This is a genomic window from Bacillus sp. F2HM (genome assembly GCF_019266135.1).
Taxonomy (GTDB): domain Bacteria; phylum Bacillota; class Bacilli; order Bacillales; family Bacillaceae; genus Bacillus; species Bacillus safensis.
Genome location: NZ_LRMO01000015.1, coordinates 1 through 57,671, shown reverse-complemented (window position 1 = coordinate 57,671; position 57,671 = coordinate 1). Strand labels below are relative to the sequence as shown.

General features: G+C 41.4%; 54 protein-coding genes, 17 tRNA genes and 1 rRNA gene (1 of these 72 running past the window's edge). 12 read left to right on the top strand and 60 right to left on the bottom strand.

The window, feature by feature from the left end; genetic code table 11:
* The 11 genes from glpD to AWT60_RS10260 form a co-directional block, all read right to left on the bottom strand.
* Positions 1 to 1,349: the 5' portion of a glycerol-3-phosphate dehydrogenase gene (glpD, locus tag AWT60_RS10310; protein WP_218677209.1), read on the bottom strand. 313 nt of this gene lie to the left of the window's left edge; 1,349 of the gene's 1,662 nt are visible here — the first part of the coding sequence; its start codon is at positions 1,347 to 1,349; its stop codon lies off the left edge, out of view.
* 139 nt (positions 1,350 to 1,488) lie between these two features.
* Positions 1,489 to 2,985, bottom strand: coding sequence for a glycerol kinase GlpK (glpK, locus tag AWT60_RS10305; protein ID WP_041109894.1), 1,497 nt, complete (start codon positions 2,983 to 2,985; stop codon positions 1,489 to 1,491).
* Between the two features lie 15 nt (positions 2,986 to 3,000).
* Positions 3,001 to 3,816 carry an MIP/aquaporin family protein gene (locus AWT60_RS10300; protein WP_024425303.1) on the bottom strand — a complete coding sequence of 272 codons (816 nt, stop codon included), beginning with the start codon at positions 3,814 to 3,816 and terminating at the stop codon, positions 3,001 to 3,003.
* Between the two features lie 214 nt (positions 3,817 to 4,030).
* Entirely contained in the window at positions 4,031 to 4,588 is a 558-nt protein-coding gene (locus AWT60_RS10295; protein ID WP_024425304.1) for a glycerol-3-phosphate responsive antiterminator, read from the bottom strand.
* Positions 4,589 to 4,747: 159 nt separating this feature from the next.
* Positions 4,748 to 6,088 (bottom strand): aspartate aminotransferase family protein, encoded by a 1,341-nt coding sequence (locus AWT60_RS10290; protein ID WP_041109892.1) that lies wholly within the window; start codon positions 6,086 to 6,088, stop codon positions 4,748 to 4,750.
* 255 nt (positions 6,089 to 6,343) lie between these two features.
* Complete coding sequence (locus tag AWT60_RS10285; RefSeq protein ID WP_218677208.1) at positions 6,344 to 7,936, bottom strand: PucR family transcriptional regulator; 1,593 nt, start codon at positions 7,934 to 7,936, stop codon at positions 6,344 to 6,346.
* Positions 7,937 to 7,968: 32 nt separating this feature from the next.
* Positions 7,969 to 8,886, bottom strand: coding sequence for an AEC family transporter (locus AWT60_RS10280; RefSeq protein WP_041089574.1), 918 nt, complete (start codon positions 8,884 to 8,886; stop codon positions 7,969 to 7,971).
* Between the two features lie 85 nt (positions 8,887 to 8,971).
* The gene (locus AWT60_RS10275) at positions 8,972 to 9,388 is read right to left on the bottom strand and encodes a VOC family protein (protein ID WP_041109886.1); all 417 of its coding nucleotides are present in this window, start codon (positions 9,386 to 9,388) and stop codon (positions 8,972 to 8,974) included.
* Positions 9,389 to 9,744: 356 nt separating this feature from the next.
* Positions 9,745 to 11,283, bottom strand: a complete 1,539-nt coding sequence (locus AWT60_RS10270) for a bifunctional GNAT family N-acetyltransferase/carbon-nitrogen hydrolase family protein (RefSeq protein ID WP_012009394.1) — start codon at positions 11,281 to 11,283, stop codon at positions 9,745 to 9,747.
* A 15-nt stretch (positions 11,284 to 11,298) separates the two neighbouring features.
* The gene (locus tag AWT60_RS10265; RefSeq protein ID WP_034282284.1) at positions 11,299 to 11,964 is read right to left on the bottom strand and encodes an HAD family hydrolase; all 666 of its coding nucleotides are present in this window, start codon (positions 11,962 to 11,964) and stop codon (positions 11,299 to 11,301) included.
* Between the two features lie 309 nt (positions 11,965 to 12,273).
* Positions 12,274 to 12,621, bottom strand: coding sequence for a DUF5365 family protein (locus AWT60_RS10260; protein ID WP_041109882.1), 348 nt, complete (start codon positions 12,619 to 12,621; stop codon positions 12,274 to 12,276).
* A gap of 109 nt (positions 12,622 to 12,730) precedes the next feature.
* Here AWT60_RS10260 and AWT60_RS10255 point away from each other — a divergent pair, with 109 nt between their 5' ends.
* Positions 12,731 to 13,639: an RluA family pseudouridine synthase gene (locus AWT60_RS10255; protein ID WP_041109880.1), complete on the top strand. Its 909-nt coding sequence runs from the start codon at positions 12,731 to 12,733 to the stop codon at positions 13,637 to 13,639.
* A gap of 37 nt (positions 13,640 to 13,676) precedes the next feature.
* Here AWT60_RS10255 and AWT60_RS10250 read toward each other — a convergent pair whose 3' ends face one another.
* The 3 genes from AWT60_RS10250 to AWT60_RS10240 form a co-directional block, all read right to left on the bottom strand.
* Entirely contained in the window at positions 13,677 to 14,243 is a 567-nt protein-coding gene (locus AWT60_RS10250) for a class D sortase (RefSeq protein WP_041109878.1), read from the bottom strand.
* Between the two features lie 46 nt (positions 14,244 to 14,289).
* Positions 14,290 to 17,193 (bottom strand): 5'-nucleotidase C-terminal domain-containing protein, encoded by a 2,904-nt coding sequence (locus AWT60_RS10245; RefSeq protein ID WP_218677207.1) that lies wholly within the window; start codon positions 17,191 to 17,193, stop codon positions 14,290 to 14,292.
* An 86-nt stretch (positions 17,194 to 17,279) separates the two neighbouring features.
* The gene (locus AWT60_RS10240) at positions 17,280 to 20,660 is read right to left on the bottom strand and encodes a CheR family methyltransferase (RefSeq protein WP_218677206.1); all 3,381 of its coding nucleotides are present in this window, start codon (positions 20,658 to 20,660) and stop codon (positions 17,280 to 17,282) included.
* Between the two features lie 144 nt (positions 20,661 to 20,804).
* On the opposite strand from AWT60_RS10240, the gene AWT60_RS10235 reads away from it, so the two are divergent.
* Positions 20,805 to 21,449 carry a spore coat protein gene (locus tag AWT60_RS10235; protein WP_041089559.1) on the top strand — a complete coding sequence of 215 codons (645 nt, stop codon included), beginning with the start codon at positions 20,805 to 20,807 and terminating at the stop codon, positions 21,447 to 21,449.
* Between the two features lie 25 nt (positions 21,450 to 21,474).
* Here AWT60_RS10235 and AWT60_RS10230 read toward each other — a convergent pair whose 3' ends face one another.
* Positions 21,475 to 22,350 carry a hypothetical protein gene (locus tag AWT60_RS10230; protein ID WP_041089919.1) on the bottom strand — a complete coding sequence of 292 codons (876 nt, stop codon included), beginning with the start codon at positions 22,348 to 22,350 and terminating at the stop codon, positions 21,475 to 21,477.
* A 156-nt stretch (positions 22,351 to 22,506) separates the two neighbouring features.
* Positions 22,507 to 23,013, bottom strand: a complete 507-nt coding sequence (locus AWT60_RS10225; RefSeq protein WP_218677205.1) for a YhcN/YlaJ family sporulation lipoprotein — start codon at positions 23,011 to 23,013, stop codon at positions 22,507 to 22,509.
* Positions 23,014 to 23,164: 151 nt separating this feature from the next.
* Between AWT60_RS10225 and AWT60_RS10220 the strand changes: the two genes are divergently transcribed.
* On the top strand, positions 23,165 to 23,563 hold the full coding sequence (locus AWT60_RS10220; protein ID WP_218677204.1) for a spore coat protein: 399 nt from the start codon (positions 23,165 to 23,167) through the stop codon (positions 23,561 to 23,563).
* 33 nt (positions 23,564 to 23,596) lie between these two features.
* On the opposite strand, the gene AWT60_RS10215 is transcribed toward AWT60_RS10220, so the two are convergent.
* A complete protein-coding gene (locus AWT60_RS10215) occupies positions 23,597 to 23,977 on the bottom strand; it encodes a hypothetical protein (RefSeq protein WP_163115697.1) in 381 nt (126 codons plus the stop codon).
* A gap of 97 nt (positions 23,978 to 24,074) precedes the next feature.
* Between AWT60_RS10215 and AWT60_RS10210 the strand changes: the two genes are divergently transcribed.
* Positions 24,075 to 25,166, top strand: coding sequence for a GGDEF domain-containing protein (locus tag AWT60_RS10210; protein ID WP_202739242.1), 1,092 nt, complete (start codon positions 24,075 to 24,077; stop codon positions 25,164 to 25,166).
* Between the two features lie 211 nt (positions 25,167 to 25,377).
* Positions 25,378 to 25,578, top strand: coding sequence for a cold shock-like protein CspB (gene cspB / locus AWT60_RS10205; RefSeq protein WP_008349061.1), 201 nt, complete (start codon positions 25,378 to 25,380; stop codon positions 25,576 to 25,578).
* Positions 25,579 to 25,690: 112 nt separating this feature from the next.
* On the opposite strand, the gene AWT60_RS10200 is transcribed toward cspB, so the two are convergent.
* The 9 genes from AWT60_RS10200 to queG form a co-directional block, all read right to left on the bottom strand.
* On the bottom strand, positions 25,691 to 26,050 hold the full coding sequence (locus tag AWT60_RS10200) for a hypothetical protein (RefSeq protein WP_024425321.1): 360 nt from the start codon (positions 26,048 to 26,050) through the stop codon (positions 25,691 to 25,693).
* Between the two features lie 13 nt (positions 26,051 to 26,063).
* Positions 26,064 to 26,588, bottom strand: a complete 525-nt coding sequence (locus AWT60_RS10195; RefSeq protein ID WP_024425322.1) for an NAD(P)H-dependent oxidoreductase — start codon at positions 26,586 to 26,588, stop codon at positions 26,064 to 26,066.
* Positions 26,589 to 26,605: 17 nt separating this feature from the next.
* Positions 26,606 to 28,225 (bottom strand): DHA2 family efflux MFS transporter permease subunit, encoded by a 1,620-nt coding sequence (locus AWT60_RS10190; protein WP_041109865.1) that lies wholly within the window; start codon positions 28,223 to 28,225, stop codon positions 26,606 to 26,608.
* A gap of 39 nt (positions 28,226 to 28,264) precedes the next feature.
* Positions 28,265 to 28,897, bottom strand: a complete 633-nt coding sequence (locus AWT60_RS10185) for a biotin/lipoyl-containing protein (protein WP_024425324.1) — start codon at positions 28,895 to 28,897, stop codon at positions 28,265 to 28,267.
* A 364-nt stretch (positions 28,898 to 29,261) separates the two neighbouring features.
* On the bottom strand, positions 29,262 to 30,425 hold the full coding sequence (gene yhbH, locus AWT60_RS10180) for a sporulation protein YhbH (RefSeq protein WP_076839162.1): 1,164 nt from the start codon (positions 30,423 to 30,425) through the stop codon (positions 29,262 to 29,264).
* A gap of 139 nt (positions 30,426 to 30,564) precedes the next feature.
* Positions 30,565 to 32,460, bottom strand: a complete 1,896-nt coding sequence (locus AWT60_RS10175; protein ID WP_024425326.1) for a PrkA family serine protein kinase — start codon at positions 32,458 to 32,460, stop codon at positions 30,565 to 30,567.
* A gap of 445 nt (positions 32,461 to 32,905) precedes the next feature.
* Positions 32,906 to 33,379 carry a tRNA (uridine(34)/cytosine(34)/5-carboxymethylaminomethyluridine(34)-2'-O)-methyltransferase TrmL gene (gene trmL, locus AWT60_RS10170; protein WP_034282301.1) on the bottom strand — a complete coding sequence of 158 codons (474 nt, stop codon included), beginning with the start codon at positions 33,377 to 33,379 and terminating at the stop codon, positions 32,906 to 32,908.
* A gap of 43 nt (positions 33,380 to 33,422) precedes the next feature.
* Entirely contained in the window at positions 33,423 to 34,325 is a 903-nt protein-coding gene (locus AWT60_RS10165) for an amidase domain-containing protein (protein WP_076839163.1), read from the bottom strand.
* 61 nt (positions 34,326 to 34,386) lie between these two features.
* The gene (queG, locus tag AWT60_RS10160) at positions 34,387 to 35,535 is read right to left on the bottom strand and encodes a tRNA epoxyqueuosine(34) reductase QueG (protein ID WP_024427417.1); all 1,149 of its coding nucleotides are present in this window, start codon (positions 35,533 to 35,535) and stop codon (positions 34,387 to 34,389) included.
* A gap of 83 nt (positions 35,536 to 35,618) precedes the next feature.
* Here queG and AWT60_RS10155 point away from each other — a divergent pair, with 83 nt between their 5' ends.
* Complete coding sequence (locus AWT60_RS10155) at positions 35,619 to 36,215, top strand: hypothetical protein (RefSeq protein WP_249895831.1); 597 nt, start codon at positions 35,619 to 35,621, stop codon at positions 36,213 to 36,215.
* Between the two features lie 98 nt (positions 36,216 to 36,313).
* Here the strand turns inward: AWT60_RS10155 and AWT60_RS10150 are convergent.
* The 12 genes from AWT60_RS10150 to AWT60_RS10095 all read right to left on the bottom strand — a co-directional run bounded on the left by AWT60_RS10150 (position 36,314) and on the right by AWT60_RS10095 (position 45,583).
* A tRNA-Gly gene (locus tag AWT60_RS10150) sits at positions 36,314 to 36,387 on the bottom strand.
* A 127-nt stretch (positions 36,388 to 36,514) separates the two neighbouring features.
* The gene (locus tag AWT60_RS10145) at positions 36,515 to 37,198 is read right to left on the bottom strand and encodes a hypothetical protein (RefSeq protein ID WP_076839165.1); all 684 of its coding nucleotides are present in this window, start codon (positions 37,196 to 37,198) and stop codon (positions 36,515 to 36,517) included.
* A gap of 79 nt (positions 37,199 to 37,277) precedes the next feature.
* Positions 37,278 to 37,559, bottom strand: coding sequence for a hypothetical protein (locus AWT60_RS10140; protein ID WP_076839166.1), 282 nt, complete (start codon positions 37,557 to 37,559; stop codon positions 37,278 to 37,280).
* Entirely contained in the window at positions 37,556 to 38,461 is a 906-nt protein-coding gene (locus AWT60_RS10135) for a PqqD family protein (RefSeq protein WP_044333672.1), read from the bottom strand. Before AWT60_RS10135 ends, AWT60_RS10140 begins: the two co-directional genes overlap by 4 nt.
* The gene (locus AWT60_RS10130) at positions 38,445 to 39,911 is read right to left on the bottom strand and encodes a hypothetical protein (RefSeq protein WP_218677203.1); all 1,467 of its coding nucleotides are present in this window, start codon (positions 39,909 to 39,911) and stop codon (positions 38,445 to 38,447) included. Before AWT60_RS10130 ends, AWT60_RS10135 begins: the two co-directional genes overlap by 17 nt.
* Positions 39,889 to 40,635 carry an ABC transporter ATP-binding protein gene (locus AWT60_RS10125; RefSeq protein WP_076839170.1) on the bottom strand — a complete coding sequence of 249 codons (747 nt, stop codon included), beginning with the start codon at positions 40,633 to 40,635 and terminating at the stop codon, positions 39,889 to 39,891. The genes AWT60_RS10130 and AWT60_RS10125 overlap by 23 nt, the downstream gene beginning before the upstream one ends.
* Before the next feature lie 115 nt (positions 40,636 to 40,750).
* Entirely contained in the window at positions 40,751 to 40,963 is a 213-nt protein-coding gene (locus tag AWT60_RS10120) for a hypothetical protein (protein ID WP_024425336.1), read from the bottom strand.
* A gap of 539 nt (positions 40,964 to 41,502) precedes the next feature.
* Positions 41,503 to 42,645 carry an FMNH2-dependent alkanesulfonate monooxygenase gene (gene ssuD / locus AWT60_RS10115; RefSeq protein WP_218677202.1) on the bottom strand — a complete coding sequence of 381 codons (1,143 nt, stop codon included), beginning with the start codon at positions 42,643 to 42,645 and terminating at the stop codon, positions 41,503 to 41,505.
* 17 nt (positions 42,646 to 42,662) lie between these two features.
* Positions 42,663 to 43,493 carry an ABC transporter permease gene (locus AWT60_RS10110; protein ID WP_076839173.1) on the bottom strand — a complete coding sequence of 277 codons (831 nt, stop codon included), beginning with the start codon at positions 43,491 to 43,493 and terminating at the stop codon, positions 42,663 to 42,665.
* A complete protein-coding gene (locus AWT60_RS10105) occupies positions 43,490 to 44,467 on the bottom strand; it encodes an aliphatic sulfonate ABC transporter substrate-binding protein (RefSeq protein ID WP_373272907.1) in 978 nt (325 codons plus the stop codon). The genes AWT60_RS10110 and AWT60_RS10105 overlap by 4 nt, the downstream gene beginning before the upstream one ends.
* 29 nt (positions 44,468 to 44,496) lie before the next feature.
* Positions 44,497 to 45,264, bottom strand: a complete 768-nt coding sequence (locus tag AWT60_RS10100; protein ID WP_076839177.1) for an ABC transporter ATP-binding protein — start codon at positions 45,262 to 45,264, stop codon at positions 44,497 to 44,499.
* A gap of 163 nt (positions 45,265 to 45,427) precedes the next feature.
* Complete coding sequence (locus tag AWT60_RS10095; protein ID WP_041109840.1) at positions 45,428 to 45,583, bottom strand: FbpB family small basic protein; 156 nt, start codon at positions 45,581 to 45,583, stop codon at positions 45,428 to 45,430.
* A gap of 265 nt (positions 45,584 to 45,848) precedes the next feature.
* Here AWT60_RS10095 and AWT60_RS10090 point away from each other — a divergent pair, with 265 nt between their 5' ends.
* Positions 45,849 to 47,144: a homocysteine synthase gene (locus AWT60_RS10090; RefSeq protein WP_034624044.1), complete on the top strand. Its 1,296-nt coding sequence runs from the start codon at positions 45,849 to 45,851 to the stop codon at positions 47,142 to 47,144.
* A gap of 41 nt (positions 47,145 to 47,185) precedes the next feature.
* Here AWT60_RS10090 and lepB read toward each other — a convergent pair whose 3' ends face one another.
* Together lepB and ltaS are read right to left on the bottom strand one after the other, a co-directional pair.
* Positions 47,186 to 47,752, bottom strand: a complete 567-nt coding sequence (gene lepB / locus AWT60_RS10085; RefSeq protein ID WP_024425343.1) for a signal peptidase I — start codon at positions 47,750 to 47,752, stop codon at positions 47,186 to 47,188.
* A gap of 155 nt (positions 47,753 to 47,907) precedes the next feature.
* Positions 47,908 to 49,851, bottom strand: coding sequence for a lipoteichoic acid synthase (gene ltaS / locus AWT60_RS10080; RefSeq protein WP_024427404.1), 1,944 nt, complete (start codon positions 49,849 to 49,851; stop codon positions 47,908 to 47,910).
* 541 nt (positions 49,852 to 50,392) lie between these two features.
* Here ltaS and AWT60_RS10075 point away from each other — a divergent pair.
* From AWT60_RS10075 to AWT60_RS10055, 5 genes are all read left to right on the top strand, one after another.
* Complete coding sequence (locus tag AWT60_RS10075) at positions 50,393 to 51,196, top strand: DUF2262 domain-containing protein (RefSeq protein ID WP_076839178.1); 804 nt, start codon at positions 50,393 to 50,395, stop codon at positions 51,194 to 51,196.
* A gap of 18 nt (positions 51,197 to 51,214) precedes the next feature.
* Entirely contained in the window at positions 51,215 to 51,904 is a 690-nt protein-coding gene (locus AWT60_RS10070) for a DUF1963 domain-containing protein (RefSeq protein WP_076839180.1), read from the top strand.
* 64 nt (positions 51,905 to 51,968) lie between these two features.
* Complete coding sequence (locus AWT60_RS10065) at positions 51,969 to 52,238, top strand: hypothetical protein (RefSeq protein WP_076839181.1); 270 nt, start codon at positions 51,969 to 51,971, stop codon at positions 52,236 to 52,238.
* A 141-nt stretch (positions 52,239 to 52,379) separates the two neighbouring features.
* Complete coding sequence (locus AWT60_RS10060; RefSeq protein ID WP_041109825.1) at positions 52,380 to 52,577, top strand: hypothetical protein; 198 nt, start codon at positions 52,380 to 52,382, stop codon at positions 52,575 to 52,577.
* A gap of 62 nt (positions 52,578 to 52,639) precedes the next feature.
* The gene (locus tag AWT60_RS10055; protein ID WP_076839183.1) at positions 52,640 to 53,182 is read left to right on the top strand and encodes a histidine phosphatase family protein; all 543 of its coding nucleotides are present in this window, start codon (positions 52,640 to 52,642) and stop codon (positions 53,180 to 53,182) included.
* 34 nt (positions 53,183 to 53,216) lie between these two features.
* Here AWT60_RS10055 and AWT60_RS10050 read toward each other — a convergent pair whose 3' ends face one another.
* The 20 genes from AWT60_RS10050 to rrf form a co-directional block, all read right to left on the bottom strand.
* Entirely contained in the window at positions 53,217 to 53,921 is a 705-nt protein-coding gene (locus AWT60_RS10050) for a hypothetical protein (protein ID WP_076839186.1), read from the bottom strand.
* 18 nt (positions 53,922 to 53,939) lie between these two features.
* The gene (locus tag AWT60_RS10045) at positions 53,940 to 54,734 is read right to left on the bottom strand and encodes a phosphotransferase (RefSeq protein ID WP_041109821.1); all 795 of its coding nucleotides are present in this window, start codon (positions 54,732 to 54,734) and stop codon (positions 53,940 to 53,942) included.
* Between the two features lie 421 nt (positions 54,735 to 55,155).
* A complete protein-coding gene (locus tag AWT60_RS10040) occupies positions 55,156 to 55,581 on the bottom strand; it encodes a hypothetical protein (RefSeq protein WP_218677200.1) in 426 nt (141 codons plus the stop codon).
* 410 nt (positions 55,582 to 55,991) lie between these two features.
* Positions 55,992 to 56,073 (bottom strand) — tRNA-Leu (locus AWT60_RS10035).
* A 37-nt stretch (positions 56,074 to 56,110) separates the two neighbouring features.
* A tRNA-Leu gene (locus tag AWT60_RS10030) sits at positions 56,111 to 56,199 on the bottom strand.
* Positions 56,200 to 56,213: 14 nt separating this feature from the next.
* Positions 56,214 to 56,284, bottom strand: a tRNA-Cys gene (locus AWT60_RS10025).
* Between the two features lie 5 nt (positions 56,285 to 56,289).
* Positions 56,290 to 56,364, bottom strand: a tRNA-Gly gene (locus AWT60_RS10020).
* Between the two features lie 7 nt (positions 56,365 to 56,371).
* Positions 56,372 to 56,443, bottom strand: a tRNA-Gln gene (locus AWT60_RS10015).
* A 9-nt stretch (positions 56,444 to 56,452) separates the two neighbouring features.
* Positions 56,453 to 56,528, bottom strand: a tRNA-His gene (locus AWT60_RS10010).
* Between the two features lie 29 nt (positions 56,529 to 56,557).
* Positions 56,558 to 56,631, bottom strand: a tRNA-Trp gene (locus tag AWT60_RS10005).
* A gap of 14 nt (positions 56,632 to 56,645) precedes the next feature.
* A tRNA-Tyr gene (locus tag AWT60_RS10000) sits at positions 56,646 to 56,730 on the bottom strand.
* A gap of 15 nt (positions 56,731 to 56,745) precedes the next feature.
* Positions 56,746 to 56,818, bottom strand: a tRNA-Thr gene (locus AWT60_RS09995).
* Between the two features lie 6 nt (positions 56,819 to 56,824).
* Positions 56,825 to 56,900: transfer RNA gene (locus AWT60_RS09990), tRNA-Phe, on the bottom strand.
* An 18-nt stretch (positions 56,901 to 56,918) separates the two neighbouring features.
* Positions 56,919 to 56,995, bottom strand: a tRNA-Asp gene (locus AWT60_RS09985).
* Between the two features lie 4 nt (positions 56,996 to 56,999).
* Positions 57,000 to 57,076, bottom strand: a tRNA-Met gene (locus AWT60_RS09980).
* A gap of 15 nt (positions 57,077 to 57,091) precedes the next feature.
* A tRNA-Val gene (locus tag AWT60_RS09975) sits at positions 57,092 to 57,167 on the bottom strand.
* 33 nt (positions 57,168 to 57,200) lie between these two features.
* Positions 57,201 to 57,275: transfer RNA gene (locus AWT60_RS09970), tRNA-Glu, on the bottom strand.
* 17 nt (positions 57,276 to 57,292) lie between these two features.
* Positions 57,293 to 57,383 (bottom strand) — tRNA-Ser (locus AWT60_RS09965).
* 4 nt (positions 57,384 to 57,387) lie between these two features.
* A tRNA-Asn gene (locus tag AWT60_RS09960) sits at positions 57,388 to 57,462 on the bottom strand.
* A gap of 9 nt (positions 57,463 to 57,471) precedes the next feature.
* Positions 57,472 to 57,587: ribosomal RNA gene (gene rrf / locus AWT60_RS09955) — 5S ribosomal RNA — on the bottom strand.
* Positions 57,588 to 57,671 lie beyond the last annotated feature (84 nt).

Below are 57,671 nucleotides of genomic sequence, written 5' to 3'. Positions count from 1 at the left end.
CCATATTTTTCAGCTAGTTTTTGTGCAATCGGTTCTGTTAAACCAACAGATGCTCCTTCTGCTGTTTTCGCTTGAACAAAGGCTGCCATGTTTTTAGATCCGCCTACATGGCCGCCTGAGATTGGCATATGCTTTGTTTTACATGGTCCGTAATCTTTGCCCGTTTCCTGTTTCAGTCCATCACGTACTAGATCGACAATATGCTCAGCCATTTTACGGTAGCCTGTTAATTTACCGCCAGCAATGGTGATTAAGCCTGAAGATGATGTCCACACTTCATCCTTACGAGAAATTTCTGAAGGATCTTTGCCCTCTTCATGAATGAGCGGACGAAGACCGGCCCAGTTGGATTCTACATCTTTTTCTGTAATATTGAGATCAGGGAACATGTACTGAATCGCTTGGATGACATAGTCACGATCGGCCTTTGTCATACGCGGGTGCTCCAGCTGTTTTTTGTACACTGTATCTGTTGTTCCAACGTACGTTTTGCCTTCTCTTGGAATGGCAAAGACCATACGTTTATCAGGTGTATCAAAGTAAATCGCTTGTTTTAATGGGAAGACCGATTGGTCAAATACTAAGTGAATTCCTTTTGTATGCTGTAAGTGTTTTCCTTCTTTTGAGTGGTCCTTTTCTCTCAGCTGATCTACCCATGGACCTGTCGCATTGACGATCTTCTTCGCATACACATCGTATGTTTTCTGCGTCATGACATCTTCAATGACAACACCAACCACTTTGCCTTTATCATAAATAAATTCTTTTACTTTCGCATAGTTGACCGCTTCCGCTCCGAATTTCACAGCCTCTTTCATGACTTCGATTGTGAGGCGTGCATCATCTGTACGGTATTCAACATAGTAGCCGCCGCCTTTTAAGCCGTCCTTTTTGACAAGCGGTTCTTTTTCAAGTGTTTCTTTTGCACTTAGCATGCTTCTGCGTTCGCTATGCTTTACGCCAGCTAAAAAGTCATACACTCTAAGTCCAATAGAGGTTGAAAACTTACCAAATGTCCCGCCTTTATGCATCGGAAGAAGCATCCATTCTGGCGTTGTCACATGAGGACCATTTTCGTATACAATGGCACGCTCTTTACCGACCTCTGCGACCATTTTCACTTCAAATTGTTTTAAATAACGAAGTCCGCCGTGCACTAGTTTCGTTGAGCGGCTAGACGTACCTGCTGCGAAATCCTGCATTTCTGCAAGACCGACACGCATTCCGCGTGAAGCCGCGTCAAGTGCTGTACCAGCGCCTGTTATACCCCCACCAATGATAAACACATCATATGGTTTTTTTGTCATTTCCTGCAGCATTTGTTCTCTTTCTAAGCTAGAAAAAGTCATCTCTTGTTCCTCCCATGTTGTACGGTAAAGAAAAAGAGACCGCAAACACCCAAAGCGTATTTCTACACTTCGGTGCCTGCGGTCTCTCCAGTTCTCCAACCGTTCTATTAACTTACTTGAAGTATACCATACTTTTGGTTTATTTGAAAGCTTGAGCTGCTTTTACAGCCTTTTTCCACCCGCTGTATAACGAGTCGCGGCTGTCCTCTTCCATTTTAGGGTCAAAGCGCTTGTCAAGGTTCCATTGTTTTGCAATGTCTGAACGGTCGTTCCAGAAGCCAACTGCTATTCCCGCAAGATAGGCCGCACCGAGTGCCGTCGTTTCATTAATTTCTGGACGCTCTACTGGTACATCCAGCAAATCACTTTGGAAGCCCATTAAGAAATCATTCTTTACAGCTCCGCCATCCACACGCAACGTTTTTAATGAGATGTTTGAATCCTTTTCCATCGCATCTAAAACATCCTTCGTTTGATAAGCAAGTGATTCTAACGTTGCACGGACAAAGTGCTCTTTAGAAGTACCGCGTGTTAATCCGAATACAGCGCCTCTGACATCACTGTCCCAGTATGGTGTGCCTAGACCAACGAATGCTGGAACGACATATACGCCATCTGTTGACTCAACGCGCTTTGCATAGGCTTCGCTGTCTTTTGAGTCTTTAAACATTCTCAGTCCATCGCGCAGCCACTGAATCGCTGAACCAGCTACGAAAATACTTCCCTCTAAAGCATATTCAACTTTACCGTCAATGCCCCATGCAATTGTCGTTAATAAACCATGATCCGACTTAATTGCTTTTTCCCCTGTATTCATCAACATGAAACATCCTGTGCCATACGTGTTCTTCGCCATTCCTTCTTCAAAGCAAGCCTGACCGAATAGTGCAGACTGCTGGTCTCCCGCCGCCCCTGCAATCGGGATATTTCTGCCGAAGAAGTGATAGTCTGTTGTTTCACCATAGATATGTGAAGATGGTTTCACCTCAGGAAGCATAGAAGCAGGTACGCCAAGGATCTCAAGTAATTCTTCATCCCATTTCAGATCGTAAATGTTGAACATTAACGTTCTTGACGCGTTGGAGTAATCTGTGACGTGTGATTGACCGCCTGTCATCTTCCAAATGAGCCATGTATCAATTGTGCCAAACAGCAAGTCGCCATTTTCTGCTTTCTCACGAGCACCTTCTACATTGTCTAAAATCCATTTTACTTTTGTCCCTGAGAAATAAGCATCAATGAGAAGACCTGTTTTATTTCTAAACGTTTCATTGTGTCCTTGCGCTTTTAACTCTTCACAAATGCCAGACGTTTGTCTAGACTGCCAAACAATTGCATTATAAACGGGTGCGCCTGTATGTTTATCCCAAACAACAGCTGTCTCACGCTGGTTCGTAATTCCGATACCGGCGATTTGATCTGCTTCAATGCCTGATTCAATTAAAGCAGTTGAAATGACGGATAGAACAGAGCTCCAAATTTCATTTGCATTATGTTCTACCCAGCCTGGGTTCGGAAAATATTGATTAAATTCCTTCTGAGCTGTATGTGCAATTTTGCCTTCTTGATCAAATAAGATCGCTCTTGAGCTTGTTGTCCCTTGATCTAAAGCGAGAATATATTTTTCTTTTGCCATGGTGTTTTCCTCCCCTTACATACTTTCATTTACAGCATTTGTTTGATTTTTCGTAGAGACATAGAGTCCTAACAATACCACAACTAAAATAACGCTTACAATCCAAAAGGCTGGAGTGATGTTCGCTTTAAAGGCTGCATTGTAGAAAACACCGCCAAATGCGCCGCCTAAAATTGGACCAACGACTGGCACCCAAGCATACTTCCAATTCGATGGACCTTTACCTGGAATCGGCAGAATCGCATGTGCAATTCTCGGACCTAAATCACGTGCAGGATTGATTGCATAACCAGTTGTTCCGCCTAAAGAAAGACCAATTGCGACAATTAAGAATCCAACAATCAGCGGATTGATTCCGTCTGCGAATTTATTTGCACCAATCGCTAAGATTCCTAGAACCAATACAAATGTACCGATGACTTCACTAAGTACGTTTGCAAAAGTATGCGGAATCGCAGGACCAGTTGAGAATACACCCAGCTTTGCACCTGGATCGTCTGTTGCTTTCCAGTGCGGTAAGTAATGTAAAAAGACAATAATAGCTCCTATTAATGCGCCAAGCATTTGACCGGCAATATACATTGGTACATCAGCCCAAGGAAAACTTCCTTCAAGCGCAAGCCCAATTGTTAGTGCTGGATTCAAATGTGCTCCGCTGATTCCACCTGTTGCATAAGCTGCTATGGCTACTGCAAATCCCCATCCGAAAGCGATTACAATCCAGCCGGACTGATATGCGAGCGATTTCTTTAAATTGACTGCCGCACATACACCGCCTCCAAAAATAATGAGAAGCATTGTACCTACGACTTCACCCCAAAATGGTGTCATGAAAATTCCTCCTCTGGTTCAGTTGCCATCCCTATGAATGTGTAAAAAAAGATAAAGAAAAAAGATCCACAACAAACATACTTTACATCAGGGTCATTTGTCACCTAGTAAAGCGCTGTTGTGGATCTCCGTTTCTCCATCACATGATATTAACTTAGTGCTATAGTATCAGAGGATGAAAACGTTGTCAATCAATTTTCACATTTTATCTTTTTCACTTTTGAAACGCTTTCCAAAGGGCTGTATTCGATGTTGTCACAGCTGTAGCTCCCGCTTCAAGCGCTCTTTCCACATCTTCTTTTGTACGGATAAATCCGCCTGCAAATATTGGAATCCCAGCTCGCTCGCGCACTTCAGTAATTAAATCCGGCACAACCCCAGGCAATACTTCAATAAAATCTGGACGATGTTTTCCTACGAACTCCATGCTTTTTTCCATCGCACTTGTATCAAGTAAAAACATTCGCTGAATGGCATATACCTTCTTTTGCTTGGCTTTCACTATGACAGAAGACCTAGTAGAAATAATTCCTGCCGGCTTCATTTCCTGACAAATAAATTCCGTTCCATACTCATCATGTTTGATCCCATGAATGAGATCGACATGGACAAACATTTTTTTATGATGGGCATTCGCCTCATTCATGATGCCCTTTAGCCGGCCTAAATGCACATCAAGTAAGACCCCATATGTAAATGGACTTTTTAAAAATTCCTCAAATTGCTTCATATTGCGAACAGCAGGTAGAATGGGTTGATCATGAAAACTCATATGCCGTCTCCTTCTAAAGTGTATTGGTTCAGTCTTCTCCTAACAGTAATAGAATCTCTTCTATTTTTCAATACACCTAATGTATCCAATGCCGATTTTACCTAACAGCATCTTAATGTATGTGCTCTTCCCATAGAAAAAAGCAGAGAAATCTCTCTGCTATAACTGCGCCATACTTTCTTTTAGCGTGTTGATAATAAATGAGGCGTCTTCGTTTGTTATATTTAGCGGCGGTGCAAGCTGGGCAACGTTATTATAGCCGGCAACCGTATCACCATTTTTCCCAATGATCAGTCCGCGTTTTTTACATTCTGCAATCAATTGACCGACAACCTGTGGATCAGCCGGTTTTTTAGACTGTTGATCCTGAACAAGTTCAATACCAAACAGCAGGCCTTTCCCTCTGACATCACCGACAAATGGATGCTCTTTTAACTCTTGCAAACGTTCAAGCATGTCTTGCCCCAGCGTGTCAGACCGTTCTACTAATTTCTCGGTTTCCATGATCTCTAGGTTGGCAAGGGCAACCGCACAAGAAGCAGGGTGACCGCCAAATGTATTTACATGGCGCAGCCTGTCATACGTATCTTCCCCTGCGTAGGCTTCATAGATTTCTCGTTTCACGCACGTTGCAGAAAGAGGTAAATAGCCGCTTGTGATCCCTTTTGCCATTGTAATGATGTCCGGCTTTACATCTTCATGCATAAAACCAAACCGCTTCCCTGTCCGGCCAAAGCCGCAGATGACTTCATCCACAATGAGAAGCGCTCCATGAGCCTCACAGATGTCTTTGACCTTCTTCAAATACCCTTTTGGCGGCATTAAGATACCGCCGCCTGTAATAATCGGTTCCATAATGACCCCAGCAATGGTCTCACTTAGTTCCCACGTCATGGCTTGATCGATTGCCGCTGCACTTGCCAAAGTCTCTTGATCCTCAGGATGACGATACATATCAGGCGGTGCGACATGGATAAAGCCTTGACCTAATGGTTCATATTTATATTTACGCTGCGCCTGCCCCGTTGCAGCAAGAGCTGCTGCGGTATTACCGTGATACGACCGATACCTGGAGATGAACTTTGTTCTTGTGCTCTCTCCTTTTTGCGCATGATATTGTTTGGCGATCTTAAATGCGGCTTCATTGGCTTCAGAACCGCTGTTAGAAAAGAAGATGACATAGTCCCCGCCAAGCCATTCATTTAGCTTTTCAGCCAGCTGAATCGCTGGCACATGGCTTTGCGTCAGCGGATAGTAAGGCATTGTATTGAGCTGCTTATATGCCGCTTCTGCAAGCTCTTTTCTGCCATAACCGGCATTTACACACCAAAGACCTGACATCCCGTCTAAATAGCGATTCCCATGAATATCAGTCACCCATGCGCCTTCTGCCTTGTGAATGACCATGCTTTCATTTTCCTTGTTTGTCCCTTTCATATGATGCCAGATCAACTGATCATCTTTCGTCTGAAGATTTTGAGCCTGCTCATGTATTTTCATCTTCCCGACCCCCATGTATCCGTTTTCATCATTAAAGAAGCTTAAACCGGTTCAGCAGCACATTGCCCCTCTATTCATTATATGGCTGAAAAGGGAGGCATATGAAACTGAAACTAGGCCGCCCGTAAGAGAGAACCAACCATTACTTTCATTATAAAAAAGGGGCCGGGCCCATTACATTAGACAGATCGTCAACTGATTGAAAAGAACCGTAAGACACTCCACTCGGATGCTTAGCAAATCTAACATACCTCGTTAACGGTCATTTCCTTGCAGGAATTCATATGCAAGAATCGCAAATTCAAGCGCCTGTCGTTTCGGCGCCTGCATCATATCCTCGCCAAGCAATGCATGCAGTTTATCTAGTCTATGATAAAGGGTCTGCCTGACAATAAAGAGCTGGCTTGCAGTTTCCTTTTTAGAACCGTTTGTCTGTAAAAAGATATTCAGCGTTTGATAGAGTCTTCCGCTATTTTGCTTATCATATAAAAGCACAGGCTCCAAATACTCTTTCACCATACATTCAAGCAGTCCGCTTTCCTGCATGACAGGCATGAGACGGAGCATATGCAAATCTTGATAAAATGGGCTTTCCACCCGCTGGGGCATCACTTTCTTTAAATGCAGCATCTCTTTGGCTGCTTGAAAGCTTTTTCTCATATGCTGAAATTGCTCACAATATGGACCGATGCCAAAATTGATCACGGTTCCGCGTGGCTGCTCCCGATCATACAATTGTTTAATGTCGCTTGCAGCCTTCTCTGCACGCTCTTTCCAGTCCTCCTTTTTTCTCGTGTTCAATAAAATAAACAAGGTTTGTCCTTGATGCTCATATGGAATCAAGTGGAAACCCGCACGCTGAAAGATGGAGCGGCACGATACGAGAAAATAAAGATTTCCTGCGATTTCTTCGATTTGATGATGCTTTTGAAAGAGCATCACGACACAGCCGGTTGGCTTTTTCAATCCTTCTGTTTCTTCAAGATGCTCTAATATATCTCTTTCTGTATGCTCTTCTTGGAACCATTTTTGCAGCCATTCGTTCTCTTTTGTCTTCTTCAATTCTTCTGTATAAAGTTCTCTTAGCGTTTGCTGGGCAAGAGCATTTGCCCCTTTATCCATTACGAGCAGTTCGAATTCTGAGAGCGCGTTCGTTTGATGAATGAGCACAAGGTCTGCAAATGTCTGCTTGAGTGCAAGCACTTGTTTTTGGGTCACTTCGTATCCTTTTGGCAAGGAAGCAAACTGTAAATAATTCATGACCAGCTCTTCGGTTTGTTTGGAGGAATCACATAAAATAATTGGCTCCCCCTGAACAGGAATGAGTAAAAGAATGCCCCTTACGTGCTGATACACTTGATCCAAAATATCCATCTGCGGATGGGGAGTCAGTAAAAGCTCATTCAGCTTTGATGATAGTGCTTCTAGATCAGCCATCATTTGATACTGGCGTTCAATCATCATCGTATGGAGATGCTGTGTGATGTTGACGAATTTCACTTCTTTTGTAAACAAAATCAGCGGAAAATCTCTTTCTTCTGCATACACAATCAGTTCTTCCGGCACATCGAATCTGAGCGGAACAAATTCAATACACAAGCCTGCCGCACCAGAATCGATCAGCTGTTTTAAAAATGCTTGAAACACATCCAATTGATCATGGAAGCCTGCGGCTGTTGTTAGTATGAGCTCTCCCCCATTTAACAAATCTTCTACAGCAGGCACTTCTAACACATGAACCCATCTGACCTGCCGAAACAATCCCTTTTCTCCTGCTAACACTTTCGCATGGGCAAAATACTTTGTTTTCAACACATCACTCACTTGAAAATGAACATCTACATTCATTGATATGTCCCCCTTTATTTGCCGCCCATCCCCTATCCCAGAGGGTGCATAGATAAAATCCATAATAAAACAGGTAAAGTCACGATACTTAAAACGGTACTGAGAAATGTCGCGCTTGAGACAAACTCAGGCTTCGTTCGAAATTGTACTGCCATCAGCGTAGTATTTGCTGCTGTCGGCATAGCTGCAACTAAGATCATAATTTGTTTCACTAGATCATCTACCGGTAAAATGAGTGTAAAGCCAAATGCGATGAGTGGTGAGATAAACAGCTTCAGCAATACAGCATAAGATATATTGCGATAATCCACCTGCTTAAAAGAAATGACAGCAAGCTGCATACCTAAAATAAGCATAATCGTCGGTATGGCGGCATCTCCCACAAGCTGGACACCCGTCATCACCTCTTTAGGTAATGAAAGATCAATCAGCTGAAATAATAGACCGAGGAGTGCCCCATATGCAACCGGCATACGCAGCACTTTTTTCAGCACGACCTTTCCGTCCCCTGCATCCTCTCCGCCCTTTGCTGCATAATACATACCGATCGTACTCATGACAAGCTGCTGCAGCACCATTAAAACGATGGCAATATCTAAACCAGCTGCTCCGAAGACAAGCAGGACAACAGGCGTGCCGTAATTCCCATTGTTCATAAATGCTGACGACAGTATCATGGCACAATACATTTCCTTCGAATAACCATAGATACGAGATAAAATAAAGACACATAAAACAAGTGAAAGACAAAGTCCGACGACAAAAATAGATAGGTACACATAGTCCATCGACACTTTGTTTTGATAGAAGGTTTCAAACGCAAGAAATGGTGACATTAAATATAAAGACATTGATGAGAGTGTATGTATGTCAAAACCAATGGCCTTCTGCCCAATATACCCGATAAGAAAGATACCGAACACTGGCAGTAAGACAAGTAAAAACTCCATGCTGCACCTACTTTTCTCTAGAAGAATTTCTATTTTTTGCTTTCTCATTATCATACCACTGTTAAACAATAAAAAAGAAGCACCCTTATGAAAGGCCGCTTCTCTCCTCATCCAAATAGAACACTTCCCACAAATGACCATCAAGATCCTGAAAGCTCCAGCCATACATGAACCCATGATCCTGCTTTTCCTTAAACGGTGAGCCGCCTGCTGCCATCGCCTGCTCCACCAGCTCATCAACCTCTTTTCGTGAATCAACTCGCATAGAGACAATGACCTCTGATCCCTGCCTTGCATCCACCAATTGCTTCTCTGAAATGGTTTGAAAATGCTTATGGGTTAACAGCATGACCGTGATGGTGTCACCAATGACCAAACAAGCTGCCTGATCATTCGTCAGCTGCTCTTGAAACTCAAAACCCAGCTGCTCAAAAAAAGCCTTTGATTCCTTGACATGCTTTACCGGCAAATTGATATATAAATGTTTAGCTTGTCGTCCCATGTTCCTCTCCTTTTTGAACACATGATCTCCTTTCAGTATATTCAGATTTTGCTCCGGCATCCCTTTATCACATAAAAAAATAAGCTCTCCATCTTATGTAGGCAAAAAATGATGATGAATCTTGAACAGGTAGCAGCGCTCGTGCCTCTACTATGTCTCTTAAAAAATGTCAACAAAAAGAAGCGCCTTGTGACAGGCGCTTCTTTTCAGCGTGATAGAAAACCTTTGCAGTCTAGGAAGATCGAGCACCGGAGCGGAGCGAATGAAACATTCATGAGCACTGGAGCGCAGACCTGACACCGAATGCGAGGGTTTGTCTGCGCGCTGAAGCGCCTTGTGACAGGCGCTTCCTTTCATTATTTCTTATATTCAATATGGTACACGTCTCTTCTTCGGTCCTTGAGCTGACGTACCGTTCCATCTTGCCGCTGTCTTCTTAAAATTTCTAAATCGACATCGCCAACGACAACCATTTCTATATTCGGATTACACTCACCTACAATCCCATCTCTTGCAAATTCAAAGTCTGATGGGGCAAAGATCGCTGATTGTGCATATTGGACATCCATATTTTCGGTTTGCGGAAGGTTTCCGACTGTTCCTGAGATAACGGTATAAATCTGATTTTCAACCGCTCTAGCCTGTGCACAGTAACGCACTCTTAAATAGCCTTGGCGGTCTTCTGTACAAAACGGAGTAAAAATAATTTTCGCTCCTTTATCAGCTGCAATCCGAGCAAGCTCAGGAAATTCAATATCGTAGCAAATTTGGATCGCAATTTTACCGCAGTCTGTATCAAATACCCGAACTTGATCACCTGCTGAAATCCCCCACCATTTTCTTTCATTCGGTGTGATATGGAGCTTATATTGCTTTTCAATTGTTCCATCACGTCTAAATAAATAAGCGATATTGTAGATTTTCCCTTCCTCTTCAACGAAATGGGATCCGCCGATGATGTTAATGTTGTACTTCACAGAAAGGTCTGTGAACAAATTAATGTAATCCTCGGTATATTCTGTGATCCTTTGTACTGCAAGACTTGGGGAGCGCTCCTCTAAGTAAGACATGAGCTGCGTTGTAAAAATTTCTGGGAATACGGCAAAGTCAGCTGACGCATCTGATGCGACATCAACATAATACTCCACCTGATTCATGAATTCCTCGAAGGAATGAATTTGTTTCATCGCATATTGAATGACGCAAATACGAACTGGGAATGCCGATTTATAATATCTCTTCGATTGCGGACGATAATCGACGTTGTTCCATTCCATTAACGTCGCATATGTGCTCGATGCCTTATCATCCGGCAAGTAATTCGGATTGATCCGCATGAGGCTAAACTCATTTAACAGCTGAAAAGATAAAACAGGATCATAAATTTGGTGAAGCATGACCTGCTCCACATATTGACGAGGCGTCATTTCCTCTTGGTATTTATGATAATTCGGGATGCGTCCGCCAATGATGATGCTTTTTAAATTTAATCTTCTCGCTAAGTCTTTTCTTGCTTCATATAAACGATGGCCAATTTTCATGCGGCGGTACTCAGGACTAACCATCACTTCAATTCCGTACATATTCATCCCATCTGGATTATGGTTTGTGATGTACCCATCATCTGTGATGTCCTGCCAAGTATGACGGTCATCGTATTCATCAAAGTTAATTAATAAACTTGAACAAGAGCCAATGATTTCTCCCTCAAATTCAGCACAAAACTGACCTTCTGGGAAATGCTCAAGATGGCTTTCAAGGTGCTCTCGTTTCCAAGGGTCCATGCCCGGAAAGCATACCTCCTGCAAGGCGATGATTCGGTCAATATCTTCTTCTCGGATATTACGGATCACCATTCTTTTTTCAAACCGCGTTAAATCGAGTTTTTCTGCCATGATGTTTTTGCCCCCTTACTGATCCTCTTTTTCAAGCTGATGGAATAGCTGGAGCAATTCGATTTCAGCCATGGATTCTAATCTGACATCATATTCTTCAAACTGCAGCGTGCTCGTCACTTTGTTTGGGACGATGACGCATTTCATGCCTGCGCGTTTGGCAGCAATTGATCCATTCACTGAATCCTCAAATGCCACACAATCCTTTGGCTCTACACCTAAGCAGCTTGCGGTTTGCAAATAAAGCTCTGGATGAGGTTTGACTTCTTCCACATCATCTGACGTGCGGATACATTCAAAATAATCGAAAAGACCAATTTGCTTCAGGTGATCAGACACCCATTTATAGTCTGAGCTGGAAGCAAGTCCAATCTTGATCCCAAGCTCCTTCGCTGCCTGTAAATAAGCTTCTACGCCAGGTCGTGCTGATTCATCCTTCATTCTCTTTTGAAAACGAGAACGCCGGTCCGCTGTGAGTGCCTCATGATCGAGCGTCTTTCCTAGCTGCTTTTCTAAGTATTCAAAAGGCTTAAAGCCTGCCTGCGTCCCAATGACGTTGCCCCATACAGAAAGAGGCAGCTCCGACTCATGCTCTGCAAACATTTCTTGTAAAACTTCATATTCATGTGTTTCTGTATCTAAAATTAATCCGTCAAAATCAAATATAATCGCCTTTACCAACGAGGCCACTCCTTTTTTTACGAAAGTCTTTAATATGATACTCAATGCTATCATATCGTGAATAAAATTGACTTTCAAAGATGAATGTCTGCTAAAATCATTATGTATAAAAGGAGCCTGTACCATTTTGTCAGGCTCCTACCCGTGTTCGGTTTATTCTGCAAGAGGTCCAAGCGCTCCGATTCGTGGAGAAATAGGCAATGTTGAAAAAGAGCGGGTTTGGTATTACAGATCTTAAGGTTTCTCCGTTCCCTTAAAAATAGTATGTGCGGCAGCCTTGTAAGTTAACAAGGAAGTTCACACCAACTTTTACGCATTTTGAAGACGGCGGCTGGCAAAATCGTCTAAATCAAACGGAAAAGAAAAGCCGCATGCATTGACCTGATCACGATTTCGCTCGAATAGCTCACGATCACGCTTTGTAATATGGCGTTTAGGTTTTACAATAATGGTATGTAATAGCTGAAGTCCCGATAAAATACGAAAAGCATCGTCCATCGTTCCGTTATAAACCCCTTCAACAAAGGTCAGCGGGCGTTCTTGTTGACGCGCAGCTGGGTTTTCACCGACAGCATGGGATAGAAGATCTTCAACATCCTTTGATATTTCTTCAATTGCCTGCTCTTGCATGTCTGTCGCAGCTTTCATTATTCTCACGTGGCATCTACCTCTCTGTCGTTATTTCTCCATTCAGAATAGCACAGAAAAAAAGGCGTTCGCCAAGGTAAGTGTTTCCTATATATACCCAAAGAAAGGAACGGATATCATGAACATTAACGGACACACGCTCTCGCTAAAAGCAGGTGAGCACGATCATGACACTTCACTGAGTCAGTTTTTAAAAACAGCCGTGTCGGCCTCAAAACCGATTATCCATTTTTGGATGGAGCATCAAAAAATACGTTTAAATCAAAAGCCTGCCCATCACGCGGCAAAAGTCAGTACAGGCGATCACATCCTGATCGATTTATTTGAAACGGAAGAAAGTGATGTGACGCCAGAATATGGTGAATTAGAGGTGCTCTTTGAGGACGAGCACTTATTGATTGTACAAAAGCCCGCTGGACGACCAACGCATCCGAATGAAAAGGGACAAACAGGCACACTAGCAAACCTTGTGGCCTTTCATTTTCAAGCAAATGGCGAGGAAAAGCGAGTGAGACATATTCACAGACTCGATCAAGACACAAGCGGCACGGTCATTTTTGCCAAACACAGATTAGCTCATGCTGTGCTTGATCAAATGCTTTCTAAAAAAACGATCAGCCGAACCTACATCGCTATCGCAGAAGGACTTTTCAAGAAAAAGAAAGGAACTATCGAGGCAGCGATCGGCCGTGACAAGCATCATGCCGTCAGACGCAGAATCTCTCCTACTGGTCAAAGTGCTGTCACTCACTTTCAGGTTATGGACATCAATAAACGCCTGCAAATGACAGCTGTTAAGCTGCAACTTGAGACGGGAAGAACACATCAAATTCGTGTCCATCTTAGCAGTCTCGGGCATCCTTTAGCCGGGGATTCACTTTATGGCGGCGCTCGCGCTTATATCAACAGATGCGCTCTTCACGCCAAACAAGTAGACATGACACATCCTTTTACAGGTGAGCAACTGAGCATAGAAGCACCGCTTCCACTAGATATGGCTCAGCTCATGGACGAGATCATTCATTAAAAAAGAGCCTGCTTTTGATAAGCAGGCTCTTTCTTCATTAGCCAGATGCTCTTTTGGCATAAATAATGTACCGCTCTGGTGCATTGCCGACGAAATGAAATGGATAGCATGTCGTTAACAACAGCTCTTCCTTTTTATTCTGCAAAGTAATAATGGATGTATCATGCTGATCCACGATTTTCGTATGTGTGATTTTATAAACAAACTCACCATACGGCACAGTGATTTTCAGCTGATCGCCAATATTCAATTCACCTGTTCGACGAAATACCGTGTCACGATGGCCAGATAGGACGATTTGTCCCTTTTGATCAGGGTAATAACTGCCTTTGTAATGCCCGACTCCTTTGGCAAGATCATCCGCATCTGTCCCTTCGACAATGGGAAGGTCTGCTTTTAATTTCGGAATCGTCAGAATGCCAGAGGCTTTCCCCACTTCAGGAGAAAACTGCTTCTTTGATATCCTTTGATCGTCCGCTACCGCTTTCTTCGCGTCTTCTAATGATTGTGCTGTTTGAAGGTGCGTAGAGGCGATTTGCCAAATTCCCCAGCCTAGCAAGACAATTCCTGCTGTCATCACAGTAAGTGCAAGCCACTTTTTCATGCTTAAACTCCTTTACCTGTTACATTCCTCTTAGATGATACGCTCTTTAGCTTGCTGCTTTTTCTTCTTGTTTTGCTTTTTGAATGCGTCCCTCTTTTTGATACACAATGGAAGCTCCTTCAAAGCTCTTCACAAAAGCGACAGTGGCTTCTAAATCCTCTGGACCTGTTTCAGGATTTTTCCCCAGCCTTCCTATCGGTGCATACTTACTGCCAGTTGCAGTTGCCATAAAGTTATTCACCGTGAGTGTATATGTTTGATCGAGCGCAACGTCTGATCCATCTGGCAGCTTTAAGTCGACTACTTTATATGTTACCGGATCATAGGAATATGAAAAGCCCGAAATGCTATAATCTGGTCCAAATTGAGGAGAAATTTGCGCTTCAATGATCTCAGCCAAGTCTTTCCCTTTAATCTCAAGTTTAACTAAGACGTTGCCAAAAGGCTGAATATTAAACAGATCTCCCCACGTAATCGGCCCTTTTTCAAGGTTTTGCCTGATGCCGCCGCCATTCATCATGGCAAAATCACTTTTCATAGAATACCTCATACCATCAGCAATCAAATTACCGAGCGGCGTGTCTCCATCATTTGAATAGCCGCCTTCCATTTTGACACCAGCTTCTCCAACTACCTCACTAATAATCGGCTCAACTTCTTTCCCGTAATGAGCCAAGATGCCGGCTGCTTCCTTGTCCTTTTCAATACCAGACTGGTCTACATACTGGATAGTTGCACTCTTTTTGACAATATCCTTCGTTTTGCGGTCAAGTGTTGCATTGACCTCGCCAATGGCCTTCCCATATTCAAAGGCTTGAACAATTAATTTCCCATTGACCTCTCCGTTTACCACTTCGTGATTATGCCCCGCAAAGATGACATCAATTTCATCATCGCCTTCTTTGGCCAGCTTCGCACTTTCTCCAGTGATGGTATCTCCATTTTGAGAGGCCGTCATATGAGCTAAGATCGCAATGGCTTTGATCCCTTTTTGTTTTAATTCCTTCGCGGCTTCATTTACGGCTTTGACTTCATCTGTAAACTGAATGTCTTTAATCCCTTCTGGCATCACCATTCCTGCGGCTGACTTTGTCACAACACCGATAAATGCTACAGGAATTCCCTCGACATCCATGATTTCATAAGCAGGTAAAAGGGGTTTACCTGTATCCTTGTATTCACAGTTTGCACAAACAAGCGGAAAATTCTGTCCGTCATATCCCTTTGTGCCTTTAGGATGATCTCCGCCATTTATGATACGTAATAGCTCGTCCACCCCTTCATCAAATTCATGGTTGCCGACCGTGCCAACATCAAAGCCTATGTTCTCCATGAGTTCAACCGTTGGTTCATCCTGCAGAAGCGACGATATTGGAGAGCTGCCGCCAATCATATCTCCGGCGTGGACTGTGATCGTATTTTTGTGGGCTGCTTGTTTTTGTTTCATATAAGCCGCCACATAATCCATCCGTCCATACGTTCCTTTGTTGCCATCACCTTTTAGATCCAGCTCGTATTGTTGATCAATTTTTCCGTGTAAATCATTCATGCTTAAAATGGTTAATGGGACTTCCCCAGCTTTCTCTGCCGGCTGATAGCCAGCCCGTTCTGCTTCTTCTTTTGAAGCAAAAAAGATGCGTTTATCTACAGCGATTTCTTTCCAGCTGCCAGGCGATACGTACGTTTTCGCTGATGAATCACCAACGTAGCGTGTCAGTCCTTTTTTCTGTTCACGTGCCCTAAATTCAAACGGCTGTTCCAGCAGCGGGTCCGCTTCGTTCCATATGCCCAGCCCTTTTTGTTTTGCCTCTTTGACAGCTTTTTGGAACATCTGATAGTCCTTTTCATCTCCAACCGGCCAGATGAAATACGTAGGGGCATATCCTTTTTTCACAAGCTCTAAATTCGTATTGACCCCTTTTTTGGTTTTCACTTGAGCTAAAAGACGTCCATAGCCGTCCTTCGCTTCAGGACCAATCTTTAATGTGACTTTATCTCCGCTTGAAAGAAGCGTATTTAAATAGTCGGCCGCCTTCTGTCCAAAACGCAGCTGGTTTTGATCTAATTCATTTTTTGGCTTATGGTACGTTTCCGGCGTGTCCATATTCACAAAACGCACCTTTGTTGTACCAAGCACAGGCTTCTTTAAATGAATCGTATCTCCATCTACCACCCGGTCAACCGTTGCCTCGTATTCTTTCTTCATTTTTGGCGGCTTTGGCTGGCGTTTCAGCAGACTGACATCACCCTTGTGTCTTGGAAGCACCTGCAGCGTATCATATCTGCTTAACACTCCTGTAAACTCATACCATTTCCCTGTCTTTACTTCATCAATGGCACTTGTATCCACCATCACTCTAAGGATGGTGCTGTGATATTTTTTATCAATGATCACGACATTGTATCCTCCGCCAGCCGGCTGCTCTGGTTTTGATTCAACATAGCCTTTGACCTTCACAAGTTTTCCTTCATGTTTACGTGCCTGATCCGTTTCTAGTTGTTTCACGGAGACTCGCTTCGGCTTTGGCAAAGTTTGATTCACACCATCGATCTTCAGACGGTCTCGATCCGGCACAATTTCAATCAGTCCTTTATAAGACGTGATCTTCCCCGTTACTGTCACCTTCATGCCTGCTTTTAGTTCTGGGAAATTGTTGGGCTGTGCTGAATACATATTGATTCCAGCTGATTTGTCTTGAATGTACGTTGATAGTTTCCCATTGCCTATAGCCGATTGGTCTGCTGTCACAATTCCACTCACCGTCACCGTCTCTCCGATCAGCTGGCGGGCTTTCTTGATTTTCATTGACTTCTTTTGGTTCCAAACCGTTTCCTTCTTTTCAGACGCAATGGCTTGTTCTGCTGTGATCATGCCAGGCAGTAAGGATTGCAGACTAAAGATCACTAAAACCAGACAACAGATCATTCGAATGGATCGAACACGTTTCATTAGACCCTCCCCTTCCGAGCTTTATCTCTCATAGTGTACTAAGTAAATATTGATGGTAGATGGATTTCTTGTAAATCTTATGTCTGTCAGCTCATTGGAAACGTAATAATCACTCGTGTCCCCTCAAAGCTTTTGCTTTCAAAACGAATGCTGCCGCCATGGCTTTCAATGATTTTAATCGTCATCATTAAACCAAGGCCAGTCCCTTTTTCTTTCGTTGTATAAAAAGGTTCACCCAGTTTCCCTATTTCGTCTTCTGGTATGCCCTTTCCTTGGTCTTCAAAGATTAGCATCATCTGATTATGTTCCAATACGGATGTGACTTGAATAACACCTGTCACACCATCCATCGCTTCAATACCGTTTTTAAGAATGTTTAAGAAAACTTGTTTCAGCTCATTCGGTATACCTTGAATGTTTGGCAGCGACGGAGACAAATTCTTCTGAATAGACACGCCTTTTAAAACCGCCTGTGATTCAACGACCATGATCACTTCTTCGAGCAGAAGATTGACATGTACCGGCTCAAATTTCACCGATTTGCTTCTAGAGAGCACAAGGAATTCATTAATAATCGCTTCAAGCCGATTAAATTCAGACATCATCACATCTGCATAATCCTTCTGATATTTCTTACTTTGAATCATCAGCTGTAAAAATCCCTTTAACGACGTCAGCGGGTTCCGTATCTCATGGGCGATGCCGGCTGCAAGCTGACCAACTGCGGACAGCATCTCTGACTTCATCAGCATCTTCTCTGACTGCTTTTGATTGGTAATGTCCTCTGAAATCCGCATCACGGTTGACTGCATTTTGTCAGGATCATCAATTCGGTGTAAAGAGACCCTCTCCCATCGTTCACGTCCTGATAAATCCTGAAAGTACAGCTCACCAGTCCAGCTGCCTTCTTTTAAACAAACGTCCCATTGCTTTTCTAAATCATCACATTGACACAGCGAATGATAGACAGAAAAAATATCTTTGCCGATCAGGTCATATTCATGCTGCTGTACAAACTGGCAAAAACGCTGATTCACGCATTGGATGACCCCTTCCTCAGTTGCAACAACAATATGGATATGGCTATTATCCAGGGCTGTTATCGCTAGATGGAGTGACTGTTTGATTTTTGTCATTTCCGTCATTTTAATCCACGTCATCACCGCTCCCTCATGATCTTGGTCAAAGATAGGTGTGATGTGAACAGTGAATTGTTCTCCTTCATTCGTTTCAATTTCTCGTTCGATGACGCGCCTGTCCGAGATAACCGATTGTATGTCATGATAGAGCGTTTCCTGCGTAAGCTTCTTAGCCATCGCCTGAAAGGATTGCTGTTGCCTTATTTGAGCTGAAGTAAATAAAGAGGCGGCTGTAGGAGTGTAATAGCGAATATTCATGTCCCGGTCCACAAACAACGTCGCAAGCTGAGGCTTAACAGAAGGTCTATACAGTTCTTCCCTTGTTACCCTTAAGTTGTTTATGATATTAATAAAATGTTCATGTTTTTTCTCAAGCTCCGCTATTTGCGTGTTTTTCACTTTTAATTGAGCCCTTGCCTCCTGCTCCTTTTGTTTAATTTCATTGAGTTCATTTTCTAAATCGACAATACGCTGCTGATAAACTGAATTCTGATCTGGCATCCCTTTTTCCCTGCTGTTCTTTTGAATTTTCCCTCTCTCATTCATTCGAATGAGAATGACATATACCCCTTTAAAACGGTGATCAAAACTCTTTACAATAAAATCCGCATACTGCTTTTTTCCTTTTTCCGAAATGAGGACATGCTGAAACACCAGCTCTGTCTCGTCTGTCCACACCTTTTGAAAGGTTTGACTCAACATCTCTTTCAAATAATCAGGTGTGACATATTCACATGATTGATCTGACACCTCTGCATGGTCTAAGAAGGAATAGGCCCCATTTGACATCGCCAGAATTTTGTCACAATCATTGATCACCATGCATGCGTCATATTCTTCGCTCACTTCTTCCATATATTGTGCAGCTCGCTTTTTTAACTCGGCATCACGAGCGTCATATACCCAAGGGACACTAGATGCAGAAACATTTGAATAGGTGTAAATGTTCCACTTCTCATTGAACAATTGAAACAATCGAGGAATATTGGGAACAGTTTCATTTGGCCCTAAGATTAACACCCCTTGATCTTTTAAAGCATATTGGAATCGGGATAATACTCGTTTTTGTACTTCTGGCTCAAAGTACATCAGAACATTTCGGCAACTGATAAAATCGAGGTGGATAAAAGGTGAATCAATCAATAAATTGTGAGGAGCAAAAACAATATGTTTTCTAAGCGACTGCTTCACAATAAAAGCGTCACCTTTTTTTTCGAAATATCGCGCCCGCCATTTTTCCGGTATGCTTGCCATAGACTCTATCGAGTAAAGACCTTTACTAGCTATTTGAATGGCTTTTCGGTTGATATCTGTCGCAAAGACTTGAAGTTCAATGGACACATCTCTTCGCTTCATTTCTTCTAAAAATAAAATCGTAAAAGAATAAGCTTCTTCCCCTGTCGAACATCCCGCAATCCAAATTCGGCATCGAGATTTCCCGTTGTTCATCGAATGGTCAATGATTGACGGGATCACCTTCTGTTCACATACTCGAAAAGCCTCCATATCTCTAAAGAAAGCAGTCGTGCCGCTTAGGAGTTGGGCATGCAGGCGATCAAGCTCATCTGGTTCTCTTTCTAATAAACGATCGTACTCTGTTAATAATGACATCGGTTCGTTTGCAGTGCGCATGCGTTTTTGAATAACAGAAAGCAGCCTTTTCTTTTCATAGGTTGAAAAGGCAATCCCTTTATACATTTCGAGACGTTCAATGATTCTTAGTAAAGCTGGATCCGTCTCATCCACATACGGGACATTGATGATATTGGCCATATAAGCTGCAAGGGTGGATGGGTTTTTAAATGTGTGATGATACATGCTGTCAAAACCACTCTCTACCTCACTGCACGATAAGGCTGTGCCGCCTTGCTCAACCAACTGAAGCAATCCACTCCCTACACAATGACCTTTTTGAAAAAAGATCGCAAACGCCTCTTCCTTTTGAACTCTGGCTAGTGACTTAAAAAGCGAGTCGACAGAGCATGCCTTGTTTGTTGGCAGCTGCTCAGATACATGAAGCCGATGATCTTCTGTTAACGTCACAGCTGCATGCTGCGGACAAAAATAGATGGTCTTCTTCGTGACTTTCTCACCATGTTTAATCGTTTTTGCCCGGTAGCCAATCGGTAAAACAAGTGCTTCCAAATCTGTTATACAATCGCCTGTCACATGATTTTGCACAACAATAAAAGAGGCATTTAATTCATGTGGTAACGATTGAAAAAAAGCCTCAAGATGATGCTGTTCATACGGCGAAACACCGATGCCGATCACTGGTGCCTGCACATGTTCGTCTTCTATCAAACGATTAATGATTTTGTCCTGCATCTGGTACCCCCATGTTCATTCGTCTGATACTTTTTTTCGACAAAAAGAAAGAAAACCCTCTAATTGTAAATAATGTTTTTTGCATGAAAACATGAAAACATCCTCACATTAAAACAGATTGTATAAACAGAAGGAGGAATCTCAATGCAAAACGATCAGCAGCCAATGTTTCAAGGAAGTGCTCAGCAGCCTGAGCTCAACCACGGCGGGCATGAGTTATTCGATTTACATGAAATTTTAGCCGGCACAATTAATATTTTGGATCAATATATGATCCTGCGGCAGTTTATTCAAGATCCTGCATTATCCGACATCCTGGATCGACAATATCAATTCGTTTTATCCCAGTACAATGTCACTGTAGATTGTTTTTCTACCGGACAAAAGCCTAGTGAAGAAACCGCTACTTATATGATGAAAGAACACACACAAGTGACATACGGAATCAAGCCTTCTCAGCCTAAGAAGCCGAACCAGTCATTACAGGATGTAAAAGACTTAGGCATCACAGGACATATGCTCAGCCTAGTCAAATCACACGCTGGGTTACTTTCGATGTCAGCATTAGAAGTAACAAACCCTGTTGTCCGACGTGTGCTTGCTGCGCAAATTCCGAACTTTATCGAAATGGCCTATGAAATTTTCTTGTATCAAAACAAGCATGGCTACTATCAAGTTCCTCAGCTTTCCAAACAAGACATGACAGCCATGACTTCAGCTTTTGCACCGCTTCAGGGCCAAGTTCAAATGCCTCCTAGCAAGGCCGATCAACAAAAGCCTCTGCATTAAAAAAACGGCTGACCCCCTTTGCTGGTCAGCCGTTTTTTCTTTGATACATCACTTTAAACTGTTCTTCAAAATCTGTGAGCCTCTCCCCCGTCGCCTGTTCAAAGCCGGTAGCAAATTGGCCCGTTTTCGCAGTTTCCTCCATGATCTCATGTATGACATCTCGTCCGTAAAGCTGCACCAGCTCATAGATCATATAATAGCTTTGTAAATAGACATCAGTCTCATACGTCACCCGGGAGTCCTGCCAGTCTTGATCAGAATGAAGAGATTGAAAAGGAATCACGTCGAACCTTTCAGAAGTAGCATTTAACACGTCATAGGCCGTCCATTCTGCTGTTCCTTCGTGGAACCAAAGCGGAAAAATGCCTGGAGACACTTCATATGAATGGACCTTTTCATAGAAAACAAAATGAGCATACTCATGAATAAACAACGTATTGAAAAAGTATAAAGGCAGTGTCTCTTTCTTCAATAATGCTTCCCGCTTATCTGGATATAACCCAATCATTTGATCATGATCAGAGTAAAATCCCGTAATATGCTTGATTCCAGCCATTTGTTCGATCGTCTCTTTATCATCAAAATAGATAACGTCTAAAGGTCTGTCAGCTTCAAACTGAAACACTGACGCTGTCCTCTTCTCTGCCTGTTTCATGGCCTCTATTGTCAGATCAACAAAAGCGTCCTCTTCCTCTGCATAGTAGATTCGAATATGTTCATAGACTTGCTTATTGAGTCCCTCCGTTATAATCGTTTTAGGAGAAGACTGCTGCTCTAAATATTGTCCTGTCAGCTGAAACGCAACATAAATCAAGTACGCGGAGAAAGCATAAAAAATCAGACCTGCTGCAATCATTCCACCTACAAGTTTTTTATGAATCAATGACGGCTTGGCTTTCATTTGCTCCCCACCTGAATTCATCCTGCACCCTCTTTCTCTTTCTATGAAGAAACAAAGATCAACAAGAGGTGATATATTTTTTACTTTATGCAGTCAGGTGCGCGAGGTGCGATTTCAAACAAAAAAGCCGCATATGACATACGGCTTTTGTCGTAGCTATTTTGATTCAGGGAAGACACGTCTAATCGTTTCAGTAAATTCATCGAAAAATCCTGAAATTGGCTCTCCGCTTCTAATACGTTTTCCGTACCCTTGCATACGATCAACAAAGTCTGGATTAGCAGATACATACACGTTGTCAATTTGTTGATCAGTTGATTTGACTTTGTCTGAAATTTTCTTTTTCAGATCGTCCGTCACATCGCCACTTTTATTGCCTTCAAGCACAACAGCAACAAATGCATTTTTTCCTGTGACAAGCACGTTCGCTGTTTTCACTTCAGACATATTGGCTACAAGCTCTGACGCCTTATCTGCCACTTTGACCTTCTGAGGTGTTTGAACATCTTGCTGATCCTGTCTCATGTTGTCATTCTTATATGTGACATTTTCATACTGCCTTTTCATTGTTCCTCTACGCTCATCGCCTTGGTTGTTCATTCCACACCCAGCCGTGATTAAAGTTGGCACGAGCAGTAAAGATAGCATCCATTTCTTATTCATCAATTATTCCCTCCTTTTGCTCATAGGTTTTTCATCCAGCCGGCTTTTTATGCACATATCCTCTCTTTCCGCAAAATGAATTCATAATTCAGCTGTGATTGGTCATCCTAAACTTGATGAAAGATCATCACGATCAAATGGAGGGATTCGTTTGTTTAAAAAAAGAAAAGGTATGAGCACTGGCGCAATGATCGCAGTATCAACAGCAATCATTGCATTATTCTCCCCGGTTTTACGAAGAAGACTGAAAAGCATGACACAAATGAATATGTCTTCAATGATGAAAGACGCAAACCATCAGCACCAAAAATCATCTCGCCATGAGTCCCACTCACATAAGGAATCAAAAGGAACAGGTGAAGTTGGCCAAATGATCAAGCAGGCATTCACAGCTGTCCAGCCAAATCAAACGAACCAGCACCAATCACCATCAAAAACTCATCAGCCAAGAGAGTCTTATGCGCAATCTCTTCACATTGATGAAAGTGTGATGAATGTGATGGATGATGAATCGATCCAGCAAGTCATCAATGACATCGAGCACAAATAATAAAACAGGAGCCTTCATAAAAGAGGCTCCTGTTTATTCTCCTGAAAAATGTTCTTTGACCATAAGACAAAAGGAAGGTAGAAATGTGATTTCGATTGTTGTGATGAAGTCGTCATGATGCTCTAATATCAGTAAAAGCTCCTTTTCTTCCTTTCGATCTTTTTTTATTTCTGCATGCTGCACTGTTTTAAAATCGTATATTCCTAAAACGGATTCGGTCCTTTTTCGAACAACCTTTAAGGTAAACTCCTGCATAGCAAGCGACATGTTCACAATAAATCGCTCCTCCTGATTCTCGAACCGAAACGTCAAATCTTGATATTCAACCGGCATTTCTTTTTCAAATCCGGCATCTGGCATTTTTTCAAAAAAAGAAAGCCAGTCCGTTTGATCTGGAAAGCGTTTTCCTCGCATTTTCTTCAATTCCTCATCATTAAAATTTTTATTAATTATCCTTTTTCCCCTTTTCTTTTGCAACAAATTTTAGTAATTTTAAAAAGGTGATTCTATTTTGCTAAGAGACCTCTTTATTAATTTAACAATTCTTGTCACTTTCCATTATTTATTTATGCTTGTGTTTAAAGAGAATTTTCTGAAGAAAGAAGATACCTTGCTCAGACAAATATGCAAAGGCATGCTTTCTGGGTTACTCGGTGTCCTTTTAATGTTCTTCTCTATTAAAACAGGACCAGCGATCATCGATTTAAGACATATTCCCCTTATTTTAACGGCCTTTTATGGAGGCATCGCCCAAACAATGATTGCAGCTTTTGTTGTGATCATTGGCCGATTATTAATTGATGCCAATATCGCTTCTTCCATCAATATTTTTTCCATGATGTTTATCGCAGCCGCTTCTTTTTTGATTGCAGAGCGTCATATGAATCATGTTGTGAAAATGCTGTTATCCATTACGATTGGTAATGTGGTTGCCACAAGCCTGTTCATCTTGATCGTGCATGAGACATCATTTCAGCTGCATTCTACTTATTGGATTTTCTCATATATTGCTGGATTGTTTAACTTTTATGTCATTGAACATCAAACAAAAGCATATCAGCTGTTAAATTTGTATAAATTCCAGGCTCATTATGACTTTTTAACAGGTGTTTTAAATAAACGGAAGTTCGATGAGGTATTAAGTGATGCTTTTACTAAGAAGTTGAAGCAGCCTATCCATCAAATGTCCCTTATTTACCTAGACATCGATTACTTCAAAACCATCAATGATCAATATGGGCATCATGAGGGAGATATTGTTTTAAAAGAAATCGGTACAAGGCTGATTAAAAACACAAGAAGCTCTGATTATATTGGTCGGATTGGCGGTGAAGAATTCGCTGTCCTTCTACCAAATTGTACAATTGAAAAAACATGGCAGATTGCAGAACGCTTACGAAAAAAAATAGCCGATCAGCCGATTTATTTAAAAAACGGTCTGTCCATTCACACTACGGTATCAATTGGATGTGCTTATTCTCAAGGAATTGGTGCAGACATCAAGCAATTACCGATTATAGCTGACCAGGAGCTCTATAAAGCGAAGGAATCTGGCCGAAATCAAGTGAGCTTTTCAGAGAGAAAAAAAGACCATTTGACATAGGCATTTTCCTCAATTTGTTAGCGCTAATTATTTTTAAAAAAGTTTTCGTATAACAGTTGTTTTTTCCCGCAAACACTGGTAAAGTAAAGGTAATTATTTTTGTTCGTATCATCTTTAAGAAGAAAGTTTTGAAAGAGTTTTCGTCTTTGAAGTTTGTGTAAGAGCAAGAATAGTGAATTTAAGCGTTAAGATCGCTTTAGGAGGAAATTTCATGTTAGAAGGTAAAGTAAAATGGTTCAACTCTGAAAAAGGTTTCGGATTCATCGAAGTAGAAGGTCAAGACGATGTATTCGTTCACTTCTCTGCTATCCAAGGCGAAGGCTTCAAAACTTTAGAAGAAGGTCAATCAGTTTCTTTCGAAATCGTTGAAGGTAACCGTGGACCACAAGCTGCTAACGTTAACAAAGCGTAATTTAAGAGCATCTGCTCTTTTAGCACTTTATAGAGTGAAGGAAAACCGCCCGGTTTCTGCCGGCGGTTTTTTTGTGCCATAAAAAAGAGAACCTGATGAGAGGTTCTCTTTTTTATTTGTCCTTCTGCTTTAGCTTCTGCAAAGCAGAACGATACATATCATCATTCATTTTTGTCTCTGGTTCTTCTTCTTTGACAGGTGGTTCTGGCTGCTTAAACTTTTGAAGCGCCTGTCTATAGAAATCGTCGCCAGACGCAGCATCATCCGTTTGAGAAGGCTCTGACGCTTTTTTTTCAACTTCAGGCTCTACATGTCTCGCCACAGCTTCTGGCTCGCTATGCGGCACGTCAGGCTGATTGGAGACATCTTCTTTGATCTCTTCCTTATCGGCTGATGCGTGTCTGACATTGAACGCTACTAATCCAATAATGACTAGAACAGCAGCTACTAACGCTACAATAATCGTCGCCAAAAGAACCCTCTCCTTATCGCTTAAATGATGCAGTGACTGATGCTACACGTCTTCCTAGTGCTTTTCCAAGTTCAATGCCTTCAGTCGAAATCAATTCATCTGAATCGATCGGACATGTCACACCAGCTCCATAGTAAGAGCCGTATAAAGCATTCTCTGGAACATTTCCAGGAAGGCCGACAACAAGCATTCCTTGGTGGAACATTGGTGTGATCAAATTATGCATTGTCATTTCTAAACCGCCGTGTGTTGTAGCAGTTGTACAGAAAACAGCACCGACTTTATCGATTAGTTTTCCTTCTGCCCATAAGTAGCCGAGACGGTCAATCCATGTCTTTAACCCAGAACTAATGGTACCAAAGTGACCAGGGCAGCCCCAAATGATCGCATCCATTTGATCGAGCTTGCGAATATCCGCATCTTTCACGTGATCAATGAATACTTCAGCCTGCTCTGTTTCACCCGCGCCTGCTGCAATCGCTTCTGCAAGTGCTTTTGTATGGTCACCTTCACTATCGTATACAACATAAATTTTCATGTACGGTCCCTCCACACTTATCTTGCATCTTGGTTAGCTTCCTTAGGTGCTGGAAGCAGTGATATTTCTTGTTTCTTATGCTGCTGTTCTTTTCGCTTTTTATCCTTACGAACATCTCGCAGGAACAAGCTGAGAATAACACCAGCCGCACAGAATAATGTCACCCACATGTAAGCATCATTGATGCCCATCACGTTTGAATCAACCTGTGCTTTTGTAAAGAGCTGGGTGGATACATATTTTTGTGCAGCTTCTGCTGTCATGCCCATATGATGCATCACATTCGATACAGCCGCCTGGAATGAATTCATAAAGAACGGGTCCGCTGTATTTGTTTGATCCGCCATATTGGAATAATGGAATGTCGTCCGATTCGTATAAATCGTTGTGATCAAACTCGTACCGATGGAACCGCTAATTTGTCTTAATGTATTAGACATCGCTGTACCATGGCTGTTTAAGTGCTGCGGTAATTGGTTCATCCCTGCTGTCATAACCGGCATCATCAAGAGTGACATACCAAATGCACGTACTGCATACATGAGCACAATGTGACTATAGGAAGTATCAATGGTCAGCCTTGTAAACTCATATGTCGTGACAACGGTAATGAGCATCCCCACAATGGCAAGCGGACGAGGTCCAAATTTATCAAATAAGATTCCTGAAATCGGGGACATAATGAGCATCGCAAGTGCCCCTGGAAGCATTAATAGCCCAGATTGCAATGCCGTAAACCCAACGAGGTTTTGCAGATAAATCGGAAGTAAGAACATCCCCGTATATAAGGCAACTGTAATAATGATGTTAATGACACTTGATAATGAGAAAATGCTGTATTTAAATACACGGAAATCAAGCATTGGATTATCAGCTTTCAGCTGTTGGAAAATAAAGAGAATGATCGCAATCGCACCAATAATAATCGTAGATAAGACGATCGGATCTGTCCAACCATCACTTCCTGCTTCACTCACTCCGTATAGAAGGGAAGCAAAACCGACGATTGAAAGAATCGCACCAAGACTGTCCAGCTTGATTTTTTTAGGCTCTACAATATTTTTAAACATAAAGAAAGCCGCGATAATGACAATCGCACCGATTGGCACAAGTCCATAAAACATAATACGCCAAGAATAATGTTCAATAATGTAACCAGATAATGTTGGTCCTACTGCAGGAGCAAACATCATCGCAAGACCAAAAATCCCCATTCCTTTCCCTCTGTTTTCCGGAGGGAAAATAAAAAGGATTGTTGTCATGACGAGCGGCTGTAAGATACCGCCGCCGACAGCCTGAATCAAACGGCCGATAAGCATCGTTGAAAAGTTTGGCGCAATACCGCAAATAAATGTACCTAGTGTAAAAGAGATCATAGCCACTAGGAATAAGCTGCGCTGTCCAAAACGTGTGATTAAAAACGCAGACAACGGAATCAGCACACCGTTGACAAGCATGTAGCCTGTTGTCAGCCACTGAATCGTCGTTGCACTCACATTAAATTCTGTCATTAAATGGGGCATGGCTACGTTCAAAAGCGTTTGGTTTAAAATCGCTACGAACAAACCGGCCATTAAAATGATCAGTAAAGACAAGGAGCCTGTTCCCTGTTTTGTCGCTGCAGGTTGATTTGCCATCTCAGACAACCTCCTTTCATATTTTGATATCAATCATCATTAAGATGAAATTTTGACAGAAGCATTCATACCTGGAAGCACTTTGTCTGATGGATTTTTAATTGAAATTTTCACTGCTACTTTTTGCGTTACTTTTGTATAGTTACCACTTGAATTCGTTGCTGGCAGCATATTGAATGTTGAGTTTGTCGCATAACCAATTTGTTCAACAGTTCCTTCAAATGTTGTATCAGGATCTCCATCTACAACGATGTCGACTTTGTCGCCTTTTTCAATGTTTTTAATATCTGTTTCTTTAATATTTGCTGTGATGTAAAGCTTGCTTAAATCAATTGTTTCACCAAGAACTGTACCAGGCTGCACTTGTTGATTGTTTTGTACTTCTTTTTTGACTAATGTGCCATCAGCCACTGCTTTAATGTTTGTTTTTGTTTGTCCTTCAACTTTTGCAACTGTGCTGTCTTTTTCAACTTCGTCACCTTCGTTGATATCCCAGCCTTTGATTTGTCCAGCTGCTGGTGCTGTAATTTGATACATGTCACCTGTCACTTTTGCCTCATCTGTTTTGACAAAGTTTGTGCTTTCGTAGTAGTAATAAGCACCTCCGGCAATAATGGCAAGAATCACAATAAGGCCAATAATGTTCGTTAGCAATAAACGCCCTCTGTTCATGTTTTGTTTCTCCTTTCATGTATAAAAATATAGTGTCATCTGCTTTAGCAAACTTAGAATGCCCATCATCTGACAGAATATGAAACAAGCTCAACAATCTGTCCTTTTCCCTTCATCTACTCCCGCCCCTATCATGGTGTGCAGCCCATTTATACTTATTGTTCACTTATGAGCAAAGAGCAGAAAAAGAAGAAAAGACGATCGGCATCTTTTTTGAAAAACTTATATTTAACAAGATTAAATATTAATAAATGAAAATTGAAATGTCAAAGAGAAAGTTTTACTTTTTTTTTGGCGATCCTTTCCTTCTCCACACAAAAAACCTTTCAGCCCTTATGCTGAAAGGTTTTTTCAAATGTGCTCGTTATGAATGAACTTCTTCCTGCTGAAAAAATTTTTTTAGTGCGAGAAAAACGTCTGATTTTTGCTTCAAAATATAATGCTTAAATTTCTCATCCTGAATGTGCTTATATGCTGACATTAACGTAGAATGCCGGTTGTATTGATTGACCTCACCGTAACAGAATAAATTGGCTTTTTTCATGATTTCAGAAACAAGTTTCACACACCGGGCGTTGTCTGAGGTCAAATTGTCACCATCAGAAAAGTGAAAAGGATAAATATTATATCTCGACGGCGGGTATCGTTCATCTATGAGCTCTAGTGCCTTTCGATAGACAGACGAGCAAATGGTCCCCCCGCTCTCACCCCGTGAGAAGAAATGTTCTTCGTCTACCACCTTCGCCTCTGTATGGTGGGCAATAAATTCAATATCGACCGTCTCATACTTTGTCCGTAAGAAACGTGTCATCCAAAAGAAAAAACTTCTCGCCATATATTTTTCCCAAAGCCCCATACTTCCGCTCGTATCCATCATCGCCAAAACGACGGCTTTCGACTCTGGTTTGGTCACTTCATTCCACGTTTTATACTTGATATCCTCTGGGTAGATTGGATAAAAGGAAGGACTGCCTGTCATCGCATTTCGTTTAAATGCCGACAGCATCGTTCGTTTTTTGTGGATATTTCCTGTTAACCCGGTTTTGCGAATATCGTTAAACTCAATTTGTTCAACAATGATGTCGTCAAGCTCCTTTTGCTTGAGGTTTGGCAGCTCTAGTTCACGAAACAGTGCTTTCTCGAGATCCATTAATGAGACTTCTGCTTCGTAATAATCCTCACCAGCTTGATCTCCAGCACCCTGCCCCTTTCCTTGACCCTGCTTGCTGTCTGAGCCGTCACGCGCAACAACATCGCCAACCTCGCTGTCTCCATCGCCTTGACCCACATGTTTATTTTTGTCGTAGTTATACCGAATTTTATATTCATCTAATGAACGGATCGGAATTTTCACAACATCTTTTCCATTCGACATGATGATGCTTTCTTCTGTGACAAGATCCGGCAAATTGTTTTTAATCGCCTCTTTGACTTTTTTCTGATGACGCTGCTGGTCGTCATAGCCTTTTCGATGGAGGGACCAGTCTTCCTGAGACACAATAAACTGACTTTTTTCTTGCCGGGACATCCATCCCCCTCCTCACCTATTTGCACAATTCTTCTAACCATCGATTCCTTTATCCTATGCTGCTCGTCATCCAAGTTGACGATCATTTCTAAAAAAGACATTACCGGTGCTGATGCGCCAATAATGCCTCCTTCATATATTAACGATTCAGAAGACTGCCTACATATTTTAAAAGTTCATTTGCACTTGTTGAATTATAGCCATGCTCATCAATTAATCTAGCCACTACTTCATTGACCTTCTTCAGCTGCTGTTCATCCGGTGTCTTCGTCGATGTCGTGATTTTCACCACATCTTTTAGATCAGCAAACAGCTTCTTCTGAATGGCCTCCCGCAATCTCTCATGCGAATTATAATCAAAGCGTTTTCCCTTTCTCGCATAAGCCGAAATACGAATTAGAATTTCTTCTCTAAATGCCTTTTTGGCGTTTTCAGAAATACCGATCTGCTCTTCAATTGAACGCATGAGCTTTTCATCAGGATTCATTTCTTCACCCGTTAACGGATCACGCAGCTTGTTTTTATTGCAGTATGCCTCGACATTATCTAAGTAATTATCCATCAGCGTTTTCGCAGACTCCTCATAGGAATACACAAATGCCTTTTGCACTTCCTTCTTCGCAATATCATCATACTCTTTTCGCGCGACTGAAATGAAATTCAAATAACGCTCCCGGTCCTCGCTGGAGATAGACGGATGCTGATCGAGCCCTTCTTTTAAGGAGCGAAGGACATCCAGTGCATTGATCGATTCCATATTCTTTCGAATGATGGTAGATGAAATTCGGTTAATCACATACCGCGGATCAATTCCGCTCATCCCTTCGTCATGAAATTCCTTTTTCATCTCATCAATGTCGACTGATTGGAAGCCTTCGACACTTTCTCCGTCATACAAACGCATTTTTTTCACCAAATCAATATCAGAACGCTTCGGCTCTTTCAATCTCGTCAAAATGGAGAACATTGCTGCTACCTTCAGCGTATGCGGGGCAATATGCACATCTGAGACATCACTCTCTGAAATCATTTTATGATAAATGCGTTCTTCTTCTGTGACCTTTAAGTTATAAGGAATTGGCATCACAATAATTCTTGAATGGAGCGCCTCGTTCTTTTTATTTGAAATAAACGACCGGTACTCGGTTTCATTCGTATGGGCGACGATCAATTCATCTGCACTAATTAAGGCGAATCTTCCTGCCTTAAAATTTCCTTCCTGCGTTAATGACAGGAGGTGCCAGAGAAATTTCTCATCACACTTTAACATCTCCTGAAACTCCATCATCCCTCGGTTTGCTTTATTGAGTTCTCCATCAAAGCGGTAGGCGCGGGGATCTGACTCTGATCCAAATTCAGCAATGGTTGAAAAATCGATGCTTCCTGTTAAATCGGCAATGTCCTGAGATTTCGGATCAGACGGACTAAAAGTACCAATACCGGTCCGTTTATCTTCAGAGAAAAAGATCCGCTCGACCCTTACATCTTCAATTCTGCCGCCATATTCCTCTTCCAGTCTCATCATGTTCAGAGGCGACAAATTCCCCTGCACACGAATCCCATATTCTCTATAGAAATCCTCCCGCAGATTTTGCGGAATGAGATGAAGCGGATCTTCATGCATAGGGCAGCCTTTGATCGCATAAACTGCGCCATGATCTGTCAGTGAATATTCTTCAAGTCCTCTTTTCAATCTAGTGACAAGCGTCGATTTCCCCCCGCTTACTGGTCCCATCAGTAATAAAATACGCTTCCTGACATCTAGCCGCTTGGCAGCAGGGTGAAAATATTCCTCCACTAATCTTTCGAGTGATTCCTCTAACCCAAACAGCTCCTGATCAAAAAATTTGTAGGTTCTGACCCCATTCTCCTCTTCAATCCCGCTGTCTTTAATCATATGATAAACGCGAGAATGAGCAGATTGAGCGACAAGTGGATTTTCCTTAATAATGTCTAAATAATCGCTGAATGTGCCTTCCCATTTGAGACGCTGCTCTTCTTCTCTGTGCTGTTCGATTTTCTTTAAAATATCCATATGAACCTCCTCTTTCAAGATTGAAGCTAGAAATCAGATACTGTTTTACAATCTATGCGGAGGCGTCCTATTACATGCTTTTGTTCTTCAAAATGACGAATTGGCAAACTGAATTGACAACCATCCGCAAGACCCTTCATAATAAAGGAAAAATAGGAGAAAAATGATTTTCTTCTCCTGCTTTTCAAGGTGAACTTCACATCATATGAAACAGGCAGCGAACGGAACAAAGGGATAAGGGGGAGCTTATATGAGAACGGTCATTATGATGGGCGTCATCATTACGTTTTTAGTATCCATTTTCACTGCTGGCTACGAAGGCAAGCCTGGTAAATGAAAAAAAAGGATGTTCCATTTGCGGAACATCCTTTTCATTTTCAACATGTCAAAAAAAGTGATTTCACATAAAAAAGCCGAGTTCAGTATCTCGGCTTTTATCATGATCTTATATGAGATCGCGATATTGCTGCTGGCGAAGTGCCTCATATACAAGAATGGCTGCCGTATTCGACAGATTCAGAGAACGAACATGCTCTGTCATCGGTAATCGAAGACAACGGTCCATATTTTGTTCAATCAAATCTTTTGGCAATCCACTTGTCTCTCTTCCAAACACAAAGAAATAGTCTTCATCCAGCTGAGAGTAATCAAATGTTGTATGCGGCTTTTGGCCAAATTTAGTGATATAGAAAAATTGCCCCTTCGGATGTGCCTCAAACAATTCATCAAGTGAATCATGATAGACCACATTGGCATATTTCCAATAATCGAGTCCTGCACGCTTCAGCATTTTGTCATCTGTCGAAAAACCAAGCGGACGAATCAGATGAAGGGTTGTATTTGTTGCTGCACATGTACGCGCAATATTTCCAGTATTAGCTGGAATCTCTGGTTGATATAAAACGACATGAAGTCCCAAAAAAGTTCACCTCTAATTTTCTTTTCCGCTCAACATTATACCACTAACTATCCTTCGCGGCATCGTCCAGAATGTGAAAAAACATATATCGAATAGAAGGTGTATAGGCAGTCGAATCCTCGTATGACCAATAACGCATGCGGGAGTCATACGTCTGTGCATTCACAAGAGGCATTCCTCCTTTGTCATGATCAACGACAATGGTTGTATGATTATACCTTCCATCACCTTCAAAATCGTAGCAAATGACATCACCAATTTGAAGCTCGTGCGCTTCTTTGAGTTTCTTTGCTCTCAAACCCGCTTTTGAATTCGCTAAATAATTTTTCATCGAATGAGCCACCGTCCAGCTATAGCTCCACGTATGCGGACGCACCCACCAGCCAGACCCGCGGTTCGGATACCCTCTCGTTGGCGCATTCCCTGCTTTCAAACATTGTGAAATAAAATTTGTACAGTTATCTTCAAAGTTTTTATAGGCTGGATTCCGTTTATTCCAATATGTCTCCGCATACTTCACGGCCGCCCGCCGGTCATAATGAAAGGCTCTCCCAAATTGTTCTTCGGTCTGAAAGCGCTCATCCAAATACTCTTCCATTTGCCGCTCTTCTAACATCATCCGATCTTTGACAAGCATGTTGTTATAAAGAAATGCTTCTCTTTTTTCCACCTGTTCCTCTAAATAAAAAGAATCGTCTACATCCTTGCATACATATGTGAGATGAGCAAGGTACTGCACATGCTGAGCCCCATCATCTTGAAGGGCTGAATCGAGAAGTTTTGTTTTTGCTTTCGCCTTCACAATCTCAACCTGTCTTCTAGCAAAAAGCTCTTTTTTCCGCTCTACTGCTTCCACATCAGACATAAGCTGCGGCTGTTTGATTGCACGGTCATTGATTAAATACGCCAGCCTGTCTTCTAAAGTTTTCTCTAATAATTGTTTCACACAGACACCACCAAACATTTTTTAAAATCTTTGTTTGGTTCATTCTATGTTCACAGGGATGTTATTTAGTATTTAAAGGTGTCTGTAAAAGCTCAATCCCTTTCACAATCTCCTCTTTCGCTTCTTCATCACTTTCCCGCTCAAGGGCCTTTTCCAGCTCTGGGAGCTGCTGATCATCACCAATTTTGCCAATTGCCCATGCAGCCGTTCCTCGAATGACCGGTCTTGGGTCCTTGTGCATCAACTCAATTAATACTGGTAAGGCAGATGTATCTTTAAAATGAGCGAGTGCCAAAATTGCATTCCGCTGAATGGGCTTTTTCCCCCGCCATGAACCTGAAACATGACCGTATTTTTCCTTAAACTCACGATTGCTGATCGTCAGAAGCGGCTTTAACAGCGGCTTCGCAATTTCAGGGTCTGGCTCCATTTCAGGATGCAGATGAAAGTCTTTTCCTTTATTGATCGGGCAGACAGTTTGACATGTATCACACCCGTACAATCGATTCCCTATTTTCGAACGAAACTCATCAGGTAAAAAGCCTTTTGTCTGCGTTAAAAATGAAATACACCGCTGAGAATTCAGCTGTCCTGGATTCACCAGCGCACCCGTTGGACACGAATCCACACATTTATTACAAGTTCCGCACTGGTCTTCAATTTTCTCATCCGGTTCAAATGGGACATTTGTGATCATTTCAGCCAAATACACATAAGATCCAAACTCTGGCGTGATAATCATACAGTTTTTTGCACTAAAACCAATGCCAGCACGTTCCGCTACAGCACGATCAGACAATTCTCCTGTATCCACCATTGATTTTGTCCGTATATCGACATGTTTGCTTCGCAAAAATTCCTCGAGCATATCGAGCTTTTTTTTCAGCACGACATGATAATCCGTTCCCCATGAAGCCCTGCAAAAAATCCCCCGTCTCGCATCCTTTGTACTTCGAGGAGCATCTTTCATTTTGGAAGGATACGCGAGCGCTATCGCAACAATTGATTTGGCCTTCGGAAGCAGCAAAGAAGGGTTTGTCCGTTTTTCAATGTCAGGCTCTTCAAAGCCTGACAAATACCCTAACGATTCATGTAAGATGAGACGGTCCTTTAATGAATCAAATGTATCGGCACTTGCAAATCGAATTTTATCGACACCAATTTCTTTCGCATATTGAATCAATTCTTCTTTTAATTCTCCAACATGAATCACCTTGCAAACCTCCTTTCTTTGTTTCTTCTGTTGTTTTCAGTATAATACGAGTGTATCATGACCGATTGGAGTGAGTCACTGTGAAGATACATATGGAAATTTCTCATCCTCAAAACCCGTCTATCCATGTTGGACAGATTGAATATTCTCATATTGAAGTGGGTACATCACCTCAAATGTTAAAAGGCCGATTACGCCTGTTTCAAGAATCTTTATTTTTTGAATACGAAGATAAAGTCTTAGAAGAAGTATCAGCCATCAAAGAATGGACGGATCTTTTAAAAGACGTTCCTTTCCTTCCACTTCTTTCTGACATCCAAAAGGAACAATTCATTGACTCGACCAATTCCGTACAGGATTTGTCGATATTTTTCTCACTAAAATATTTCTTACCTATCCTGACTTTAGATGCCGATCGCATCAAAGGACCACTTTCACTGGCAAAACAAGAGGCTGGTCACATCGAATGGCAGGACAGCGCAGGACTGAATGGATTATTTTCTGAAGCAAGTAAAGCACAAATTTCTCACGACACAAAGAACATTCTTCAAATCATCCTTTTCCCGCCATCTATTTCCCGGGAAAAGAGTGAAGCTCTTATTCAATCCTTGACGAAGATGTTTGTACAAATACATGGCGGAGAAAGCAAATATGAACTCATTGAAAAAGCACTGTAGCCTGACAGTGCTTTTTCACATTATACTGACATAATAAAAAACGCAACACTTCGTTTATCTAAGAAACGAAATACTGCGTTATAAACAAAATTATGTATTGGAGCGGGTGATGAGAATCGAACTCACGACATCAGCTTGGAAGGCTGAGGTTTTACCACTAAACTACACCCGCATCAATCTTTTAAAAGCAACGTCATCGCGTTGACTTTTATTATGTTACAACTTTCTTAACAATTCGTCAAGAGAATATGAAGATTTTTCGTCAAAAAACTTCATATTCTCCGTATATATTACGATAGTTATTTATCTAAATGCAAATACACCAAATGGGCATGCTTCACTTTCTTTAAATTCTTTTTAGGGTTCTTTTCAAATTCTATTAAACCAGGAACTGATGATTTAGCTCCAGTTGTGATGGTTATTGATATTAATTTTTTCTCTCCAGGAGTCATGTGAAAAGGTTCTGCTTGCTTTATCATTAGGTTTCCTCCCACGTCCTGTTTAAAATCCATGTTAGTCGAGAGTTTCCTTAGTTCATTATTCTCTTTTTCTATCCAAAAGCCATACGCTGCTTTTAACAAATCATCTTTTTCCTCATCTAGCTGGTAGATAAAATTCACACTCTTATCGACACCATTTTGATGAAGTTTAATGGTGAGATCTTTTGTGTCTTCTTTCAGTAATTGCCCATCCTTGTAATGCACACCGATTAAGGAAACGCTTTTATTACTTGCATTAAGCCCCTGCACTGTCATCATTAATTCGGGTTTATCTGCTGTTATTACATCCAAAAGATTTTTTTCACTCTTTGTTAGTTTCATTGGTTCAACGGTTACTTTATCGTGAGTTGATGTTTCCTTATTTTTCTCTGTTGCTGGTTTTTCTGATACCGTCTTCTCTGTCGTCGTGGTTTCTTCGGCCTTCTCGCCGCATCCTGCTAATAGAAAAACTGTGAATAAAAGAATGCTCCATTTTTTAAACATTGTGATCCCCTTTGATGTTTTTTATTTCTTATTATACTAAAATTTGGTCGGAATACAAAAAAAGGTTAGGAGAATTCTCCTAACCTTTTGCTTTTTTCTGTTTCATGGCTGATAGGAATGCCACCATGAGAAAACTCACAGCAAAAATCACCATCATATAAATAAAAAAGTTTGGCTTGATCTGAAAAGTAAATGCGGATGAGCCTTCCATCTCAAAAGCGAGACTGTTAAATAATAAAGCATCATTCGTTTTTGATTGAAATAAATGATAGAATAGTACGCCGATTGTCAGCATCGGAAAGCCTAAGAACCCTAGAAAACTACCAACTATCGCGCCTTGTTTCATCGCCTGTACGTTCATGATCGTTGTCCTCCCATTCCCCCAAGCAATAGCTGCTTCATAATGGACTTACCATCCCCCATAAACGGAAGAAGATAGAGTAATTGAATAAAATACGTGATTGAAAAAATGAAAAAAGCTGTCGAAACCGGGTTTTCTTTTAGAAATAAAATGGTCACAATGATGCCTGCTGCGCCAATCACACCGGGAACAAGCGGTCCAAGCAGCGTAATCCATACCTGCTTTTTCTGAAATGGATCTAATACGGGTCTTACAAACTTCACTGACATCATGTCACTCGCAAAAAAGCCTTGAGGACCATCTCGTCCTGCAAATTTTCGATGCGCATAGCCATGTGCCGCTTCATGTAAAGCGGTTCCGGTAATTAACCCGAAATAAATAATCGTAAAATAAATCGCAATGGCTGCAATCGACGGATCAGGAATGAATAAAAAAGCGATCCCTGCCATGACCATGAAAAGCATCCAGAAAAAGATGATTTTACGTGTCACCATGAGCAAAGCCGTCCCAAAAATGTGAAGGAACGAGTGACCAGTACAATCAAATCGTTCCTTCATTTTGACTTGATACTGCTTGAAAAATTGGCAGCAGGCTGTCACAATCCGATATGGTGAATGATAATGAATTGATAGCAAGTGATGCTGATTCAATCCCGTCATCAGCTGATAAAAATCACGAGCAATCACCGACTCATCGACCTGAAACAAATCGGCGAGCTCTGCGGTAATACTCGCTTCTGTTCTTTTACCGTCCACTTTCGTTAACATATGATAGGCACTTTCATTGATCGGGAGTGTGCTTCCATACTGCGTATCCGTGAGATGCCTTTTTTGTAAGGTCACATACGGCGCTAGTGCCGGTACCCGCTCAATCTTTAGCTTATTGTTAAGAAGTTGAATCATGTGAATACCTCCATGAAAAACCTTTGTATATGGCAAAGATGAGCAGACCCTCAAATGCAGCCACAAGCAGCCATTGAAGCGTTTGACTCGACGCCCCTATGACATAGTTTCCAATAAAAACAATCGGAATCATGAGTAAAATAAGCGCTCCAAATGAAAAAATGCCTGTATAGGGATTGTTTCGATCAAGAGGAAGTAAAATACCTACCACATAAAAGAGCGCAGTCGCATTGCATAACACAGCGGCACCAATCAATGTGTGCCAAATCTGATCAGGAAGCGTCAGCGTTGTCAGCATGAATAAAACAATTTGCAGTACACCTACGAGCAGAAGGCCGATAAACTTATACAAAGCCACTTCCCACGATCTCAGGCCAAATGTTTTATACATGCCCAGCATTCGTTTATCATTACCAAACGAATTGAAGGCTGTTAATCCAGCAAGAGCGCATAGAACAAAAAACGCTTCTTCTTCAAAGCGGAATCCAAATTGATAACGAACGAATAAGATCACAATAAGGAGAATAAGAAAATTTAAAATATTTTCTTCATTTCGCACCTGTGATTTCATTTCCTTCACAATAAGTGACCACTTTTTTGAAGAAGAGAATGGCAGCTTGTGTAAAAAGGTTAACGCTTTTTTCTCTGCCATAATCGGCATCATCGCAAGAGAAAGAAATGCGCCGCCTGCCGATAAGAGGATGATCAGAATCAAGATGGCATAATTTACCCCTTCAGGAGGCATTCCTTGTGCCGCTAGGAAAAACGGAGCTGTCAAATACATCAAATGATAATCAAACTGAATATATGATTGCTGAATTTGGCTAATATCAAAGTGCGTCAATCCATACGTGACAACCAGTGCCAATAAAACAAATATCGCTGCAAATTTTTGCAACGGTAATCTTAATTTCAAAACGAGTAAATAAGTGATATTGTAAATAAACTGCAGCAGCATTAAGACAAAAAGCGACTGCAAAAGCACCATCAAAAAGAAAGTGAAGATAAAGAAAACACCTATTCCCTGGGCAATAAAATTAGGTAAAAGCAGGATGCCGATAAAAAATAAAACAAGCCCTGCCACCACTGTCACCATCGGAATGAAGTATCCAAAACTTTTCTGAAAGGTAGAGAGCGGGAACCAGCTGAGCTGCATAGAAAACCGGTCTTGTTCAGGTGTTCTGACCTTGATCAAAACGAATAACAAGCTTGTAAAAATAGAGGCATTGATCGCCATTGACACGACAAGTAATCCAAGTGAACGTTCATCTCCATTTAAGAAAGCCTTCATAAAGACACCTGTAAAGCTGTATCCGATAATGGCTCCCATTGTGACGGCAAACAAAAAGAATAAGACAACAATGATTCGCTTCGTTTGAGTATCAAAGAGCTTATACATCTCCTGCTGCCACATTTTAAGCATCATTTTAGAAATGATTAATGATTTCATCAAAATGTGCACCCCTATCACTTAACATTGAAGCTTTCAGAAACACCTGTTCCAGTGTGCTTGATTGATACTTCTCCTTTAAGGCTGAGACCGTCCCTTCATCCATTTTATTTCCTTTAGAAATAATGGCGATTTTGTGGCACAGCTCTTCCGCTGAAAGCATATCATGCGTTGAAAGCAAGATCGCACCATGGTGCTTGGCATACCGCTTCATCAGTTTCTTTGTGTTTATAACCGCTTCAATATCAAGTCCTCTAAAGGGCTCATCCATGATCACCAATTGACTATCAAGCATAAATGCAGCAATCAGCTGTGTCTTTTTTTTCATCCCATGTGAATAGGTTTCGATCGGTCTTGATAAAGCCGAGTCCATATCAAACAGTTCAATTAGTTGATTTCTTCTGTGAATTGTTTTACATTCATACATAGAAGAAACAAAATCTAAATATTCAGCACCAGTCAATGCTTCAGGGAGCAGCAGGTCATCTGGAACATAGGCTACTTGTTTTTTAAAGGATGGTTCATCGTTTGGGACGTCCTGCAAGTGAATCCTTCCTTCTGTATGCTTAATAATGCCGAGTATACAGTTAATCATCGTTGTTTTACCCGAACCATTCGGTCCAGCAACAGCAACGATTTGATGAGGGTCGATCTTTAAATGAAAATCATTGACAGCAGTCACGTTATTTTTATACGTCTTGGTTAAATTCTCGATCGTAAACATATAACCTCCAAGTGTCTGCATATTCTTTAAAAACAGATCAGGCTAAACCGCCCGCCACAGACGGTTTAGCCCTGGTGTCTTATCTAAGAAGTAAAAAGATGAATCCTAAGTATAGCTACTTACATTCAATTTTGACTTTTAAGCCACTTTCCCACTGAACGGCTCCTGTAAAGCTACCCTTGCCGTTTGCGATACACCAAACTGCTGCTCCTAGAACGACTGTTGCTCCCAATCCAAGAAGGACAGCAACAAATACTAAGAACCAAGCTTGGTCCATAATAGCAGGTTCCATAGTGGAATAGTCAACTTGCGGCGCTGCATAAGTCATACTTTTCACCTCCCAGCTTATGATGATCGTATCATAGGCGTCACACGCCAAACATCTACAGAACATCCCATTTTTGACCGAACATACATTTGATTAAAATGTGACTTTTTATTCAATTATTCACTTTCATCCGTTTAAACCCTCTCTTATTTACTAGATTTTGACACCCCATAAGAACCACAAAACCCATTTAATGTCATTTTCACCATCTTTTTTCTTCTTTTTTTCAAATAGTCCATATTTATCATCTATCATATTTATTCTTTCCTTTTTGTGAGATAGAAAGAATTCCCCCGATATATCAGATATAAAAGTCCTGATTATATGTCGCAATAATGCCAATTATGAAATATTTACTGATCATTCCGATAAAAGAGTGAGCACATTTTCCTTCTTCTCTTGACTCTAAAAATATGTATATACAAGAAAATCAATTGGGAAAAAAGCCCTTACCTTGTTCAGCACTACACAACAAATGACTCGCCTATTCTATGAAAAAAAGCAAAGCAGCCATCGCAGACTGCTTTGCTTTTTCAAATTTATGAGGAACTAGCAGCAGAGGCAGCATCTGGGAAATGATTGTTCCCAATGATTTCACCAGCTGGCACAGAGAGTCCTGTAGCCCCTGATCTCTTGAATGGAAGGAGCGGGAAAACAAGCTCTGCTAAATAATAAGCTTCTTCTAGATGCGGGTATCCAGAAAAGATAAATGTATCAATGCCTAGAGACTCATATTCTAGGATACGTTCTGCTACTGTTTGCGGGTCTCCGACGAGTGCTGTTCCTGCACCGCCGCGTACTAAACCAATGCCTGCCCAAAGATTTGGGCTGATTTCAAGTTTGTCTTTCCTCCCTTGGTGCAATTCCACCATTCGTCTTTGACCTACTGAATCCATCCTCTGTAACACTTTTTGCGCCTCATCAATTGTTTTTTGATCCAAATGACGAATCAGATGTTCCGCTGCCTGCCATGCCTCCTCTTCGGTATCTCTCACAATCACATGAAGACGAATGCCAAACTTCACCGTTCTTCCTTCCTTTTCAGCCTGCTTCTTCACTTGTGTAATTTTCTCTTTCACTTGTGCAGGCGGTTCGCCCCACGTTAAATAGACATCTGTATGCTTGGCGGCTGCTTGAATTCCTGCTGATGATGATCCGCCAAAAAAGACTGGTGGATGGGGTGTTTGAGCCGGTGGGAATAACAGACGGCCATTCTCCGCTTGTAGATGTTTGCCATGAAATTGTACATTTTCTCCTTTCAATAACCGCTTCCAAATTGTCAAAAACTCTTCTGTTGCCTCATAGCGTTCATCATGAGAAATGAACAGCCCATCCCCTTCAAGCTCCTCTTTACTTCCCCCTGCTACCACATTAATCAGCAGTCTCCCGCCTGAAAGACGATCTAACGTAGAAGTCATTCTAGCAGCAACAGACGGCTGCATCAGCCCTGGTCTAAGAGCCACGAGGAACTTTAAATGAGTGGTTTCCGCAGCTAAAGCAGCTGCCGTCAGCCATGGATCTTCACATGATCTCCCAGTAGGCAGCAAGACCCCTGTATAACCAAGCTGATCAGCTGCTTGAGCAATCTGTTTAAAATATGGATAGTCTGCCTGTCTTGCCCCTTTTGCTGATCCTAAATAACGGCCGTCTCCATGCGTTGGAATAAACCATAAAATATTCATGACATCGCCCCCTGTTATTATTCACCTTGATAACTAGTGCGCCACTTGAGCAGACGCTTTTCTAACAGACGTACAAATGAATCTGTCAGCTTACCAACTACTGCAAAGATGATAATTCCTACAAACACTTTATCCGTTTGGGAGAATTGCCTTGCATCCATAATCATATAGCCGACGCCGCTGCTTGAACCCATCAACTCAGCTACCACTAAACCAAGCCAAGCAATTCCTAATGACAGTCTCACGCCCAGAAGAATATGAGGAAGAGCAGCCGGTAAAATCAGCTTTGTGATGCTTTGATACACATTAAACTCTAAGGCGCGAGCCACATCAAACAGCTTATTGTCTACACTGCGAATACCTAGAAACGTATTAATATAAATCGGAAAAAAAGCCCCAAGTGCAATCAATAAAATTTTCGCCGTTTCATCAAAGCCAAACCAGAGGATGAATAAAGGAGTGACCGCTAAATGTGGAACGGTTCTCAGCATTTGCAAGGTCGGATCTACATACTGCTCTGTTTTTTTAGAAAATCCTACGCATACACCCAGCATAAGACCTAAGCCTCCACCAAGTAAAAATCCACATATCGCTCGATAAAGGCTGATGTATAGATGGCCAAACAGTTCACCAGAACGAATCAACTCTCGAAAGGATTCTGCAATCAAGACGGGCGAAGGCAAGACAGTGGAAGAAACGATTTGAGAACCAGCTATGATCTGCCAAACCGCAATAAGTAGAACAGGTAATACCAGTCCCTTTAACTTATATAAAGATAAAGCTTTTCTCCTTTTTCTCTTTGTTCGCTCGATTTCAGATGCTAAAGCCGGATTCGAAATAGCTTTCATTTATTCATCTCCTCTTTTAGCATTTTTTCAATAAACGAATTTTCTACAACCTGATTGACATCAATTTTCCGCTGGATCGCTTTTGTTTGATATTGAAAATCAGCGGTATGCTGCTGAGCATTGATGATCTTCTTCGAAATGGGCTTATTGAGTGGTTCCGTATTGTTTAATACTTGTGTGACGACCTTCTTATCTAAATTTTTTAAACGCGCATATAGAGTAACAGCCTCTTCTGGATGTGATTTCTGCCACTTCACCGCATGGTCATATACCCTTAAAAATTTCACTACTAGTTCAGGATGCTGATCAGCAAACTGAGTTCGAACAAGTGTGAAACCTGGAGAATATAAATCGGTCGCTTCCCCATTCACCAGCAGCTTTGCTCCTTTCTTTATCGTTTCAAGTGATAAGAACGGCTCCCAGATCGACCAAGCATCAACGGACCCATTTTCAAATGCTGATATCGCTTCATCTGGCTGAAGCTGAATGATCTGAACATCCTTCGCAGATAAACCTGCCTGATCTAATACTTTGTATAAAAAGTCAAAGCCGCTGCTCCCTTTAGCGACAGCAATTTTTTTCCCTTTTAAGTCTTCTACTTTTTGAATCTCACTGTTCTTATTCACTAAAATACCGTTCGCTTTCAGCCCATCCTGAGATAAACCAATTTCCTTAAAATCAATACCTGCAGCCTGACCTGCTATGACAGGTGAGTTTCCAACTTGTGAGAAATCTAATTGATTTGCCGCAAGTCCTTCAAATTGGGGAGGGCCACTTTGAAACTCCACCCACTTTACCTTCACTCCTTCTTTTTCAAATGATTGTTCAAACCACCCCTTTTCCTTTGCTAAAAGCAGCGGGCTCAAACTTTGCTGAATCCCAATCCGAATTTCTTTCACCTTGTTTTCTGAGCCGTCTGCTGCTTGATCACACCCTGCTAAAACAAGCAGAAGAGTCAAAAAGATAACGATCATCTGTTTCTTTTTCATGCGATTTCCCCTCCCTAAATCCCTGATCCATGGGTTAGTAACAATTCATCTGTTTTCTCAAATTCTGAAAGCACCTTTTGTCTTAAGCTTTGAAAAGCGGCTGACGTTCTATCACGCGGAAAAGGCAGGTTCACAGGAAGAATCTTATGGATTCGGCCAGGTCTCGCTTGTAAGAGCACAATTTCATTTCCTAAATAAATCGATTCATCAATATCATGAGTTACGAGCATCATCGTTGTTTTTTTCTCCTGCCAAATGTCCAGCAGCACATCCTGCAAGTGTTTTCGTGTGAATGCATCCAGCGCACCAAATGGTTCATCAAGCAATAAGATCTCCGGATCACGAAGGAGTGCTCTCGCAATGGCAACCCGTTGTGACATTCCTCCTGAAAGCTCATGTGGATAAGCATGTTCAAATCCTTTTAATCGAACAATTTCAATCAATTCATCCACTTTGCGGCGTACATCCTGTTGTTTTAAATTGAAATTGGCCGCTATGTTTTCTTCAACCGTCAGCCATGGAAACAGGCGGTGTTCCTGAAAGATAAAGCCTTGTTTCATTCCTGGTTCTGCGACCCGTCTGTCTCCTATCAAAATTTGCCCATCATACGCTGTGTCGAGCCCGCCTATGATTTTTAGCAATGTACTTTTCCCGCATCCGCTCGGACCTATCACTGTTACAAATTCACCGGGAATAATGCTCAATCTTAAGTCTTCAAGTACCCGAATGGTCTGTTTGTCTTTCCAAAAGGATTTATCCACAATATCAATTGAAATCGTCATTGAAACCTCCACTCCTCATACGATCAGATAAATACACAGAAAGGCCCTTATCCCAAAAAAGAGATAAGAGCCTTCGCGTTGTCCGATCAGCTAATCATATTGATTTGTTAGCACCATCCTAAATCATATCAATCCCATAAATCAACTCAAATTTATAAAATGGTTATTTTGTCCTTGTATGCTTTTCATCGATCCGATCGTAAATCGATTCTATTCGTTCCTTGCTGCTGTAAATCTCATATTTGTTCCGCTCAATCAATATGTCTAGTGTGATATCCATGTGTTTTCTGTATTTTTTTCGTTTTTTCTTTTTTTCCATCTTCATCATCCTTTCTCATTCAAATAAAAAAAGGCTCTTCACTCATGCTTGAGTGATAGAGCCTTCGGTTGACCGATCAGCCATTCTTGTTCGTCTTTTCAGTATGCTCATGTTAATACACACTATTCCTACCTGTCAACTATATTTATTGTTTTTTCAGATTTATCTAAAAAATGATTGACCGAGCAGGGAACAAGATTTATAGTCTTATTAAATATTTCTTATCAAAACAGTTGGTTTTATCTAACAAAAGGAGGATATACCCATGTCAGAAGAACGTCCATTTCGTTTAGAAACAAAAGCCATTCACGCAGGTCAGGAGCTTGATTCAGCAACCTATTCAAGAGCCGTGCCTATTTACCAAACAAGCTCCTTTGGTTTTAGAGACAGTGAGCATGCAGCGAATTTATTTGGTCTTCAGGAACCGGGAAATATTTATTCACGTATTATGAACCCTACAAATGACGTATTTGAAAAGCGTATTGCTGAGCTTGAAGGTGGAATTGGTGCACTTGCTGTTTCTTCTGGACAAGCAGCGACGACTTATTCTATTTTAAACATCGCAGGAGCCGGAGATGAAATCGTATCCTCAAGCAGTCTTTATGGCGGCACCTACAATTTATTTGCCCATACACTCAAAAAACTCGGAATTACAGTAAAATTCGTCGATTCATCCAACCTTGAAGAACTCGAAGCGGCGATCACAGACAAAACAAAGGCAGTGTATGCAGAGAGCATTGGAAATCCAAAAGGCGACATTTTACATATTGAAGCCATCTCAGCCATTGCACACAAGCATCATATCCCGCTTATTGTGGACAATACGCTCGCCAGCCCTTATTTATTAAGACCTATCGAGTTTGGTGCAGACATTGTCGTCCACTCAGCGACGAAATTTATTGGCGGTCATGGTACATCAATTGGCGGCGTCATCGTTGATAGCGGCCGATTCCCTTGGGCTGACAGCGATAAGTTCAAAGGACTGACTGAACCAGATCCAAGCTATCACGGTCTGACCTATACAGAAGCGATTGGAGAAGCGGCTTATATCACAAAAGCACGAGTACAGCTATTACGTGATTTAGGGGCAGCTCTGTCACCATTCAACTCATTTTTACTTCTGCAGGGCTTAGAAACATTACATCTTCGTCTTGAGCGGCATAGTGAAAATGCCTTGAAAACAGCACAATTCTTACAGGATCACCCTCTTGTCGATTGGGTAAGCTATCCGGGTCTTGAAAGTCACGAATCCTATGAGCTTGCTCAAACCTATTTACCAAAAGGACAAGGCGCAATCCTCACATTCGGTATTAAAGGTGGACGCGAAGCAGGTAAAAGGCTCATTGATTCTGTGCAGCTTTTCTCCCATCTCGCAAACGTGGGCGATTCTAAATCCCTCATCATTCACCCTGCCAGCACAACGCATCAGCAATTAAGCGAGGCAGAACAAAAAGCGACAGGTGTCACACCAGAGCTCATTCGTTTATCTGTTGGAACAGAAGCGATTGAAGATATTCTTGCAGATCTTGAACAGGCGATTACAAAAAGTCAGTCTGAATGACATAGAAAAAAGCACACGGCCGTGTGCTTTTTTATTGTTTATTAATGATTGAGTAATCGAATGTCTTGGAAAGGATAAAATACAAATGAGGTAGTTCCTTGAATATCACGCTTTGTAAAAAGACCTAAGCCGTTGCGGCTGTCCATTGAATTTTGACGATTGTCCCCCATGACAAAGTACTTTCCTTTTGGAACAGTCAGAGGGCCAAAATCAGGTGTCAGCAAGGTGCCATCTGCAGCTGCTTTCTTTTTGTTTGATGCTAAGTAAGGCTCCGCCACTTTTTTTCCATTAACATATAGCTGATCATTTTTCATTTCAATTTTATCACCAGGTAAACCAATCAATCGTTTGACATAATGAGTGCTGCGGTCTTCCCCATCAAGAACAATGATCTGTCCCCGTTTATAATCACCGAAATAATCAACCGTTTTATTCACAAACACCCGCTCTGTATCATGCAATGTCGGATACATGGAAGATCCTTTGACAATGTATGGCGCGAATAAAAAGTTCCGAATGATAAAAACAGCAATAAATGCGATTAAGATGGCTTTGATCCAGCCCCATAATTCTGATTTCTTTTTTTGTGTTTTTGTATTTGTTGTCATAAGCTCCTCCTGAATTCCCCAAGGACGAAATGTGTGTCACCAGCTACCAGCCGGCGTCACGCTTGTTTCTCCCTAAATATAAACATATTTTGCCAACAAATCAAGCGAAGAGAGAGAAAAAGGCAAGCACCTTTCTGTGCTTGCCCAAAACTCAGTTAGTTAGCAGAAGAATCCGCTTCTTTTTCTTTGTTTGCTTTTCCATAGAAATAATCCGATGGATTCACTGGTTTGAAATCAGATAACTTATGGAATCGAAGAAGATCCCTATAGAGCACTTTATCTGAAAGACTTAACTGATTATCAACACGGGCTTTAATCGCCTCTGTCTTTTTATTTTGTTTCACCACTTTACCCGTTTTCGTATCATAAACGGTATTATCGACAAGTGTGTATTTCGGTGTCACATAGTTTCCATTACGGAAGGCAACAGTCTCATCATGCTTTTTAGAGAATAAGTCTGTTCCAAAATTCACGAATTCATTTGAATCGATACCTTGTAAGTGAAGAAGTGTTGGCATAACGTCGACTTCACCACCATACGTATGGTTCACGCCGCCCTTCTTACCAGGAATACGAATCATGAGCGGAACACGCTGGTTTTGTGCATTTTGATAAGGAGTGATTTCTTTCCCTTGAATTTCACTCATTGCACGGTTATGGTTCTCAGAAATACCGTTATGGTCACCATATAATAAAATGACTGAGTCTTTATACATACCTGATTTTTTCAAGTCTTTGAAGAATTGCTCTAATGACTCATCTAAATATCTTGCTGTTTGGAAATAGTTATCGACTGTTTTATCGCCAGTTGTTGCCTTAGCAATTGTCGCATCTTTTTCATCTAAATTAAATGGATAGTGATTTGTCAGTGTCATTAAATGTGCATAAAATGGCTTTTTCATTGATTCTAGCATTGGAATTGATTCTTTGAAGAACGGTTTATCCTTCAGACCCATATTCACAAGGTTTTCTTCATCCATGTTGTAATAGGAAGCATCAAAGAATTGATCAATTCCCATATGTTTATAAATCGTGTCACGGTTCCAGAAAGATTTATAGTCCCCGTGAAGTACTGCACTCGTATAGCCTGCTTTTTGATCTAGGATGGCAGGTAGTGATTGGAAGGTATTTTCACCCTTTGTCACAAATGCTGCTCCCTCTGGCAAGCCAAACATACTATTATCCATCATCAGCTCAGCATCTGATGTCTTCCCTTGACCAGTCTGATGGAAGAAGTTATCGAAATACGTAAAGTCGTCTTTCCCATGAGCCAGTTTGTTTAAGAATGGAGTCACTTCTTCTCCATTTAATTTGTAGTCAATTAAGAAAGACTGGAAGCTTTCTAAATGAATTTTAATAATGTTTTTGCCTTTTGCCTTCCCAAAATACTCTGCATTTGGCTTCGCATAGTGAGAAGACGTATAGTTCACAACATCCGTTAAATCTTCACTGCTTGCATTTGCTACCTGTGTTGCGTTTTGTGCTGCTTGTACCCCATCATAAATCGTATAATTATAAACACCTAAGTATTTGACAACATACTTATGATCAAAGGTTCTCGTTAATAATTCTGGACGATCCTTTTCAGCCAAATGAAGGTTTACAAAGAACAGTCCAATACCTGCAGCTACAATCAGCAGTGCAAACGTCTTTTTCATTTGGAACTTCTTCACTTCTGGTCTCCAAATGACAATCGCAATCAAGATGATAATATCAAGGAAGTATAAAAGGTCATGCGGCTTAATGCTTGCTAGCACACCGCCAGTCATCCCTCCCCCAAGATTTCCTGCCTGCTTCATTGTTGAGAAAGTCAAAAAGTCATCAAAGAAACGGTAATACGCTACATTCGCATATAAAAGTGCGGTCATAATAAAATCAATAACAATTAAAACAATGGCAGATTTACGCCCCTTCAAAAAGAGAGCAAGTCCAAAAAACACGATGGCTGAACTAAATGGATTCAATAAGAGAAGCCCCTCTTGAAAAGAACCTTTTACTCCTAAATTAAAGTCCATTTTGTAGGCTGTGTACGATTTAGCCCAGAATAAAAGGACAGCCAAAACAAAAAAGCTATATTTGTTTGCAAATATTTTTTTCATAAAACCTCTTCTTTCTTATCATCGTTCTGATATAAATGAAATCATAAAAAATTTACATTCATTTTGCAAATGTAAATCTTCTTCGCCAAGCATGCCGATGCTCTGTCTCCGCCGGATACATGCGCTCCTTTAATATAACGAATGAGAGGCATCATAAGTTTCAAAAAAAATACGAGTAAATAAAAGGAAAAATATCCATTTACATTAAATTTACGCACACTTCATGTTTTAGTGGATGAAGAAGGTTTTGTAAATCACTCAGTATTACTTTACTTTTTTCATCTATTCGTGTCAAAGTAATTATAAAGAAAAGGAAGAATCACCTAGGCTTTTCGACTCATTTACCCAAATTTATACAAAATTCGATCCTTGCTTCTTTTATTGTGACTCAACCTCCATTAATCCATGTACCTCCCTAAAAAAACAGTTTAAAACAAAAAAAACTTGATTTCCCCTACTGATGTGCGGTGTGATAAAGAGGTAGAACTTGATCGCAACACTTATATGTTCATGAGAAAAAAATCAGGCTGGAGGACATCACATGAAGATGAACAAACAAATCAACACTTTTGAAGAGAGATTTTCAGAAGATGTAGTCACTATCATTGCTGTTACAGGACCTTCTGGCGTAGGAGCAGGAAAAGCAGGACAGGCACCTCTTTGGACCGCTTCTATTCCACTGATTGCTTGGAAGGAAAACGGCCATATCACAACCGAAAATGTAAGACTTTGCTGGCTAACAGATGATAAGGGATTAAGGGAAAAACAGGCACAATTACATAAAGAATCAATCGTTACACTTCAGGTTCGAAAAGGCGAAGGTGAATTCATGCTTGTATCTTTGATCGAAACAGATACACAGGATCAAGCGCTTCAAGAAATTTTAGAAGAAGCCCAAAAGCCTGTGTTTTATCATGATGATACACTTGGAACCTTTGAATTAGTGAAAGGACTAGACTTATTTGAAAAGACGATCCAATGGAGCAATGAAGAGTGCCTTCTCTACTTTAACCTCGAAGAAGATGAAAAAATAAATGACTCTCTTCGAACAGCAAACCAACTTATGCAAGAGCAAGCCAAATGGGATTCTTCTATTAAATCATTTGCCGCGAATCAGCTGATAGATCTAGCAAAGGATTGGCAGGAACAAGACGAATCAGCTGAAGAGCAAGAAGAACTCACAATGAATCAATTTATAAGCCGCATTTCACTTGAAAGCCTGCATGTTTACCCTGAGGGAGAGTTCGAAGTCTACTATCATGATGGTGATTTATTTTGGGGTCATGTCATTATTGTCACAGGAAATATAAATGGCACATTTCATGATGCCCACATTGCAGGCTAAAGGCTGGAGGAATAACCCATGGAAATCAAAGCTTTTCAAGAATTAAATCTAATTGGGAAAACGCCAGCCCTCGCCAAAATTGGCGGCTTCCGTCCTGATCCAGCTGTACACAGCTGGTTTGCAGGCCATTTTTTCATCGATCCTAATCAAGGCTGGCCGACTGATCAAGATGGGGCCATGATTCCGATTGTACAAATTTATTTACCAGAAGTGCCAGGAGGAATGAACGGTTTCAATGAATGTAAGTTGATTCAAATTTTTCTCAATCAGAAAACGCTTCCGATTGATCTCACCAAAAACGGCGAAGGCTGGCAGCTCATTGAATATTCAACAATCGAAGGTTTAGAAGTAGCTGAAACTCCTGAAGAAGTGAGAGGACTCAAACCCTTTCAAATCCAATGGAACGAAAGTGAGCAAAGGGACTTCCCTTGCTGGGAAGAAGCATGGACATACGTCGATTTATCAGAAGTCAACGAAAGTGAAGAAGCCACTAACCACTTCTTTCATCAATACACAAATTATTCATTCACAAAAATCGGTGGATATGGGGCATATATTCAATCCCCGCCCCATCAACAACAAGGCGAATTCATGCTGCAAATCGCCTCAGAAGAAAAACCTCGTTTCATGATTGGTGATAACGGCACGATGTATTTCTATTACAACAAAGAATTAAAAGAATGGTTTATGCACTGGGATTGTTTTTAACGTCTATTGAATGAAACCTTGCCAGCTCCTAAGCGTAATGAATAATATGAAAGGAGGAAGCAAAATGGGATTCATTTTAGACATCTTTTCACTTGCTGTATATATCCCTTTTCTACAAGTGGATGAAGAGAAGATCTCGAAGAACGCAGCGCATCTCAAAAAATATTACTGGTTTCAAACACTATTACATGATCAAACTTGCAGGGACCTCATCATTTATGATTCCGATGTTCGACGTGTCATAGGCAGGTTTAAAACGGAGAAACTCCATAAGAAGCGCTACAACTTAAGATGCGAACGTAAATTACTGCAAGCATTACAACGCGCAATGTAAACTGACAACAAGAGCCGCACTTTCCTGTGGCTCTTGTTTATCAATTGAATCGTTCCTTTTGAAGAAAACATTTGACGCCTGGACAACTCTCCCCGTATATTATGTATAAATCCATCTTTTTCAAAGAAAAGGGGGCCTCACATGCGCTTGTTTAAGAACTGGAGAAAAAAGCAGCCTGCACAGCAAATCACTTCAGAAAAGCAAGAAGACAGCATCCCAATCAACTTCTCCACACTTCCCTTTGGCACAGACACCGTCGATGATTTTTTGTTCAACCTAGACCTGACCTCCAAGCTCACAGATCCCTATAAAGAAACAGATACGAACAAGCTTACCTAGACCTTCGTAAATCCTCATCCAATACTGGATGATTTTTTTATACTCAATGAAAGGTGTAGCCAATGAAAACATATTATATCGTCAGACACTGCCAAGCAGATGGACAATCTAAAGATGCAGCTTTAACACCACAAGGCATCACTCAATCTCATGAACTGACACAGTTTTTTTCCAGCATTCATCTCAATCAAATTATCTCAAGTCCTTATAAACGAGCGATCCAAACTATTGAGCCTCTTGCTCATACAAAACAGCTCGAGATAAAAATCGATCAGCGCCTCTCTGAACGTGTATTAAGCAGCAAACCAATAGACAATTGGTATGAGAAGCTAAAGCTCAGTTTTACAGACTTACATATGACCTGTGAAGGCGGAGAATCGAGTTTAGAAGCCATGAATCGTATTGTAGAAGCACTCCACGAACAAATAAAATTAGAAAAAGATTATACCCTATTCGTCACACATGGCAATATCATGAGCCTGCTTCTTAAACACGCCGATCCATCGATTGGATTCGAGGAGTGGAAGAAACTAAGCAATCCAGATGTCTATACCCTGAAATATTTTAGTCCAGATCATATAGAAGCAAAGCGAATATGGCAATAAAAAAACGGCAGAATGAACTCTGCCGTTTTCTCAACTATTGCTGATAATAAAAGGACTCTACCCACTCATACGGTTTCTTACGCTCCGCACACCATTTCATAAAGCCTCTTGTCTCCGTCTGCTGAAACGCCATCCAATCCGTTAAAAGCTGGCCATAATAAGCGGCTTGTCTTTGAACATTCGTACGAGTTCTTTGATCTTGAATCAGCATCATAACACGTTCAATCCCCTGAATTCTCTCTTGATCCTTCTCATAGGTGCTTAAATAAAGATCTTCATGTATATGATGAAACGAATACCACAAGGCCGATAAATAGATTTCACAAATTTGAACAATCACACGCTGTTCCTTGCTGCCCCCAAGCTCTAGTGCCTTCAATAAATGAGGCAGCCCTTCTCCCTGATGCACAAACAAACCTTGCCAGCGATACGGTCTCACATCCAATGGGTCAACATTCTCCCACGTTTGAAAAACAGGCTGGATCACCCCATTTACCAGCGGATACACAAGCAGATGATGACCATCCTCAAATCGTTCAATCCACTCAAACAGCCAAGCAGCAAATTCACGCTGTACTTCAAAATCGTTCTCTTTCATCTCTTCAATAAAGGCCTGAAGAACGTTTAGTGCATCTTTACGCAGGCCCTGTTCTTTTCTCACACAGTACTGTCTAAAAAGAGGATAATCATTTACTCCTTCGTCTTGAATGATAGCCTGTAATATCGTCTTCGTTTGCATGATCACAACGCCGCCTCTTTACATCCATTCTTTTCTATATTTATGAATAAATTGAATGTCTTTTTGATAATGTTCAAGATGTCCTTCTTGAATCATGTTTTGAAAAGCGATATCCCCCTCACTCGCTTTTCGTTTCATATACTGACATAATCCTTCTAAACGCAGCAGCACCATATCCAAATAATCTTCTGCTATTTCCTCACCATAAGCTTCAAAAAACAGTTTCACTCTATGCTTTATCTGGTCTGCATGGTCTAATGAAAGATAATTTACGACCTCCCCTGTTTCAGTGCGAAAAAATCTACTTAGAGGCACACATGTATAAAGGGTATAAGCGATATCCCATAGTCTCGGACCAGGAGCAGCTACATCAAAATCAATGATACCCACTGGTTTTTCATTATTGAAAATGATGTTGTACATCGCAAAATCATTATGGCAAACAACCTCTATGTTGTTAGGCGTATTGTCCATTCGTTCCCAATCGTCTGAAATAGGAAAATCACAAACAGCATCATGATACAGTCTAAGCATTCTCGCTATTTCTTTTAAGGCAGGGTGAGAGCACATGTATTCTTTTAAAGGATCATGACCGGCTACGCCTTCAATGAAGGACAATATCTCTCTACCTTGTTCATCAACCCCTAAAAACTTTGGAGCATAGGAGAAATTCTTTTTTTCTAAATGCTTTAGCAGCTTTCGTATATTGATATTGTCTGACTTTACTTCTCGACGAACCGTATCTCCAGAACGATATACGTTCGAGACATTGCCACCTGTCAATAACTCCTCATAATCATTTTGTTTTTTCATAAATTCTCCCCTCAAACTGGGTCACAATGATGATGTCAGCTAAAGATATGTATGTACCCACAAATATTCATTTAGTTACACAAAGGTAGTACACTGTTTTATGTGAATGTGCTGCCCCATTTTGTTTCCTTACATGATTAAATGTATCTTATCAAACGTTGCAAATCATCTAAAGATTATTCTGCTAAAAGAAGTACATGCTCATTATTTTCTAATAGGTTTCTATTTTTATCTAAATAACTCATTTAAGCCACAAAAAACGTTTTACCACAAGGGTGAAACGTTAGGTTCATGGAAAAACCAATCATGAAACTTTTAATAGATACCGGTGGCCGGGGTCGAACCGGCACTCCATGATAAATTATTCCTAAAAGGAAAGGTATACCCTCTTAAAGTAAAGCACCCGTTTATGAAATAAGAATTAAAGTTCTTCTTGGTATATTTCTGATTTTATCGGCTTTAAACTCAAAGGTATTTTAAACTCATGAATACCTTCAATATGATTAAAGAAATGATCGATATCGTCATAATCCATTGACCATTCTTCTACCACCTTTAACTTTTTTAACTCGCTTGTTGGTTTAAATAAAAATTCACAGTGTAGTTGTTCCATGTGAGAATAATCATCTTCTTCATAAACTGTAAACTGACGTACAAAGTCAAAATGAAATAGTTTCTCTCCTGTAAAATCATAGACACCACACTGAAATAAAATTTCTTTATCTTCTTCGCCCTCAACTGTCTCCTTTGAAAAAGCCTTAAATGTTTCCCAAACCTTTTTTATATCATCGGTATCTTCACCAATGCTATCTTTAAGATAACGTTCAGCATTTTTAACCGTAATCATTACAACACCTCTTGTGTACAATTTATCCAATCCTTCTTCAATTATCCTGCCCCTTTAGTTTAATCATAAGGTAACCATCAATAAAGTAAAAGTTAATCTCCTTAATATGTTCCTCTGTCATATTGTAAGGCTTTAATTCAGCAATACTTATTCCTTTTGCTGTTAGGAAATTAAGAAACGCCTTAAATTTATTACTCACAGTCCTAAACAAATAATTCAATAGCTTCCCGATTGCCATTTAGCTAGGCCCCTTTCAGCAGTGAAACGATTTGAAGTAATTTTATCGTGTGAAAAATCAGCTAAAAAACAAATAAAAAACGCCCTCCTACAATTTGTAGAAAGACGTTTTAAACGTTGATATTCTTTAATTCTTCTGTGATTGACGATAATAAAGAATATCTAAAACTAGATACCGGTGGCCGGGGTCGAACCGGCACTCCGTGAGGAACACGATTTTGAGTCGTGCGCGTCTGCCAATTCCGCCACACCGGCATGATTATAAAAGAGCGCATCTTATATTAAAAAACAATGGTGCCGAGGGCCGGACTTGAACCGGCACGGTAGTCACCTACCGCAGGATTTTAAGTCCTGTGTGTCTGCCAATTCCACCACCCCGGCAGTCTTTTCAAAAAAGGCGACACCCGGATTTGAACCGGGGATAAAGGTTTTGCAGACCTCTGCCTTACCACTTGGCTATGCCGCCATTATTGGAGCGGAAGACGGGATTCGAACCCGCGACCCCCACCTTGGCAAGGTGGTGTTCTACCACTGAACTACTTCCGCACATCAACTGGGCTAGCTGGATTCGAACCAACGCATGACGGAGTCAAAGTCCGTTGCCTTACCGCTTGGCTATAGCCCAATAATAAAATGGGGCGATTGATGGGAATCGAACCCACGAGTGCCAGAGCCACAATCTGGTGCGTTAACCACTTCGCCACAACCGCCATAGATGTAATGAATGATAAAGTATAATTGGCAGGGGCAGTAGGAATCGAACCCACACCGGAGGTTTTGGAGACCTCTGTTCTACCGTTAAACTATGCCCCTATGAAAACAAAAAATGGTGGAGGGGGGCGGATTCGAACCGCCGAACCCGGAGGGAGCGGATTTACAGTCCGCCGCGTTTAGCCACTTCGCTACCCCTCCACTTTTGAAAAACAGTGCCGGCAAGAGGACTTGAACCCCCAACCTACTGATTACAAGTCAGTTGCTCTACCAATTGAGCTACACCGGCAAATAGTGGTGGCTCGGGACGGAATCGAACCGCCGACACACGGATTTTCAGTCCGTTGCTCTACCAACTGAGCTACCGAGCCAAGTATTCTTTTGAAAAATGGCGGTCCGGACGGGACTCGAACCCGCGACCTCCTGCGTGACAGGCAGGCATTCTAACCAACTGAACTACCGGACCATTTTGGTTGCGGGGGCAGGATTTGAACCTGCGACCTTCGGGTTATGAGCCCGACGAGCTACCGAACTGCTCCACCCCGCGACGATATAAAAGATATGGTGGAGGATGACGGGCTCGAACCGCCGACCCTCTGCTTGTAAGGCAGATGCTCTCCCAGCTGAGCTAATCCTCCGAATAAAAAATGCTGGTGTATATTCTATAAAAATGGTGACCCGTACGGGATTCGAACCCGTGTTACCGCCGTGAAAGGGCGGTGTCTTAACCGCTTGACCAACGGGCCCTTTATTATGTAAATTGTGGCGGAGAGCAAGGGATTCGAACCCTTGAGACGGGGTTACCGCCTACACGATTTCCAATCGTGCTCCTTCGGCCACTCGGACAGCTCTCCAAATTGGCTCCGCAGGTAGGATTCGAACCTACGACCGATCGGTTAACAGCCGATAGCTCTACCACTGAGCTACTGCGGAATGAAGAAAGCTTGGCGGCGTCCTACTCTCACAGGGGGAAACCCCCAACTACCATCGGCGCTGAAGAGCTTAACTTCCGTGTTCGGTATGGGAACGGGTGTGACCTCTTCGCTATCGCCACCAGACAATTTAGTGACAAAAGATATTATACTATGTATTGAAAATAAATCAAGAGATATTTTAAAAATATTCTCTCAAAACTAGATAAC

Excerpts from the sequence above, each read along its gene's own strand:
- AWT60_RS10140 (WP_076839166.1), bottom strand. The coding sequence starts at position 37,559 with ATGAACGTACAGGCGATGAAACAAGGCGCGATAGTTGGTAGTTTTCTA.
- AWT60_RS10250 (WP_041109878.1), bottom strand. The coding sequence starts at position 14,243 with ATGAAAAAGTGGCTTGCACTTACTGTGATGACAGCAGGAATTGTCTTG.
- AWT60_RS10130 (WP_218677203.1), bottom strand. The coding sequence starts at position 39,911 with ATGAAATCATTAATCATTTCTAAAATGATGCTTAAAATGTGGCAGCAG.
- cspB (WP_008349061.1), top strand. The coding sequence starts at position 25,378 with ATGTTAGAAGGTAAAGTAAAATGGTTCAACTCTGAAAAAGGTTTCGGA.
- AWT60_RS10095 (WP_041109840.1), bottom strand. The coding sequence starts at position 45,583 with ATGGAAAAAAAGAAAAAACGAAAAAAATACAGAAAACACATGGATATC.
- AWT60_RS10275 (WP_041109886.1), bottom strand. The coding sequence starts at position 9,388 with ATGGGACGACAAGCTAAACATTTATATATCAATTTGCCGGTAAAGCAT.
- yhbH (WP_076839162.1), bottom strand. The coding sequence starts at position 30,425 with ATGTCCCGGCAAGAAAAAAGTCAGTTTATTGTGTCTCAGGAAGACTGG.
- AWT60_RS10090 (WP_034624044.1), top strand. The coding sequence starts at position 45,849 with ATGTCAGAAGAACGTCCATTTCGTTTAGAAACAAAAGCCATTCACGCA.
- AWT60_RS10125 (WP_076839170.1), bottom strand. The coding sequence starts at position 40,635 with ATGTTTACGATCGAGAATTTAACCAAGACGTATAAAAATAACGTGACT.
- AWT60_RS10235 (WP_041089559.1), top strand. The coding sequence starts at position 20,805 with ATGCAAAACGATCAGCAGCCAATGTTTCAAGGAAGTGCTCAGCAGCCT.
- AWT60_RS10105 (WP_373272907.1), bottom strand. The coding sequence starts at position 44,467 with ATGATCGTTATCTTTTTGACTCTTCTGCTTGTTTTAGCAGGGTGTGAT.
- AWT60_RS10185 (WP_024425324.1), bottom strand. The coding sequence starts at position 28,897 with ATGAACAGAGGGCGTTTATTGCTAACGAACATTATTGGCCTTATTGTG.
- AWT60_RS10270 (WP_012009394.1), bottom strand. The coding sequence starts at position 11,283 with ATGGCAGAAAAACTCGATTTAACGCGGTTTGAAAAAAGAATGGTGATC.
- AWT60_RS10290 (WP_041109892.1), bottom strand. The coding sequence starts at position 6,088 with ATGAAAATACATGAGCAGGCTCAAAATCTTCAGACGAAAGATGATCAG.
- AWT60_RS10225 (WP_218677205.1), bottom strand. The coding sequence starts at position 23,013 with ATGAATAAGAAATGGATGCTATCTTTACTGCTCGTGCCAACTTTAATC.
- AWT60_RS10230 (WP_041089919.1), bottom strand. The coding sequence starts at position 22,350 with ATGAAAGCCAAGCCGTCATTGATTCATAAAAAACTTGTAGGTGGAATG.
- lepB (WP_024425343.1), bottom strand. The coding sequence starts at position 47,752 with ATGACAACAAATACAAAAACACAAAAAAAGAAATCAGAATTATGGGGC.
- AWT60_RS10070 (WP_076839180.1), top strand. The coding sequence starts at position 51,215 with ATGGAAATCAAAGCTTTTCAAGAATTAAATCTAATTGGGAAAACGCCA.
- AWT60_RS10215 (WP_163115697.1), bottom strand. The coding sequence starts at position 23,977 with ATGCGAGGAAAACGCTTTCCAGATCAAACGGACTGGCTTTCTTTTTTT.
- AWT60_RS10110 (WP_076839173.1), bottom strand. The coding sequence starts at position 43,493 with ATGAAAGCTATTTCGAATCCGGCTTTAGCATCTGAAATCGAGCGAACA.
- AWT60_RS10145 (WP_076839165.1), bottom strand. The coding sequence starts at position 37,198 with ATGTTTAAAAAATGGAGCATTCTTTTATTCACAGTTTTTCTATTAGCA.
- ltaS (WP_024427404.1), bottom strand. The coding sequence starts at position 49,851 with ATGAAAAAAATATTTGCAAACAAATATAGCTTTTTTGTTTTGGCTGTC.
- AWT60_RS10255 (WP_041109880.1), top strand. The coding sequence starts at position 12,731 with ATGAACATTAACGGACACACGCTCTCGCTAAAAGCAGGTGAGCACGAT.
- AWT60_RS10295 (WP_024425304.1), bottom strand. The coding sequence starts at position 4,588 with ATGAGTTTTCATGATCAACCCATTCTACCTGCTGTTCGCAATATGAAG.
- AWT60_RS10190 (WP_041109865.1), bottom strand. The coding sequence starts at position 28,225 with ATGGCAAATCAACCTGCAGCGACAAAACAGGGAACAGGCTCCTTGTCT.
- ssuD (WP_218677202.1), bottom strand. The coding sequence starts at position 42,645 with ATGAATATTTTATGGTTTATTCCAACGCATGGAGACGGCCGTTATTTA.
- AWT60_RS10240 (WP_218677206.1), bottom strand. The coding sequence starts at position 20,660 with ATGCAGGACAAAATCATTAATCGTTTGATAGAAGACGAACATGTGCAG.
- AWT60_RS10120 (WP_024425336.1), bottom strand. The coding sequence starts at position 40,963 with ATGACTTATGCAGCGCCGCAAGTTGACTATTCCACTATGGAACCTGCT.
- glpK (WP_041109894.1), bottom strand. The coding sequence starts at position 2,985 with ATGGCAAAAGAAAAATATATTCTCGCTTTAGATCAAGGGACAACAAGC.
- AWT60_RS10285 (WP_218677208.1), bottom strand. The coding sequence starts at position 7,936 with ATGAATGTAGATGTTCATTTTCAAGTGAGTGATGTGTTGAAAACAAAG.
- AWT60_RS10075 (WP_076839178.1), top strand. The coding sequence starts at position 50,393 with ATGAAGATGAACAAACAAATCAACACTTTTGAAGAGAGATTTTCAGAA.
- AWT60_RS10135 (WP_044333672.1), bottom strand. The coding sequence starts at position 38,461 with ATGATTCAACTTCTTAACAATAAGCTAAAGATTGAGCGGGTACCGGCA.
- AWT60_RS10065 (WP_076839181.1), top strand. The coding sequence starts at position 51,969 with ATGGGATTCATTTTAGACATCTTTTCACTTGCTGTATATATCCCTTTT.
- AWT60_RS10195 (WP_024425322.1), bottom strand. The coding sequence starts at position 26,588 with ATGAAAATTTATGTTGTATACGATAGTGAAGGTGACCATACAAAAGCA.
- AWT60_RS10060 (WP_041109825.1), top strand. The coding sequence starts at position 52,380 with ATGCGCTTGTTTAAGAACTGGAGAAAAAAGCAGCCTGCACAGCAAATC.
- AWT60_RS10045 (WP_041109821.1), bottom strand. The coding sequence starts at position 54,734 with ATGAAAAAACAAAATGATTATGAGGAGTTATTGACAGGTGGCAATGTC.
- AWT60_RS10040 (WP_218677200.1), bottom strand. The coding sequence starts at position 55,581 with ATGATTACGGTTAAAAATGCTGAACGTTATCTTAAAGATAGCATTGGT.
- AWT60_RS10050 (WP_076839186.1), bottom strand. The coding sequence starts at position 53,921 with ATGCAAACGAAGACGATATTACAGGCTATCATTCAAGACGAAGGAGTA.
- AWT60_RS10175 (WP_024425326.1), bottom strand. The coding sequence starts at position 32,460 with ATGGATATTTTAAAGAAAATCGAACAGCACAGAGAAGAAGAGCAGCGT.
- AWT60_RS10245 (WP_218677207.1), bottom strand. The coding sequence starts at position 17,193 with ATGAAACGTGTTCGATCCATTCGAATGATCTGTTGTCTGGTTTTAGTG.
- AWT60_RS10280 (WP_041089574.1), bottom strand. The coding sequence starts at position 8,886 with ATGGAGTTTTTACTTGTCTTACTGCCAGTGTTCGGTATCTTTCTTATC.
- AWT60_RS10055 (WP_076839183.1), top strand. The coding sequence starts at position 52,640 with ATGAAAACATATTATATCGTCAGACACTGCCAAGCAGATGGACAATCT.
- AWT60_RS10300 (WP_024425303.1), bottom strand. The coding sequence starts at position 3,816 with ATGACACCATTTTGGGGTGAAGTCGTAGGTACAATGCTTCTCATTATT.
- AWT60_RS10100 (WP_076839177.1), bottom strand. The coding sequence starts at position 45,264 with ATGACGATTTCAATTGATATTGTGGATAAATCCTTTTGGAAAGACAAA.